The sequence below is a fragment of the Lysinibacillus mangiferihumi genome (assembly GCF_003049665.1).
Taxonomy (GTDB): domain Bacteria; phylum Bacillota; class Bacilli; order Bacillales_A; family Planococcaceae; genus Lysinibacillus; species Lysinibacillus mangiferihumi.
In genome coordinates, this window is sequence record NZ_PYWM01000008.1 from 57,672 (window position 1) to 115,342 (window position 57,671).

Sequence of the window (57,671 nt, forward strand, 5' to 3'; positions counted from 1 at the left end):
ACATGATAATCAATATAGTACGCTCCTCCTTGGGACACCCTGATAGTCACTGTATCGGGGTCTAAAGTGATACCGGCTGTTTCTCCCATACCGTTCCAAGGCATAGCTTGATTGGTAGCAAGCGTGATAAAATTTGTTTGAAAAAAGTTCCCGTATGTGGAAGGTGATACTGCTGGAGTTTGTGCGTTTGGAGTGATATGACAAATATCGATTGCTTTAATAACAGGCAAACTAGATTGGCAACGTTCGCATGAACAATTTTTTTGACAACGATTCAAAGACTGTACCTCCTAATACATTTTTCTAATAGTTTATTTAATTTATCCTTTTTTGCCTGTGTGTGCATTTAACTCATTTCTCTATAACCTTAGACAAAAAAGAGCAGACAAATATTTGTCTGCCCTTCTAATCATCTATGTTGCTCCGCTGGTAAAACAATTGTCAGAATTGTTTGTGTGCCTGTCACCATTTAATATTCACTTAGTGCGAGTTCGCCTAACCATTTTTCTTCTTTAATGAACTGCTTCGCTTGGAGTTCATTTTTGGCAATAGGGAAAACTTTATCGCATTGTGAGATGGCAAACAGCTTACGGATAAAATCATCTGTCACAATAATCGCTATTTTCTTATCTAGCGTTGTGACTTTCTTTGCAAAATTGATAATCATACCAAAACCAGTACTATCAATATTCGTAACCTTTTGCATATCGATAATATAGCCGTGTATTGTGTCGAAACTAATCGCGTGAAGATCCTCTTTTAAATCACCAATCAATCCATATTCTAATGTGCCAGAAAAGGCGATTAAAATATAATCAGCCTTAGTATCAATATCAATCATATTTTTCTGATTCATATCGTACGCCTCCTTATATGTTTAAAGTTAGAATGTAAATTTATTTACTTCGTTCTGTAGGGTAGTCGAAATTTCGGCTAATTCCTCTGAGTTTTGTGAGATTTCCGCAACGGTTGCGTGCTGTTCTTCGGAAGTTGCTGCAATTTCTTCGGTCGCTGCTGCAGAATCTTCAATGATACGTGAGATATCATGTATAGCTTGTTGTACATCTAATGAATTGTCATTGACATGGGTGAATGCTGATTTCATTTCCTTCACACCTTGCTCTGTTTCCACAACTTGTTCGACGATCTCTTGTAAAGCATTGCCTCCTTTACTAATGATGTGTACCTGCTCTTCGACAGCGAGTAAATTACTTTCCATTGTCCGAACGGTTACAGCGGTTTCAGCTTGTATATCTTTAATTAAACTCGTAATTTGCCCAGAAGCTAAACTTGATTGTTCGGCTAGCTGGCGTACTTCGGAAGCTACTACGGCGAAGCCTTTTCCTTGCTCACCCGCTCGAGCTGCTTCGATAGCGGCGTTTAATGCCAATAAATTTGTTTGTTCCGCAATCCCTGTAATAACAGTTATAATACCGCCGATTTCTTCGGAACGTTTGCCTAGTTTTTGAATAGAATCGGTAGCGTAGGATACTGTTTGCGTGACAGAGTTTAAATGTTTTATGGCTTCGTTAATCGCATCCTCGCCTTTTCGTGCGATGTGGGTTGATTGAATGGCTCTCTCTAAAGTGGCTTCAGCCTTTTGTAAGCTATTGGCTACTTCATCATTCGTTTTTTGCATCATTTTCACAATATGCTCCACCTGATCGGATTGCGTGCTAGTGCCGCTTGCAATATCATTCATTGTTAATGCCACTTGGTTTGAGGCTTCGCTAGTTTGGCGAGAAGATTCTGCTAAAACTAGCGAAGAACTTGCGATTTGATTGGCGCTATTGGAGACGACGTTGATTGTTTCGGTTATACGAGTCTTCATCGCATTGAAAGCTTGTGCTAAATTAGCAATTTCATCTTGTCCTTTAGGATTTAATATTTTCACATTTAAATTTAAATCTGCTAGTTCTTTGGCATTGGCGCTTAATTGATTGATGGGCGCAATAATTAGCCGTTGTAAAAACCAACTGATGATGACAAACATTAAAGTGGAAACAATTAATAAAACGACAATATTTTTAATAACGCTTTCCATAGCAGTGTTGGTATAGGTATCTATTGGTATGCCTGTTGCCCACATACCAATAACGTCCCCTTGCTTGTTTAAAATAGGGTCGGTGGCGACTTCATACATAATTCCTAACACATTGGCTGAACCGATATAGCGCTCTTTTTGCTCTAACACGGCAGCGGTTATCTCCTTAGAAGCTTTGGTATTAATTGGCCTGTTGCCATTCTCCACAATATTTGTGCTAACTCGAGTATCGAATTGAAAAATTGTGACAGCATTGCCGTCGGTTAGATCTCTCAGTTTGTCGACAATCTCAAAGTTACCAACAATTTTAACATCCCCTTTATACAATTCATTATTTTGGATGTTCCAATCTCCCGGGATTTTAGCATCTAAATACTCATAACCTAATTGGATATCTGATTGAAGTTTCGTATTAACAGTTTCTAAAAGATTTTTTTTAGAGTCATTATAGTCAACAATCGTGAGCAGTGTAATCATAAGTAAAATGCAAGTAATGAGTAGTAGGTTAATTTTTTTGCGGATTGTCCATTTCATAAAAAGTCCCTCCTAATCTTAGATGTACCTATCCATGAATTTTCTTAGAAACACCGACTAAAAATTTTGTTTTCGAAATATGTTTGAACCAAATAGAATCCACCATTTGTTTGACAAAAAATAACCCGCGACCTCGATCTGTATAATTATGTTCGTTAAGATCAAATTGCAAAGCCTTTTCCAAATTGTTTTCAGTAATTCCTTGTGCTTCATCGATAACGGTTAACTTAATTTCCTCGTCGTTATGTGTTACTTGCACTTGAATTGTGTTGTGAGAGAGGGGATGTAATGATTTTTCCGTTGCTTCAACTGCATTAATAACTAATTCGTGTAAGACAAATCGTAATTCTCTACTAAAAGGTATATTATAAAGCGTTGTATAATTTTCCATCGTCTTATCTATAAAATGAACTGCTTGCATATTAGCTTGAACTCGCAGTGTAAATTCCAATACCAATCACCTATCTTGTACTTGAAATAACAGTTACATTTTCGCTAGCATTGCAGTAAAAAATGTAAGCAAATAAAATAGGTCATCGCCATTATAGGGAGAAATTAATAAATGGAATTGCCTGAATCCATTAAGGGATAGGCTTTTAGCGCATAAAGAATGCTTCTTTTCATCCAAAAGCTGTCATTATCGTCGTCAATATACCTTGTTAGGCTCTTTGTAACCTTCTAAACGCTAGATTATGTAGCTAACGATTTAATTTCACAATCCGTAATGCTTGAAAAAAGTTCGTTATTTTACGGTAGTGTGTATTCACAAGTAGAGAACGAGTTTACTAGCAACGTATTGTTTTAAATATTGCTGTTATCACCCTCGTAGTACATGTCACACCTAGAGCAGTGAAAAAATACTAGGAAGTCTATGTATTTTAAATACTGTTTATTTTTTTGGTGACCATGCGTTGTTAAGGAAATTTTGGCGATGACTAATCTTTTACCTGGAGCTTGCGAAGTTTGGCTTTAACTTGGTAGTTTAAGACCGTTTGAAAGGAGTATAGAACTAGATGGAATTAAAGGTCTTTATCCACCAACGTCATAATTATAAAAGGTACTTTCGAATTATACAATTACTTTAATAGGCAATGGTAAATATCCATTTATTGAATAGTTCAAAGTATCCTGTAAAACTCTATAAAAATAAATTTGCTTTTAATGTACCAGTAAAATATAAAAAATGCAAGACTAATGTTCTACTTAATATTGGTTTTATTTAATCTATAAGTTTTATTTTTGGTATATTTAATATTACTTATAGACTATATAGTATCTTTTGTTGTTTAGTTTTTTAGTTGTGTGCAATGAAAGGTAAACCATTAGGCTTCTATACATCTAAAAAGAAGATAAGAATATTCTAAAAATTCTATGTAATAAAACCTTACATGCCCATTGCGTTTATTAGTTGTTTTAGTGTAATTTAAAAGCAGTTCTAAAAAACGTATGTTAAGAAAAATGACAAATTGGAGTGGTGAAGAATGAAACATCATACTAGAGATGATATTATCCGCATGGTGAAAGAGGAAAATGTGAAATTTATTCGCCTACAATTTACTGATATATTGGGCTCAATCAAGAATGTGGAAATACCAGTTAGTCAGTTAGCGAAGGCATTAGACAATAAAGTGATGTTTGATGGCTCATCGATTGAAGGATTTGTCCGTATTGAGGAATCCGATATGTATTTACACCCGGATCTTGATACATTCGTTGTCTTCCCGTGGACGGCTGAAAGAGGCAAGGTCGCACGCTTTATTTGTGATATTGCACGACCAGATGGAACAGCATTTGAGGGCGATCCACGCTCTAACTTGAAGCGTGTCTTAAAAGAAATGGAAGAATTGGGCTTTACTTCGTTTAACCTTGGACCAGAACCGGAATTTTTCTTATTTAAACTAGATGAAAAAGGCCATCCAACACTGGAATTAAATGATAGTGGTGGGTATTTCGATTTAGCGCCGACGGATTTAGGTGAGAACTGTCGACGGGAAATTGTGCTGGAGCTAGAGGGCATGGGTTTTGAAATTGAAGCGTCACATCATGAAGTGGCACCGGGTCAGCATGAAATTGACTTTAAATATGCCAGTGCCATTGAAGCATGTGATAACATTCAAACGTTTAAACTGGTTGTTAAAACGGTAGCAGCACAACACGGCTTGCATGCAACTTTTATGCCGAAACCTTTATTTGGAGTAAATGGTTCAGGGATGCACTTTAATCTGTCATTATTTGAAGGAGAAAATAATGCCTTCTATGATGAACATGCAGAACTGCAATTAAGCCAAACGGCACGCAGTTTTATGGCAGGGGTTATGAAGCATGTGCACGGCTTTACAGCAGTAACGAATCCATTAGTCAATTCCTACAAACGTTTAGTGCCTGGCTATGAGGCACCATGTTACGTAGCTTGGTCAGCACAAAATCGCTCACCGCTTATTCGTATCCCTGCGGCACGAGGACTTTCAACACGTATTGAGTTGCGTTCTGTCGATCCAGCAGCCAACCCATACTTAGCAATGGCAGTTATTTTAGCCTCTGGGCTCGATGGTATTCGCAAAGGCTTAACACCACCAGACGCTGTGGACCGAAATATTTATAAAATGAATCGTGTAGAGCGTGAAATGAATGGCATTGATAGTTTACCATCTTCATTAGAATATGCACTGATAGAACTAGAAATGGACCATACCGTTCGTGACGCACTAGGCATTCATATTTTTGAAAAGTTCACAGCAGCGAAAGAAATTGAATGGAACAAATACCGCACACGCGTCCACGACTGGGAACGAGATGAATATTTGACGATGTACTAACAAAGAAGTGTTGGGGCTGTAGGGCGCCGACACTTCTTTATTTTTTTGCCCACATGGGTTTGTTTTGCTGTTATGGTTTCTAAAAATTGTTTCCATTTTACTTAATAATAGTAGCAATCCTTTTAGATTTAAAAATAATTACTTATTGTTGTTCATTTGAAATTTATAATGTTGAGAGAAAAGTATCCTCTAATCCTGCTTTGGGAAATGTTTATATTATAAAGTGGATTATTTTGGTAAAATTAATGTTGAGTAAATATTGTCCTGTGGAGGAATTCTAAAATGTTTAAAGCTGTATTATTTGATTTAGATGGAACTTTATTGAATCGTGAGAAATCGATTGAGCTTTTTATAAACCAGCAATATGAAAGATTATTTGAGTTACTTTCTCATATTTCAAAAGAGCAATATATTTCACGATTTATTGAATTAGACAATCGTGGATATGTTTGGAAGGATAAAGTATACCAACAACTGATTGATGAATTTAATATATCTTCAGTAACATGCGAAGAACTTCTACAAGATTATTTAAAAGAATTCAAAAATCATTGTGTAGGATTTCCTCATATTCATGAAATGTTGGAGGAGCTGAAAAATAATAAAATCGCTTTAGGCATGATTACAAATGGGTTCGGTCAGTTCCAAATGGAGAACATTAAAGCTTTGAACATTGATCAATATTTTGACGTAATATTAGTATCTGAATGGGAAGGAATGAAGAAACCTAATCCTCAAATCTTTATAAATGCATTAGAAAAATTAAACGTAGAACCTTCAGAAAGTGTATTTATTGGTGACCATCCAGAAAATGATGTGAAAGCTGCTCAAAACGTAGGAATGAAGGGGATTTGGAAAAGAGATAATCAATGGACTGATGTAGAAGCAGATGCAATAATTGATGATTATTTTAAACTTCCTGTGATTTTGAAGAAATTAAATTTTTAGCATACATAGCCAGATAAAATAACGTTTAAAATCAAAGTATGGAAAAACACTGAAAATTTGGGAATTTTCCATATTTAATAGGGACAAATACGGACAAATACCCCTAATGTGTCCACGACTGGGAACGCGATGAATATTTGACGATGTACTAACAAAGAAGTGTTGGGGCTGTAAGGCTCCGACACTTCTTTGTTTTTTATAGATGCACATAAAATAAAATTTTTACTGGCAATGCTGGTAGGATATTATTAGCAGTTGTATTGTAGATACTAGAAAAACAAGGGAATATAGGAGGTGTATAAATTGAAGATTAAAAGAATGGATCATATAGGGATAATTGTCAATGACCTCTCTGCCGCTAAAGCGTTTTTTCTCGATTTTGGACTTGAGGTGAAAGGAGAATGGGAAATGGCAGGGGAGTTGATGGGATATGCAGCTGGGCTTTCTGACGTAAAAGTAGCGTGTGTAGGATTGGGCATGCCGGAAGGTCAGACTTGGATAGAACTAATTAAATTTTATTCGCCGTTAGCGGAAGCGGATTTTCAGCAACCCTGTGCTAATACGCTGGGTATCCGACATATTGCATTTGCTGTTGAAAATATTGAAGCGATTGTTACCTAATTAAAAAAGAACGGTAAGGACATCTTTTGCAAGGCTATAGCATGGGCAGACCTTCTACCATTATCACTAAATTAATACATAACAATGATCCAAGAGTGATGGTGGGGGGAAATGCCATAATCTTGACAAAAGGCGAATTATACTAGACAACACTACTAAAAAACTCCTTGGGCTGGACAAATCCTTCATTTTGTTAAAAGCAAAAATCCTAGTAGAAGTTTGCAAATTAGCATGTACTTTCGATAAGTCCCTGTCGTAGAAAAAAAGTGTTAGAATTGCCGGCAGTCAACCTAACACTTTTTCATTATTTTTAAATTGCGCTACATGTGTGGGGCATCCATACCAAAGTTTGCCCATTCCTCTTTTGAAGGGCCATAGATACCTGGAACGGTTAATCCTGCCTGTCGCATAAGAACGCTCATTTGCCCACGGTGGTGGCTCTGATGTTGCATTAAAAACAATAATAGTGACCCATTCGGTATTTCTTGGCCTAGAAATTGTATATATTCCGTCATGGTCTTGTCATTCCATTGCGTTTTTAATGCCTGGACAAATGCACTGCTAGCTTGGTGATAATGGTCTGCTATATATTGAGCCGAGGTAGGGACAGGAACATCTACTGTTGGAGCTTCGAACGTTAAGTTTGTATTGGATGTAATAATATGAATAGCAGTTACAGTATGCCAAGCAATGCGTCCTAAAGTCCAATTTTCTGATGTGATGGCTTGCGTAAGTGATTGATCTGTCAACGTATTGAGGTAATTTTGTGTGGCACTCGCTTCAAATGCCCAAGATTGTATAAAATGGTCTACAGTTTGGAACATTAAAATCCTCCTAAAATATAGTTTTTTTGTATACATATACAATTATATATTCACTTGAATAAATAACATAATCTTTTCCTAAATAATAAAAAACCAGCTCCCATTGATGATTTGAGCTGGTTTTTTTATGTTTTAATGTGTAAAAGATATTATTCTTTTGATGTGTCTTCTGTTTTATTGTCATCTTCCATATGTTCTTTGTGTGTAGAAGGTGCTTCCGTATCATTGGGCTCTGTTTTATCTTTTGACGTACTACATCCAAATAATAGCCCTGTTGCAAGAATTACTGTAAATGTACCGATAAATAATTTTTTCATCCATTCACCTCATAATGAAATTTATACTTTTATTCTTGCCCTATTTTTTTACTTCATACATCGTTGCTTTATAAAAAGATTACCGAGATTCGATTGTGTATGGATATATATGTTAAAATATTTTTGGTGTTAAAAGGTAAGCGAAAATCTTAAATCAATTTAAAGGAGTCTCTAATGCATCAATTAAATCTAGTGAAATTTGATAGTGTCGATGTTGATGATTATTTTAGCCTCGTGTCAAATAAACAGGTAATGGCGATGATTACTGAACGTGCCATTTCATTTGAAGAAGCAGCAGTTAACTTTAAAAAACTAGTCAACCGGAATAAAACTTTTCAACATTTTGGCACATACAAAGTAATTGATATGAAAACAAAAGAATTTTTAAGTTCAGGAAATATTATATTGAATGAAAAAATCATGCCGAAGCTGAAATCGGCTATATGTTGTTACCACAATATTGGGGAAAAGAATACGGAGGATCTATAGCGAAAGCGATGGTACAGCAAGCAAGGTTATCAAAACTAAAAAGATTAACAGCTATTATTGACCCAAGCAATATTCCATCACGAAAAATATTAATAAATTTAGGTTTTGAATCGCAAAAGCTATGTGAAATAGATGGTTTACCAGGAGAAATATTATTCAAAGCTTTAGAAACAGAAAACTGCTAAAGAAAGAAGCTGTTTTTTAAAGTGAGCTTTACGAAAAAGGGCATTGAGGAGGACAAAATGAGCTACATACAATCAATTCGCAAACTAATTGGAAATGAAATGCTAATGACTATCGGTTGTGGCATTATTCTTGAGAAAGACAATCAAATATTACTACAGCATCGAACAGATCAAAATGTTTGGGGTATACCAGGTGGTGTAATGGAACCTGGAGAGACATTTCTTGAAACCGCAGTGCGTGAAACTTATGAGGAGACAGGACTAAAAGCCGAACAATTAGAGCTGTTTGGTATTTATTCTGGACAAGAAGGTTTTGCAACATATTCGAATGGAGACAAAGTGTTTAGCGTCCAAATTATTTTCCATTCAAGTTGTTTCACAGGCCAATTACTTCAGCGTACTGAAGAAAGTCATGAACATCGATTCTTTTCCCGACATAATCTTCCTCATTTAAACACCCATCAAGCACGATTTATTCACGATTGGGTAAATAAGGTGAATTTTCCAATAGTTAAATAAGGAGTTTCTGTTAAAAGGCTGCCAAACAATTTATTGTAGCCATCTTAAATCCTTCTAAGCTAAGTGTATGGCGTAGAAAACCGCAAGAACTAGTAATAATGCGTAGTGATTAATTGATAATGAAAATCCATAATTGTATAATTTAACGAAAATAAGAGGAGAGTCGTTATTTTGTTCGTTCATTCATTAGACTAATCGAGTTCGACAGGGAAGAATAAAAATTCGTCATTTCGTTACTATACTGGGGGAATAAATATGCCTTGTAAAAGCTGCTTAGTTTTAGAGTTACAGTTTGACATACAGTTAAAGGGACATCGAAATCTATCACTAATGGAAAAGGTAGTTCATCATTTTAAAAGAAGAGGCTTTTTGCTTTCAGTGAAGGATGATTACTTCATAATTCAAGAGTCAGGCGTTAGGGAATTTGTTGATTTTTGCCATGATTATATGGATTTAGCGCAAGTTTATTTTCGTTTTGACAATAGTACGTGGCAACCTATTACAGAAGTCGAGCCGATTTTAGAGATGAAGTGGATTGATGAAGTAATCAGGAAGAAATCTGTTATTAGCTACTCTCAACCGATTGTCGATGCAAATGAAGAAATTTATGCTTATGAAATATTATCTAGGTTTCCGAGAGAGGATGGTTCTCTCATCTATCCTAATGAAATTTTTACTGCAGCGAGAAGTCGAGGACGGTTATATGCTCTAGATCGCATATGTAGAATGGCGGCAGTGAGCTATTCAGCAGTATTGAAGAAAAAGACGTTTATAAACTTTATTCCCACGTCTATTTATTCCCCAGAGTTTTGTTTACAAACAACGGTACAATTAGCAAATCAATTAGGCATTGATCCGAATCAATTTGTTTTTGAAGTAGTCGAATCAGACAAAGTCGATGACATTGAGCATTTAAAATCAATTCTCAATTACTATAAGCAAAAGGGCTTTCAATATGCCTTGGATGATGTTGGTGAAGGGTACAACACGCTGGAAATGCTTGCAGACTTAAAGCCTCAATATATGAAATTGGACATCAAATATGTTCAAGGTGTTAGCGGAAATAGTGAAAAGCAAGCAGTAGCCAAGCAGTTTTTAGCGAAGGCCTTTGAAGTGAATGCGATTTCGTTAGCAGAAGGTATTGAGAGCAGAGCGGATTTTGAATGGTTAAAGGAAAATGGCTATCAACTTTTTCAAGGTTACCTCTTTGGAAAACCGAGCATGCATCCTCAACGGAAACTGTAAAATCATAAACAATAATATCTTGAATGAAGCTTGTGTTGTACAAGCTTTTGTTCAGGATATTTTTTTTGCATTTTTTAGCTTCTTTATTATTTGCAAATTTTTGTACAGCAGTTGTATACTTGTTGTAGAATTCTTGTATAATATAAAACTGGATTACTTATACAAGAACATGACTATTTAAAACAACTTTGCAAATACTAGCTAACTTAAGGATATAGGGAGGTTTTATGATGAAAAAGAACAAAGAAATCATTATTGTCGGAGCTGGCCCGGGTGGGTTAGCATCAGCGATGTTGCTAACTGCAAAGGGTTTCAATGTAAAAGTATTTGAGAAAAAGAATTATATTGGTGGGAGAACGAGCGAAATACAGCTAGGCGAATACAAGTTTGATATGGGTCCTACATTTTTAAATATGCTATATATTGTAGAAGAGATTTTTGAACTTACTGGAAGAAATATTCATGATTACATAGAGCTAATTGACTTGAATCCTATGTATGAGCTTATTTTTAGTGATAAAAAAATTAAAATGACACGTGACAGAAACGAAATGATTCGCCAAATGAATGAGCTTTTCCCGGGAAATGAAGGAAGCTATGAGCGATATATGAAGGAAACAAATCGCAAATTAGAAAAGTTAGCCCCTGTTTTACAAACGAGTATGAATCGCTTTACAGATTTACTTCAACCAAAGGTTTTAAAAGCATTAGGAGAGCTAGAAGTCGGTAAATCTTTAATTGATACATTATCGCGTTATTATAAACAAGAAGAATTACAGCTTGCGTTTACTTTCCAAGCGAAATATCTTGGTATGTCTCCTTGGGAAAGTCCAGGTGCCTTTTCGATCCTCTCTTATATTGAGCATGCCTATGGCGTTTATCATGTTAAAGGTGGCTTGAACAAGTTAACACAAGCGATGGCTAAAGTTGTACGTGAAAATAATGGAGAAATTTTTACAGGCACTGGTGTATCAAAGTTATGGTTAGATGGACGTAAAGTAAGAGGTGTTATTTTAGAAAATGGTGAAAAAGTTGCGGCTGATGATGTCATTATTAACGGAGACTTTGCTCATGCCATGACGAATCTAGTAGAACCAGGTGTACTAAAAAAATATTCGAAGGAAAAGTTAGACAAGAAAAAATACTCTTGTTCAACATTTATGTTATATCTAGGTGTCAATAAAACATTTGATTTGCCACACCATACAATTTGGTTTGCTGAGGACTATCGTCAAAATGTGGAAGATATTACAAATGCCAAAATATTATCAGATGACCCTTCCATTTATATCCAAAATGCTGTTGTGACTGATCCAACAGTTGCACCACAAGGGAAATCAACGCTCTATATTCTTGCACCTGTACCGAATAACTTTAGTAATATCGAATGGGAGAAATGTGAAAAAGACTATCGTGATATGTTAATAGGAATGCTTGAACAGAAACTTGGGGTTGACAATCTTGCGCAATATATTGAAGAAGAAAAAATGATTTCACCAAGAGGTTGGGAAGAGGAAATGGATGTTTATAAAGGGGCGACCTTTAATCTAGGACATCAGTTAACACAAATGCTAACATTCCGTCCTCATAATAAATTTGAAGAGTTAGATCATTGCTGGCTAGTAGGAGGAGGTACGCATCCAGGAAGTGGATTACCTATTATTTTAGAGTCGGCACGTATTACGGCAAATGGTATTTTAAGAAAAGAGAAGATGACTGAATTTGCTGTCAAGCCATTACCAAAAGTAGAACTCTTTGACCCTAAAATGCCAAAAGGGCATGGTAACGGCATTGATGCGGTACAAATTTAATGATAAATCTAGTAATCTAGCGTTTTCCTTTCATCGCACCGGAGCAATGTCTAAGGATTAAGTTCATAAGGTTAGTATGAATCTTTTTAAAAATACAAAAAGGTGGGTAGCACAACTTTATGAGATGGCAACATTATATTTTTTATTTTTTTCTTATTTGGTATAGCTTCGGTGTGATATTAGTAGGGTTTAATCTATTGCCAACATGGCTTGAATGGGCAAACAGTGTGTTTATTATCACAGCGGGTGTGCTTGGGGTTATTTATTTTGTTAGGGGATTTGGCGCAATTTATGGTGTGAGTATTAGTACACTCATTTTTATCACAACATTTATTGTCGAATATTTAGGATCTACTCATGCCATACTTTTTGGTTCTTATCATTATACGCAATATTTCGCACCTAATCTTTTTGGCGTGCCTATTGCAATTGGTTTCGCTTGGATTATGGTGATTGCCACTTCCCATGCGATAGTGCATATTGTTCGTCTACCAAATAGGTGGATTCGATCTATCATTGCGAGTCTATTAGCAGTGGTGTTTGATTTAGTGCTTGATCCTGTTTCCTTTAAAGTCAAAGAATATTGGGTATGGGAACAGAGCGGGTATTATTATGACATTCCATTGACGAATTTTCTTGGCTGGTTTTTAACTGCTTTGGTTTTACATATCGTCATAGGGCTCTATGGCAACTTGTTAAACCCAGATAAGCAGTGGCAACGACGTATGGTTCTTTTATATAGCTTAATGATTTGTATGTTTGCATTTATCGCCCTGTTAAACAAACTCTATTTAGCAGCAATCATTCCAGTAATCGTTTTAGCCATCCTACTTGTAACTATGAAGCGAGATGAACATTATGTTTGAAGCAAAAAAAAGTAAAGTTGCTGCTTGGATGTTTCACCTCGTGCAACAAAGGTTATTAAATCGCTATTTTCATAAAATTTGGCTTGCTATAGAGGAGCCCTTGCCAAAAAATGCCCTTTTTATTGCCAATCATAGTAGCTGGTGGGATGGACTTATATTTTTTCAACTGGAAAAGCGACAGAAAGTACCACCAATTTATATGATGACGCATGAAGATGGCATAAAACAAGTACCGATTTTTAAATGGATCGGTGCTTTTTCTGTCAATTCTCAAAGTACAAAGCATGTGGTGCAATCGCTCCGTTATGCACAAAAGTTATTATATGAAGAAAAAAGTGTTGCCTTGTTTCCACAAGGGGCAGAGGTTCATTTAGAAGCACGACCATTACAATTTCAAAAGGGGGCCGCTTTTTTAGCGGGAAAATCTCCTCGAATTCCTGTTATTCCAGTTACGATATACTATTCTTTTCGCCATATGATAAAAGGGGAAGTATGGATTTCTATTGGAGGTCCCATCGAGACAGAAGGAAGAAACAATGAAATTCTTACACAGCATTTTGAGGAAATCATGACAGCCCAATTGAATTCGTTGAAGCAAGATGTAGTTACAAATCATTATGAAAAATATATCAATATATTATGAGGTGTGAATTTGATTATTTTAATGAGCATCTTACTAGGTTTTTGCATATGGACGATTTTAAATCTCACTTTCTTACCTAACTTAAAAAGCCACTTCACCTTGCATGAGTATCCCTTGATTTCAGTATTAGTGCCGATGAGAAATGAAGCAAGAAATGTGCAAAATTGCATTGCAATGCTGAAAAATATTCGCTATGAAAATATAGAAATAATAATTTATGAAGATCAATCGACTGATAGCACCTATTCATTATTACTTCAAGAAATTGGGGATGATACTAGATTTCAAGTTATTCGTGGCGAACCATTAAAGGAAGGCTGGATTGGAAAAGTACACGCCTGTTATCAGCTCCGTCAACATGCACATGGTCGTTTCTTAGCTTTTATCGATGCAGATGTGACACTACATCAACATACGCTTACTTATGCAATAGCAAGAGCTAAACAATACAATGCGTCACTAGTTACAGGGTTTCCTAAATTCCATTATACAAATTGGCTTGATAAAATGCTTATTCCAATGATGCATTTTATTGTCTATTTCCATTTACCAATAGCGCTTGCAAACTTTACGAAAATTCCTGCTACCACGGCTGCAAATGGCGCATTTATGTTTTTTGAAACGACAAGTTATGACCAAGTAGGCGGACATGAGGCAGTAAAAAGCTCTTTAGTAGAAGATATACATATTGCACAAATACTGAAGCGGAATGGCCATCGTGTATTACTGACCAATGTTACGGATTGTGTGCATTGTCATATGTATGAAACGAGTAAAGAGACATGGGAAGGTTTTTCTAAAAATATTTTTGTAGGAATTGGTCGATCAATCCCAATGGCGCTTGGCTTAACATTATTTTATTCGCTATTGTATATCGTGCCATTTATCTTTGGTGTGTATGGTGTGACGACATGGCAACCACTTTTCATACTTCCTTTTATTATCACAGTTATACACAGAATGATTTGTGATATCGCAAGTAAAACACCAATCGTTTATAGTTTGGGTATTTCGGGGTCTGTTGTGGCGTTGTTATGTATTTTATGGCGTTCAGTTGTGTTATCGAAAACAGGGGCATCTTATACTTGGAAAGGCAGGTCTTATAAATGAAGGTTAGTATTATTGGTGGTGGGTTAGGCGGGCTTGCCTGTGCCACTTCACTTGCACATAAAGGATACGATGTGCATTTATTTGAGAAAAATAGTACGCTGGGCGGTAAAATGCGTCCAGTTACGTTAGGTGACTACTATTTTGATTTTGGACCGAATACGATAACGATGCCTTATGTCTTTAATCAAGTAATTGAACAAACAGGTGTTGATGCAGCCCCTTATTTTCGCTTTGTGGAGGTACAACCACATATGAAAAATGTAGGAGTAAATGGCGAAACATTTTATTTGTCAAATGATCGAGCGTTTATGATTCGTCAGTTACAGCATTTAGATCCACATGGGGCAAAAAATTATCCAGCCTTTATTACAGAAATATCTCGACTATACTTTTTAGCAAGACAGCATTTTTTAAATAAAGCTTTTCTATCAAAAAAGGATTTTATATCACCGAAACTAGCCAACGCGCTTTTAGCAGTTCGACCCTTTGAAACATTGGAAAAGTTTTTGCAACGTTATTTTACGAATCCTTTTGTTTTGCAATGTTTTATGCGGTATGCAACGTATATTGGGTCGTCTCCGTATAAGACACCTGCCACATTTGCAATGATTGCTTATTTAGAACTTGTGGAAGGCGTTTATTATGTACCTGGTGGGACAGCTTCAATTGCCAAAGGTTTTGAAAGGCGTGCAAGAGAGCTTGGGGTGAAAATTTATACGAACAGTGAAGTAACAAATATTGATATAGACAATGGTGTAGCAAAAAGTATTGAACTCAAACAGGGTGAGAAAATTTTTAGTGACTTATTGGTAGTCAATGCAGATGTTTTACAGGCAATGCCAACGTTAGACAGTAGCTTTCTCGCAAAAAAGAGGCAGATTACGCCATCGTCCTCGGTTTTCGTTATTCTAGCAGGCTTAAATAAAAAGATAGCATCTTTGGAACATCATAATGTCTTTTTCTCACCAAACTATTTTAACGAGTTTGAGCAACTATTTGAGCAAAAGGTTTATGCAGATGAGCCGACAATTTACATTTGCAATTCATCTAAAACAGATGTGACTCGTTCTCCTAAAGGCGATAATTTGCTTATTTTAGTGAATGCACCCGCTGGGCAAACACCACCTGACCAATATGATGAAAAAATAATGAAACAACTTGAGCGATATAGCATTTATATAAAAGACGCCATTGTACAAAAGCAAATTATTACGCCACAAACGATTGAACAAGATTTCAATAGCTATAAGGGTGCTTTATATGGGTATGCATCCAATAGTTTTCGCAGTGCTTTTTTTCGTCATCCCAATAAGAGTTCGATTGCATCAAACTTATACTTTGTAGGTGGCAGTACGCATCCAGGAGGGGGATCACCTCTTGTGACATTAGGTGGCATGCATGTAGCCGATGCAATTGTCAATCAACATTAGCGACAGTGGCTATTAGTAAAAATATTTTAGTAGCGGAGGAGAAAAGCTTCTTCCAAAGTGGATAACAGCAAAAAAAGTGTTAGATTGATTGTAGTCAATCTAACACTTTTGCATTTTCTAGCTATTTTTTATTTGTTTCTATAATTTAATTGTCCAACCGAATGAATCTTCAAGCGTGCCATTTTGGATGCCTGTTAATGTATCGTAAAGCATTTGTGAAATTTCACCAATTTCACCGTTATTAATTAGAATTTTTTCGTCGCGCCATTTCAACTCTCCGACAGGTGAAATAACTGCTGCCGTGCCCGTACCAAATGCTTCTTCCAATGTGCCGTTATGATAGGCTTCAACCACTTCATTAATTGAAATGCGACGTTCTTCGACTGGGATGTTTTTTGCTTTTAATACGTGCAGCATCGAATCACGCGTAATACCTGGTAAGATGCTTCCGTTTAATGCTGGCGTAATGACAGTACCATTTATTTTGAAGAAAATATTCATGCTCCCTACTTCTTCAATATAACGGTGTTCCTTGCCGTCAAGCCATAATGTTTGAGAGTAGCCTTCCTTGTGCGCAATTTCTTGTCCTTTCAGGGCACTTGCATAGTTACCAGCGGTTTTTGCTTCGCCAGTTCCCCCCACAACAGCTCGTACAAAGTGCTGTTCCACCATAATTTTGACTGGATTAATGCCTTCTTTGTAGTAAGAACCCGACGGTGACATAATAATAATAAATTGATAACTATTCGAAGGGTGTACGCCCAAGTGAGGCTCGGTTGCAATAATAAATGGACGGATATAAAGAGATGTTCCTGGTGCGGTTGGAACCCATTCACGATCCAATGTTACTAATTGCTTTAACGCCTCTAACGCAAGTTCTTCATCAATTGCTGGAATGACGATACGCTCATTTGAATGATTTAAACGGTTGAAATTACGGTCTGGACGGAATAATAGCACGCCGTTATCTACTGTTGCATAAGCTTTTAAGCCTTCAAATACAGCTTGTCCATAATGGAAGACCATTGCTGATGGATCGATAGAAAGTGGCTGATACGGGATAATGCGTGGATCATGCCATCCCATTCCTTCTGTATAATCGACTATAAACATGTGATCTGTAAAAAATTGTCCGAACCCTAATTGGTCTACTGCAGGTTTTTCTTTTGGTTGTGTTGTTAATTCTTTTTTAATTTCTAACATCGTCATATCCTCCGCGTCTTATGTCATTAGGTGATTTATCTATAATACTTAATAATACTGTTTATTTTAAATTAATGAAATACTAAGAATCTACTAATAATTAATAAAATTACTGAAATATTTATTTAATTCAACAAATTCCAACATTACATAGATAAAGAAATGTTTTTTCATAAGGTGAGCACCATGTGCTTTAGTTGTTACGTCCAAGATAGGCATAATTAGAGTCTTCAACTTTCAAATGCTAACTATGTATGTAATTAGCACGTCGAAACGATTATGATTGAAGTAAAGGTTTGGAAATTAAAGTGGGGGGTACCTGTCCAAAGATAGCATAAAAAGACAGGATGAAATTAATTGAATACGATAATCTTGAAGTAAGGAGTGAGGGCATTTGAGTTGGATTGAGTCGATTCAAAAGGCAATAAATTATATAGAAGAGCATTTACATGAAAGCATTACGATGGAACAAATAGCACAAGAAGTAAATGCCTCTGTTTTTCATTTTCAACGGACATTTTCTATTTTAACAGATATGTCTATCGCAGATTATATTAGACGAAGAAGATTAACGTTGGCTGCCCAAGAGTTAATCAATACAGATAGTAAAGTAATCGACATCGCCTACAAATATGGCTACGACTCTCCTGAAGCTTTTACCAAAGCATTTCGAAAGCAGCATAACGTAACGCCAAGTGAAGTACGTAAACAGCAAGGACCATTACAATCATACAATCGCCTGATAATCCAGGTGACTTTGAAGGGAGCAGAACCAATGAAATATAACATTGTAGAGAAAGAGAAGTTTCAAGTCGTGGGTGTCAAAAGAACGTATAATTGCCAAACAGGTGAGAATTTACAAGGCATACCTCAATTTTGGAATGAACTAAATGGGCAAGGTATGGACGAGCAATTATTTACATTAAACAACGGGCAAATCAAAGGGGTACTTGGTGTATGTGTACCAGATGAAAACTATAAGGATAACAGTTTAATAGACTATTGGATTGCAACAAATCACGTAGGAGAAGTACCTGAAAATATGTTAGCAATGGAAGTACCGGCATCCAAATGGGTTGTATTTGAAGTGCGAGGCCCGATGCCAGATGCGATGCAAAATGCTTGGAAGAAAATTTTCTCGGAATGGTTCCCATCCAATCCATATGAACCTGCTGGAACAGCTGAATTAGAGGTTTATACGGATGAAGACCCTACAAGTGAAAATTTATATTCGGAAATTTGGATACCGATTAAGTAGTAAGGCGGTGTCAGGCACGCAAACAATTCTCAAACAATTTGTAACATCATAAAAGTAGTAAAGCCAAGAATGTAATTTATTCTTGGCTTTTTGACTTGCTTGTCGAGCAGATTCACCGAAACGAATTGTGTTCTAAAAGAAGTTATGGCGCAAATGAAATACTTTATAGAACAATTTAGCGTCCCTGCTCATTTTGCTGTTGGTGTTCATTTGTGGCAATAAACATTTTTGAAACCTATCATCACAGTATTTTGTTCTACCATATTTGGCATAACATTCGTCATGCTTCTTACAGCAGGAATCAACTGCATTTGTTGGTGCGCCTGGGCCTGAACATCCTGGTCCACAATATCTATAGCCTGGATAACAAAATCCTATTTTTCTATTCCTATTCACAGTGATAACCTCTTTTCAAAAAAGTTTTCATACTATAAATTATGTAGCGTTCACATTTGAAAAGGGATGAAAAACTAGTGATAACTCAAAAAGAATGGATGAAGTAATTTAAAGAGACAAAATATCACCATCATTCGGCACTGATACTGCATGTGCTAGTCGTTTCTCGTCTAGAAAATTAGTTAGCTGCGCTCGGCTTAATTTGCAATGATTGATGGTTTCAAGATGTACAACCACAAGCTTTGTGTTTGGGGATAAGCGAGCGATACGTGCAACATCTTCACGCATCATTGTTATTACAGTTCCCCATATCATCTGTGCCTCTGATGCATTTAAAATGGCGATATCCGGCTGCAACTCTCGGAAAGCTTTGTCTATAGCTGGTGTCAAAATACAATCACTGACGATATAAATGGAACCATCTTCCGTCGTATTTAAGAAAAAACTAGAAACAGGTCCTAGTAATTTGCCAGTAATACCAGGTGCATGTCGTCCTGCTAGTCGTTTCAAGTGAATTCCTTCCCATTCATAACAATCATCGATAGCTATTACCCTTTTAAAACCCGCAGACCGTATTGCTGTGGCATCTTGTGGCTGACAAAAGACAGGAATCTGTTTGTTCAGAATAGCCATCGCTCTTTTATCCCAGTGGTCAAAGTGACGATGCGTTAATAAGATGGCATCCATATCTTCAAAAATGTTTAGTGGAACAGGTAATGGAGTTAATGGATTTCTACGATAATTTCGGGTAAATGGCACGGGTGCAAGTTTACTGACATCACTTAACATTGGATCAATTAGTATGCGTTTTTCGTTGATAAATAAAATCGACGTTGCGTGTCGAATATGTTGGAGGCGAATGGTCATATGAACTCCTTCAAGTGATTTATTTTTTACATACTCTATCATATTAGAATTTGTTTATATTAATTAGTAGAAGGTGGAGAACAGTTAAGGTTTTTGTAAGCTAATTAAAAAACTGCTGTAAGGTTGCGTAGTTATACTTGCGAAGGAGCAAAAAATACAGTATTGATGAAAGGAGTTATGGAGAATGAATCCAACCGTTACACAAAAGGAAAGGATCGTTTCCTTAGATATTATTCGTGGTTTAGCGTTATTTGGCATATTGTTTATAAATGTGGGGGCTTATCAGTTGGTAGTTGAAGGACAACCATTGCCTGTTTATAGCAAATTCAATAGCATACTAGATACGGTAATTGATATATTTATCGAGAAGAAATTTTATTCGATTTTTTCAGTACTCTTCGGTGTAGGTTATTATATTTTTACTTCACGTGCTGAAGCTCGGGGGGATAAGCCGAGATGGCGCTTTGCAAGAAGATTACTAGCATTATTTCTTATAGGGATTGTCCATTTGATTTTTTTCTGGGGCTCCATCTTATTTGCTTATGCAGTAATCGGTCTTTTTTTGTTGCCATTTTATCATGCAAAAGTTTCTACAATTAGCAAATGGCTATTTAGCTTGATTGCGGTTTATATTGTGAGCATATTGGGCCAAATGTTTATGCCAAATATAAGTTTTTTATCAACAATTTTTGATTTCTTAGGCAATGATATCATGACGATTTTTATTATGTTTTTAACTGGTTTTCTCGTTGCAAAAGCTAATTGGATAGGCAACGTAAGACAACATACCAAGCAAATTCAATGGGTGATTTATGTCACATGTCCATTGTTTGTAGGCTTATCTAGTTGGATTGGGTTTGCCTCTCAAAATCAAGATGCTCATCTTCATTTACTACTTGGCTTAGGTGTAATCCCGACGACCTATTTTTATGTAGCTTGCTTATTGCTTATTTTAGAACATGAGCCGATTGTAAAAATATTAAAGCCTATTGGGCGTGTCGGACAAATGGCTTTTACAAACTACTTAGCGCAGAGCTTTATAGGGCTAGCTATTATAAAGTTAATGGGATTTGAAGTCATGTCGACTTCCCGTATAGTCATAATTGCCATTATGATTTTTGTCATTCAAATCATATTTAGTGTTATATGGTTTAAATTCTTTAAAATGGGTCCGTTAGAAAAAGTGTGGAGATGGATGACTTATGGAAGAAAAGTATCGGTAAAAGCATAAATAGCGAAAAATTAACGTCAGGGCATTATTGCACTGGCGTTTTTTGAAATAACAATCATATACTGTTACTATTGAAAGTATAAATTTGTAAAATCAATGAAACTAAATGACAATTTATCCGTAAAATAGATAACAAGAATAAGGGGAGTATAAATATGACGAAACAATTAAAAAAATATATGGCAGTGACTACAGCGTCGTTTATGGTTATGCAACTAGCAGCATGCGGTAATGCTGAAACGGAGGTAGTGAAGGAGTCTGACCCCGTTAATACGACCGATACGGTTGAAAATAATGCCCAAACGACGAATGAAGATGAATTGCTAAATGTACATAACAGTGAGATGGCTGATGCTTGTGATGAGTGGCAAGAAAGTGATGATGGTTCCTATGAATGTTTAGACGAAAATTCTCCGTATTACGCACAGCATTTCTTTAATGGGTTAATGTATGCTACTGCGGGTGCAATGATTGGCAGTGCCATTTACAAAAGTCGCAATTTAAAAAATGGCACGGAGCGTGACAATCACAGTGGCGGCGCGGCAGGATCGACGACGACTACGAATAAGTCGAATGCTACAAACTCGAAAAATGGCATCACAACGGGAGGTTCTTCTTCGACGTCATCTGGCACCTCAACAAGTGGTTCAAGCTCAAATGTAAATAGTTCTACATCAAATAATACGAATTCGAATGCTTCAACATCTAGTGGTTCAAACACAAATTCGACTAACACGAATTCTTATTCGAGCGGTCAGCGTTCATATTCCAATGGTTCTAGTTCCTCTTCAAGTGGTAGTTCGTATAATAGCTCTTCATCAAACGCTGGGAAATCCGGTTTCGGCTCTGGAGGGGCTTCTAGAGGAGGCTCGTCTTCGTCCTAACCGACTGGAAAAGGAGGAAGCACGATGGAACACGCTACATATAGTAAGCAACGGCTAAAATTCTATTCGCAATTTCCTAATTTCTTTTTTGATTTTGAAGATCTAGAATATGCTTTATACGATGTGATGGAACTGCAAAAAGAGAAGATAGACGAGATTTATTACGCCACAAAGATGCTATGGCAAATCTTTTTAAAAGTTGGAAAACAATTTAAGCATTTAACAGACGAACAGCTTTTTGCTCTTGGCATTCGGTCAGAAATGATGCCTTATATCGAATTGGATTATTTACAGCAACAGTCCATCCTTGCTCGTTTTGATTTTATTTGTACGGAGGAAGGCGATATAAAATGTCTAGAACTGAATGGAGAAACACCATTTCTTGTCCAAGAAACGTTTGAAATGAATGAACAGCTCTGTCAGCATTTCCAACTAGAAAATCCTAATGATGTATCAGCATTGCAAAAAACGCTTTCTGGTGCACTTTTTGCTGCAATGCATTATTTACATGATGTTAAAAAACCTAAAATAGTTATAACAGGAAAAACGGCTGAAGAGGATTTTGAGGAATATTGCCAGGTGAATTTTTTGAAAACTTGTGTCCCGTTTGATGTTGAATATGTACCTATCCAAAAGCTAATTATTTTTTCTAAAGATACGCCTAGCGTAATGAGAGGGCTTTATACACCTTCAATGGAAAAAATCGATATTTTATATCGCCCTGCACATCCAGTGGAGTTTTTAATTGACGATATAGCATCTGATGGTGAAAGAATTGGTCTGCAATTACTAGAACTTGTAAAAGATCGTAAGCTTGCCATTATTAATGCGCCAGCGGCCTATGTTCTTCAGTCCAAAATTTTATTATGGCTAATTTGGGAGCGGAAAAATGATCCACTATTATTTAATGCGGAGGAGCGGTCTGCAATTAATAAGTACATGTTACCAACCTATTTGTCCGCAGAGCCATTTGTAGCAGATGGAGTGCCCTTTGTGAAAAAACCTGTCTATTCTCGTGAAGGCAATACAGTAGAAATTTATGCCGGAGACGGCTCGAAAACAAATGCATCTGCCTACACACATTATGATGATAATTTGTTTATTTACCAGCAGTACGTTGAAATGCCTGCCATCAATATTCAACAGACGGATGGCTTCCATTCTAAGAAATGGCTCATCGGCTCTTTTATCGCTGATAATCGCGCGTGTGGTTTGTCTTGTCGCGTAGGCAATCAAATTACTGAATGGGATTCCCATTGGTTAGCTATAGGCTATAAATAAGGTAAAACCCACTTTGCTTTCCGTCTATGCAGGAGGCTCAGTGGATTTTACTTTCCATTTTAGTTTATTAATCTTTCCAACCTTTACAGACATCAATCCATTGTTGATAAGGTGTATATGCTTCTAGCTCGTGAATGCTAAGTTCAATAGCGGAATTGCTGCTGCCACAGGCAGGAAATACCGTTGCAAAACGTTTAAGCGATTCATCTAAGTAAACGGCAACTCCATCATGAATACCGAATGGGCAAACACCCCCGATATCATGTCCAATACGTTCATTGACTTCTTCCTTGGCAAGCATTTTAGCCTTCGTGCCAAAAATCGCTTTATATTTAGCATTGTCAATTTTGGCATCACCCGCTGCTACAATTAAAATCGCCCCATCATTTACAAGAAATGATAGTGTTTTAGCGATACGCTCGGGTTCACAGCCAAGTGCTTTTGCAGCCATTTCAACGGTTGCTGAGCTTTCACTTAGTTCCTGTATTTTGTGTTGTAAATTCCACTGTGCAAAATGGTCGCGTACTTTTTCAATTGCCATTTAAAACCCTCCTTGCTGTGTTCTTTATCTATTTTAACATAATTTTCAGAATTTAAAGTTATTACGTTGGATGCACAACAAGTTTTGATGTGGAATATTTTGTAACTTTCTTTCTGTTGGCAACGTCCAATTAGGCAAACGTTTGAGTAAGGAAGTGAAGCACTTGAGTTATAGAAGAATTATTTCTTGTGTGGTTATTGTAAGTATGCTAGTTATAGCCATTTTTCCATGCAAAGCAAACGCAACAAGTTGGGCATATCCTTTCGTTGTTTGGGACAATTATATTTATGTGATGAGCGATGAAAATGTAAAAAATATTGATAAAGAAATTGGAGAAGTCACGAAGTATTCCGATATGGAAAAATATGAAGGTAACTTTTCAAATGTATACCCAAAAGGGACGAAATATTATTCAATTGTTGGTATTAATACGGATGATACAATTGCCGTCCAAGTTGGAGACAATCAGTATATCAAAGCCTTTCGAGAAGGACCCTATACTTACAAAAAAAGCTATATACACTATATCTTTAAAGGTTTGGGGATTTTAGCGTTTTTATTTGTCGTATTCTTTATCTATTCTCAAACTCGCAAGAAACTTTAGCAATCCATATGTTGGATAAGGAGGAATCACTAATGAAGTATATTAAAGGCTTATATGGAGCACTTGTACTAATGATGGTCGTTATGTTAATAAGCACAACTATATTGCAAGATCAATATTCGGGGATAGCTATGTTCATTTGTCTAGGATTATTTTTAATTGGCACAGCCTTTTTTATAAATGCCAAACATTTAAAGAATGAAGATTTATGAAAGATTACAATTATACAGATTTGCTGCATGATCTAACGATGGGGAGAGAAATTCATTTCATTTATAAAAAAGAAAATTACTATATAGGTCGTGGAGCTGGTCAGTTTATGTTTTGGAAATTCTATGATTCAGCGAGTGAAATAATTGGCCAAAACGCTGAAGATTTACTTCGAAAGATTAAACTGGATGGTCAATTAATCAAGGAATTGTGGGATTCCATTGAAATTGATGTTTACTAATGTGCGTGCTGACTAGGAATGAAAATTTGATATAAAAGGTTTTGGTGGAAAAAAGTGCAATTAAAAAGTGTGAAGAACAGCAATTGTTAAAGGAGGCGTTCAGTATGAAAAATACGAGATTGAATGTGATTGGTTACAAGGGGATAACGCCTTACTAACAAAGTTATTTAGCGTTTCCCCGAAAAATGAAAGGGGAAAATTAAGATGGAACAAAATGTCCAAATTGTCGAATTAAATGCAGAAAACTGGTATGACTGTTGTAAATTAAAGATATTAGAGTAACAGGTTTGATAGAGTAGTTGAATAAGGAATAGGACCATTCTTTGGTCCTTTTCTTTTATGGAGGTAGGATTTATGGATGGTAATTATAAATGTTGTATCGATATTCGACTGAGCGGTGGAGATATACAATTCGACGTTTCCGATGATACGCAGCTATTTCGTTTTAAATCAGGTATAGGCTTTGTAGCAATTCCGCATTTTTTTATAACGTTATCGGCACTTTATAAAGAAGAAATCAGCGAGGCACAGCTAGATTGTCACGGGAATGCTGATTATTATTTATTTTCAAGTGATGGTCAAAACCTTTTTATTGAACATGTAGGCCATTATCCACAACGTACAGATACATATCAATTTAAGCTAAAGGCTTATATGGAAGCTATTTCTTGCGCATTTTTAAGCTATCTACAGCAACTTGAAAAGGAAGGGATATTACCTTTAAAAGAACAAGAATTTGGTCATCCATTAGGTGATGATGTATTACATGCATTTGATAATTTTTCCGCTGTTCTAAGTAGCTGAGTTCGTGGTAATTTGCGACTATTTATTGGATACTTTATGTGAGAGAACGTCAAAGTATATTTTAGCGAGGGATTCAATTATTATGATGAACATTGTACCACCTAAGCCTTTTTTCTATAAAGGTGGAAAGCAAGCGGTTTTATTATTACATTCTTTTACAAGCAATACGATGGATATGAAAAAACTAGGAAAGTATTTGCAACAGCACAATTATACTTGTTATGCACCTTTGTACAAAGGACATGGTTTACCAGCAGAAGAATTGCTGACATTTGGACCGACTGATTGGTGGGAGGATGTACGACAAGCTTACCAGTTGTTGAAGGATGAAGGGTATGAAAAAATAGCGGTAATCGGCCTTTCTCTTGGTGGAGTGTTTGCCTTAAAAGTAGCTCAAGAATTAGAGGTAAATGGTGTTGTGACAATGTCCGTACCAAGACATAGGGAAGCTTTATTTCTTCAAAAGCGCGCCTTTTATTATGCAAAGGAATACAAACGACTCGAAGGAAAAAACGAGGACCAAATAAATATAGAAATGGCCCTTCTACAAAATTTGCCTAACCATACATTGGTGGAATTTCAACAGTTAATTGATGTAACAATGGATAAGTTGGCATTGATTACAACGCCCATTCGAATAATGTATGGTGCATTGGATGATCCGTTGTATAAAGAAAGTGCCGAAGTTATTTTTCACAACGTTGTGTCGCAGCATAAAATAATAAAAGGGTATCCAAACTCTAAACATTTGATGACATTAGGATTAGATAGGCATGACTTAAACCAGGATATACTTGCTTTTTTACATGATTTAACGTGGTAGTTTCAATCAAGTTAATTCCATCAAAACAGTGGGAAATCAATACTTCCCACTGTGTCTTCCTTCATTTAGTGTTTTATAAATTTCAGTGATTTCGTTTTTATTTCACTAACAAAAGTTGAGGCTAGTAGTAATATACCCCCAAGTATTTGAAGCATTGTCATGTGCTCTTGTAGAATAAAAGCGGAAATCAAGATGGCTACAAAGGGATCAACATAGCTGAGCATGGCAATACTTTGCCCCTTTAATTTCTCCATACCCGAGAAGAATAGCCAAAATCCAATCCCCGTATTAAAAATCCCTAAAATTAAAATAAAAGGAATGGATGAACCAGATACTTTTACGATATCAAAACCGGACGTTAACAAAACGTAAGGCAAGAGAAGTACAGCGGTAGTTCCAAGCTGAATAATAGTCAGTTCCAGTTTTTCTATATCCTGAATGAATTTATTTAATAACAATAATATAGCGTAAAAAGCGGCGGCAATTAATCCATAAAAAAGTCCAAGAAGATCATCAGTTTTTGATGCACTTAGACCTTCACCGACAATACACACTAAACCGGTAATCGCAACCAGAACGCATACAATTTTTTTACAAGACAATGGTTCTTTCAGTACGTATGGAGAAAGAAGCATGACAAACACAGGCGCAAAATAATAGCCAAGTGTTGCATTGGCGATTGTCGTATAGTCGTAGGATTGGTAAAGGAAAATCCAATTTCCCCCCAAGGCAATACTAGAAAACACCAAAATGACAGCATTCGCTTTTACCAACTGCCATGCTATTGTTTTCTTCAAAATAAAAAAGACGATTGTTAAAAACAAGCATCCAATAAAACTGCTTAGCAAAGCTCTTTCGCTCGAAGATAGGTCAATATTTCGTACTACTAAACCAATTGTACCGAAAATGACCATGGATAAAATAAACTGAATGTTTGATTTCATTGTATACTCCTTCGAATCTGCGAAACAGCTTATATCTCGCAGATTCTTAATCTGTTTTGTATATAAGCTTATTCGGAGTATACGGTGGTGGCGGTGATGTTGAAAGTGGCTTCCAAACGCAAATATTTATATCGGATAATGACATGAGAAGTTCCTCCTGTTTCATAAAAAAATTATATTTTACTTATTATACCATTAGGAATCTACGAAAAGTGAAGTGAATTTTTTTGGTGACAAAAGGGGGACTTATTAATGAAATATGCAGAAAGAGAACTTTAGAGGAAATGATTCTTATTGGGAAGTCACATAGTCACGGTATGAATGGTTGTTAGAAATTGTAGCTCATATTTATCATCATTGGGGGAAATTACATGCTATGCTATGTACATAGTTATGGCATAGATTTGAAAGTGTCATTATTTGAATAGTAGGTGAGTAAATATATTGGGAAACCTTTCCAAATTGGGTGTGGATTATTTATTACACATTTATATTAGCAACATTGGGTGCTTCAATATTAAGTATTATCCGAAAGAAGAACATTGTTTTATCGATTATTTCAGCAGTACTGACAATCACTATTCCGCTTATTAGTATTATAAATAGTATTGGGAGAGAGAAAGGCGTGGATGAATTTGAACATTTAATTGCCCACTTACAACAAGGATCACCTTGGTCAATTTATGCAGTTACGGGATTCTTTTATTTAGTTGTTTGGTGGGCTATCTTTCTAATCAAAAGAAAAAAGAAGGAAGTCTCTTATTAAACTCGCAGAGGGAGGTGCAGTTCAAGTGTTACATCACATGGGCATATATGATGAATATTTGACATCAATAAAAGAAGGGAAAAAGACAATAGAGGTTCGATTAAATGATGAAAAGAGAAGGAAAATCAAAGTCGGAGACACTATTGAATTTATTAGGATTCCAGAAAAAAATGAAACATTTAGAGTGCAAGTAACAAAGTTGAGAAAATACGTTACTTTTGAAGAGCTGTATAATGATATACCTTTTAAAGAGTTTGATTGTGAAGGTTGGACAATGAAAGAAATGTTAGACAGTACATATGAAATTTACACGCCAGAACAAGAAATAAAATGGGGAACATTAGCGATTACGATAAGATGAGAGGTAACTAAGGTGTGGAGTAAAAGTAAAATCTTCGCCATCTTTTTCTCAGTCATCTTTGGTGGACTGATTGCAGTGGGTTTTTACACTATTAATGATATACAAATCGAAAGCACCTATAAACTTGATGAGCAAAGCATTATTGAAAGAAATGGTTAACACTATTTACTCATAGATAATCGCGAGTTGTCTTTATCGAAGAACTTTTATGAGAGCAGCCGTGGGGTCAATAATGAAACTGGGAATCGCCACTAAAATGGGGGGAATCGCCACTAAGTCCCAAGAAAACGCCACAAAAACCGTGGGAATCGCCACTAAGTCCCAAGAAAACGCCACAAAAATCGTGAGAATCGCCATAGGTTCATACTAAACTAAAAAAGATGTGTACTGTAATGACTTCAGTACACATCTTATCCCCATTAGACTGTAAATTTTTTGGTGATGTTGTTTAATTGTTCAGATTGGTCAGCTAGCATTTGAGCGCTTGCTAATATTTGTTCCATTAGAGTGGCTATTTCTTCAGTCGAAGCAGTTGTTTCTTCTACACCCGCAGCAGATTCTTCTGACACACTTGCGATTGAAGCAACGGACATGTTTAATATTTGCCCTTTATCTACAAAACTTTCAAGTTCATTCGAAATAAAACCAACTTTTGTTGACATGTTTTCAATCAGCTCAGCAATTAAATTGAACGTTTTTGCGGTTTCTTTTATTTGGGATGTTCCGTTTAGGATCGTTTTATAGCCGAATTCTAATGATGATGCAACTTCGGCAGATTCTAGCTGCACATCGTTAACAATACTTGTAATGTCATTAACACTAAATTTTACTTCTTCAGCTAGCTTTCTTACTTCGTCTGCAACTACAGCAAAGCCTTTTCCATGTTCACCTGCTCTTGCAGCTTCGATTGCGGCATTTAGCGCTAATAAATTGGTTTGTTCTGAAATACTCGTAATAACAGAGATGATATCATTAATTTTGGCTGTTTTTTGATCTAATTCTTTCACCTTAGTAACGGATTCTTCCACTAAATCTTCTATATTATGCATATTACTCTCAGATATTGACATCAGTTTATTGCCACTGATCGTAGCTGTTTTTACTTTTTCAGTAAGGGTTCTTACTTGTATCCCTTCTTCATTTGATAATTTAATTTTTTCTATAAAGTCGGAAAGTGTTTCACTGAGATTGGCACAGTTTTGCGCTTGTTCTTGAGAACCTGAAGCTAATGCCTCCATAGTGATCGCAATTTGTAAGCTACCTTCCTTCACTTCATTGGCAGAAGCGGAAAGACCTTTACTTTGCTCTTTTACATTGTCACTTGCGTTAATAATGTTCGTAATAACATTTTTCAAATTACTATTCATTGTATTCGTAGCTTCAATTAATTGGGCTGTTTCGTCTTTTGCCTTCGTGACAAGATTGGTAGATTGTAAGTTTCCGTCCGCAATTTGTAACATACGGTCAACAACCTTTTTAATTGGCGTTGAAATAACTCTCGCTGTTACTATTGCTAAAATAATGGCAACTATAATAATAATAATAGACATCATTAAACTGGCATTTTTAATGCTTGTTCCTGTTTCCATTACATCATTACCTTCGTTAAGAATGATGTTTTTTCTTTTATCAGCGATCTCTTTAAAACCAGTCATCAAGTCCCTACCTAGGGGCTGCACTTTGTTGGCCATAATGGCAAGGGCTTGTTCCTTATTCCCTTTATCAAACTCTACAAACACTTCTTCAGTAATTGTTTTACGCCATTCTATACTTTTATCAATAAGTTGCTTTGCTTCTTCAGAATTTGTTTCTTGAAGAACTTGATCTTGTAATTCTTTACTTTCCTCCGTATATTGAAGAAATGCCTCTTTATAGGAAGGGTCATTATACAATATGTATCCACGTGCTAACGCGATTCGTTCGGCAATATTAAAGGCTAATTCTTCATCAGCGATTAACAATGGTAAATCTTCTTTTATTATAGCGTTGGTATCGTGATTGAATTTCACGACAGACTTGAAGTTATATACGCATAAAGCTGTAATTAATAGGACGATAATTAAAAATACGCCTAATAATTTATGTTTGATGCTTTTCACTAAGGTTTCCTCTTTTCTTGATAAAAAAATCTTTTTAAGAATGTAATACTAATGGCTGAGTTAGGTCTTTTATTAGGTAATTTTTGCCACTAAATTAATTTTATAGAATAGTTATTAATTCGTCAATAAGATGATTAAGAAAACAACAACTTCCTAAATAAATTTTTTTATTATAACAATAGATATAACGTTAGGCTCTTTGTACTGTAGGAGCATACAATTGTTTGTTTACGTACGTTAAAAATAATCAAGACATTTTTAGTTGAAATGCAATATGAAAATAAAGAAATTCCTTTAACTTAAAACTATTCTACGCAATGTTTTTTGTGTAGGAATATTGCAGTTTATGTTCTCATCTTTACGGCATTTGCATAATCATCAAATATTCTAGATAATAGAAAATGGTAAAAAGTTTCCATTGGTGCAAGTGGTGAACGATTCAACAATGAAATTTATAAAATGGAGGTCCATATAGATGGTAGATCGTGTTCTTAAACATTTTGGATTGGATACTGTATCAGTCAGTGAGGTGGAAGATTCCAATAGTTCAACAGTTGTTAAATGTGCACTACGTAATAAGGAAAATGTTTTTGTGAAGATACCTTTTTCAAAATTAAAATATCAACGTGAGTTAGAAGCGTATGAGCTATTAAAAGGAAGGGTAGCTATACCAGACATGCTGGATTGTTGGGCTGGTGATGAAGCCTGTACAGGAGCATTTTTATTATCCGAATTAAAAGGTAAACCGTTAACATTTGAAGCTCCACCAACAGTAGCTTATCAAGTAGGGATCTTGCACGCATCCATCCATTCCGTCCAACCTCCTGTTTTGCACAAATTAATCGGCATTGATAATGAGTTTGCTAGTTGGTCTAATTTTGTGGAACGCCAGTTTTATAGTTTTGCAGAAGATGTTAAAGATGTGGTAGATGTTTGTTTATACAATCAAGCCATGGCTCATTTTGAAAAAATGAAACAACAGCTCCCATCGCCTGATGGACCAAGTTTGATCCATATGGATTTTCGGCCAGCAAATATTATTGTGGATGCTAATAAAGTATTAGGTACAATCGATTTTGAATCTGTACGATTTGGTTCCACCGAAATAGATTTTACAAAGCTATATCGAGATTTTTTAAGTCGGGATATTACATTATTTCAAGCCTATCAAGAAGGATACAACAGTATTAGACCATTAATCGATTTAGACGTGGTATTGCCTTTTTATCGATTTACAGATGCTTTCAATAGTATCGGATGGTGTAAACGCCGTGGACTTGAGAAAAATGCTGTGTTTTTGGAACGGAATTTAGTTATTTTGGAAAAATTGCTAAAATAATGGGTAGTCACGTAAAATTACGGAACAAATATGTCCTATTCACTTTAGGACTTGAAATGAAGATAAAATAAAGAGGTATAGCCATATGATTATAGTATCAAAAGACCATTTTCAGTTGATTAAAACGAAACTTAGTGAAGCACCGACGTTTGTATTTAGCATATTGGATTCGATGATTAAAGGAACGGTTTATGCAGATGCTGTTGATTACAAAACATTGCTAATCGCAACGGATTCAGGATTATATTATGTTGCCGGTCAGGTATCAGATGAACGATTCCTTCAGCACCTCGTAAAAATTTTTGATGCATCTGTAGAGCAAGGAAAACGATTTACATTATTTTCTCCTAGTGCAGCGTGGGATCGTGTCATTGAAAAATATCTGAAGCAGCAAGTAGGCAAAATCCAGCGTTATGCTTTTTCATTTGACCTCCAGACGTATAAAAAAAGAAAAAGCAGTAATAAAAGTGAGTATGACGTAGCCAAAATTGGGCAGTTGGAGATCCAACATTGTTTGGAGTTTGACAACAGCTATTACGATACATATTGGGATTCAACGGATAATTTTATCCAAAATGGAATAGGTTTTTGTGTCAAGGATAATGAGCAAGTAATTAGCGCAAGCGTATCAATTTTTAAATCTACAAAATTTGCTGAAATAGATATTGTGACAGATTCCCATTATAGAGGAAAAGGATTAGCAAGTATCGTTGCGGAACAATTTATCGATGATTGCCTAGCCGCTCATATTCAACCTCGTTGGGACTGTGATATTGATAATCAAGCTTCAATTAATTTAGGGACTAAATTGGGTTTTATAAATCCGCGGCCATATAGCGTTTACTTTAAAATTAGACACGATGCTAATGGTCAGTCTTAAAAGTATTTTTCTTCGTCTGCATATGACACATTTATCGTATTGTAGTCATACACTAACTTTGGGGTGAATGAATTGCCAAGAGTAAAATATCGTGATGCAGACATTGACTTAATGGCGAGGATGATGAGAGCAGAAGCTGAAGGTGAAGGGAAACAAGGGATGTTGTATGTTGGCAATGTGATTGTCAATCGGCTAGTTTCCAATTGTTTAGACTTTAAAGATTTAAGATCAATTGAAGATGTTATTTATCAAGTCCAAGGCGGAAATTATTCATTTGAAGCAGTTCAAAAAGGAAACATGTTTTATCAAAGAGCAAGAGAAACGGAGAAAAGATTAGCTAAACAAAATTTGGATTATTGGCGAGTGCATCCAGGGAAATACGCCCTCTGGTACTTTAATCCGTACGCGCCGTGTCCACCAACATGGTACGGCCAACCATTTGCTGGACAGTTTAAAAAACATTGTTTTTATGAACCAGCACCTGACACATGTGATGGTGTTTATATTGGATAGGCTGTGCAGTTGATATAGTAACGATTAGAGGCTGGGACAAAAGAGAAAAAGTGTTAGATTGATGGCAGTCAATCTAACACTTTTTTGTTACGCCGTTATTGCCCGCGTCTTACGATGTGTGCGTTCTGAGCAGGAGTCACCGTCTCCGCTACCAACAACTAGTGAACCCTTCTAATTTTTTCTTTATTGCAAAAGCAAGAATAGCTAAGTGTGCTAGTTCTCCATATAGCAAAAATTTATGAACACCTTTGCTCTGTTCCTTAAATTTTTTTTGTTATGTTCCATCCTTTTTTATATGCTTCAATTTTTTATGGTCTATGTTAATGTTATATTTACCAATATTTTCATAACTAATGGTTGCATTTTAAAAGGAAATCTTATAAGGTAAATAGCAGTGGTATAAATTTACACTTTTAAGAATAAACGCGTCCTTACACTTGGAAGAGCCACTTCCACGTATAGATGGAGCAACGGCGATGTACCCGTTATATGCTGCCTTTGTAGAGGCGACCTATCCGAACAAAAGCTATCCATACTATGATAGCGAGGTGAAAGTAAGTCGAACGCCTGAAGCTTATCAAAATTTAATTGCTGGTGATGTAGATGTGATTTTTGCAGCAGCCCCATCAGATTCACAACTAAAAGTCGCGGAAATAAATGGGCTGACATTTGCTATGACCCCGATTGGGCGTGAGGCTTTTGTTTTTTTTGTGCATCATAAAAATCGCGTTGAAAATCTTTCACTTGAACAGCTGAAGCAAATTTATGCAGGTCAAATTACAAATTGGCACGAAGTTGGTGGCGATAATGACTCCATTCGCGCATTCCAACGACCAGCTGATAGTGGTAGTCAGACGACGTTAGAAAAAATTATGGGCGATACACCTATAATGGAAGCACCTGCAGAAAATGTAGCAACTGGCATGGGTGGCATAATCCATGAAGTTTCTCAATATCGCAATTATAAAAATGCAATTGGTTATACGTTTAGATATTACTCGACAGAAATGGTTGGGAATAATGAAATACAATTACTGTCCATTGATGGTATTGAGCCGACAAAGGAAAATATTCGCAATGGTACATATCCACTAATATCCGAATTTTACGCAGTAACTGCTGGGATGGATAACCCAAATGTTAAAAAGTTTATTGATTGGATTGTGTCGCCTGAAGGACAGGCATTAGTTGAAAAGGTTGGTTATGTGCCAGTTGAAAATGATTAGCTTATTGGCTATAATGATGGTAACAATTCGATATGATAGTTTTCTAGGGTTCCGTAGCGCTAGCTAGTCTGGTCCGAGAGAAAACCACAAAATATATTTTGTGACACGGAAGGATAAAAGCCTGGGAGATACTGTTGAAAAACAGTGTTTCTGTAGGCTTTTTTTATTTGTCGAAATGGAGGGATTTAAAATGAACAAACAATGGCTTAGTGTCTTTGTAGCGGCTTTTTTTGAAGTTGGCTGGGTTATTGGCTTAAAGCATGCTAATAGTACACTAGAATGGCTAGGAACAGCAATTGCTATTTTTATTAGTTTCTATTTATTAATTAAGGCTGGAGAGCGTTTACCTGTTGGCACGGTTTATGCAGTGTTTGTAGGTTTGGGGACGGCAGGTACGGTATGTGCCGATAGTCTGCTGTTTGGAGAGCCGTGGAAACTAGCAAAAATTTTGTGTATTGTCGTTTTACTCGCAGGTGTTGTAGGCTTGAAGCTTGTGACGGGTGAGCCAAAAGAGAAAGAGGTGAAGGGATAATGGCGTGGGTAGCATTAGTCATCGCTGGACTTTGTGAAATGATGGGTGTTTTTATGATTAGTAAGTACAATGAAGTGAAAAATATAAAAAACCTAGTCTTATTAATTGCCGTATTTACGGTTAGTTTTTTAGGGCTTGCCTATGCCATGGAAACCTTGCCGATGGGAACAGCCTATGCCATTTGGACGGGAATTGGGGCAGCAGGGGGAGCTATACTAGGCATGTTGTTTTTTAATGAATCGAAAGATTGGCGAAGAATCGTCTGTATTGTGCTCGTTTTAGGAGCTGCGATTTGTTTAAAATTGTTATCTTAAGTAGTGCCAGTCACCCAAACAATTTTAAACAATTTCATTGTAAAGTAAAAATCCACCTAGACTCTTGCTGGAATGTGCCAGCAGAGAGTAAGGTGGATTTTTTAGCCCTTAAAGGACTGTATGCAGCGTTCTTTTTCGTTATTTTTTTATATCTTTCGTCCATTCAGCAACTTTTTCTGGGTTATCTTTAATCCATTGTTTTGCTGCATCTTTTGGGTCATCGCCATTTAAAATATTTAGCATAACAGATTCTAAATCTTCTGATGTCCAGTGGAAGTTATCTAAAACAGTATAAACATCGGGGCGGTCTTCTTTTAAACCTTTGCGAACAAATGTATTAATCGTTTCTTCTCCGCCATAAACACCTTTTGGATCTTCTAAATACTTCAGATCATATTTGGCAAATTTCCAGTGAGGTGACCAACCTGTAACGATAATTTCTTCTTTATTTTTAATTGCTTTCGACAGTGCTGTTGTCATCGCTCCTGAAGATGAAGTTAAGAAGTTCCAATCAGAAAGATTATCATATTCTTCTAACGCTTTTTCAGTTGCTGCTGTAATTCCAGCACCTGGCTCGATGCCTGTAATTGTATGGTCTGCTTCATTTGTTAAATCTTCAATAGAATTAGCATCCATGTAACTTGGTACGACTAAACCAATTTTCGCACCTGCTAAGTTTTCGCCAAGTTCATCTAAGTCACTTTTATATTTTTCATATTGTGATCCATGTGTATGTGGTAACCATGCAGCGACCATGCCATCTGCTTCCCCTTTAGAAACAGCTTCCCACATAATAGCGTTATCAAGCGGAGTTAAAGTAACATCATACCCTAGGTCTTCTAAAACTTGACCGACAACGTTTGTCGAAGCGATTTCAGTATCCCATTCAACGTAGGCTAAATTAACATCTTTTGCATCTTCTTTTTTAGTGGAATCACCTTCGTTACAAGCGGCTAGTAAAAAGCTTAGCCCTAGAGCCATCCCTAATTTTGATAATGTTTTTAGTTTCATTCAAATCTTCCTTTCTTCTCTACGTATTTAGCATTTTAGTGACATAATGCGATTGTAACTTGCTGATGTAATGCTAAAATGCTCTATTACAGCTCTTTTTTTCGATTAAAGCTTTGAGTTAAGCGATCGATAATAATCGCGAAAATCACGAGCCCTAAACCAGCAACAAATCCATTACCGACTTGTGTACGTTGCAATGCTGTTAATACTTCACGACCAAGTCCTGGTGCCCCAATCATCGACGCGATAACAACCATTGATAGAGATAACATAACCGTTTGGTTAATACCGGCCATAATAGTTGATTTGGCAAGTGGGATTTCTACTTTAAATAATTTTTGTGCTGCGGTACTGCCGTATGAATCAGCGGCTTCTACTAATTCTTTTGGTACTTGTCTAATTCCTAAATTTGTCATACGTACAGTAGGGGGCAATGCAAAAATAACGGATGCAAATACACCAGGTACAATGCCAATGCCGAAAAAGGCAACTGCGGGGATTAAATATACGAAGCCAGGCATCGTTTGCATAAAGTCAAGAATTGGTTTAATAATATTTTCAGCAACGCTTGACTTGGACATTAAAATACCAAGAGGGATACCGATGATGATAGAAATGATACTAGAGAATAATACGAGCGTTGTCGTTTCCATCAAGTGATCCCATAAACCTTGATTGTAAATAAATAACAGACCTATTAGTGTAAAGCTTGCAAGCCCCAATTTTTTGCCTACAGCGAAAAATGCTAAAATAACGACAAGTAAAATAAGAATAATAGCGGGAATGCTAATTAATAAATCCGTGACCTGGTTCATGAGTAGTTTTCCGTATTTTTGTATCACATCGAAGAATGCTGAAAAATTACTCGTCAACCAGTCCATGGCTGATTCTACCCATGGGGCAAGTGGTAAGGTTGGAATATTGTCTAAAAAATTATTCATGTGTTACGTCCTCCTCAGTGCATGTTGAAAGTGCTTCGATAACCACGCCACGGATAAGAACACCAAGTAAACGTTCGTCTTTCACAACTGCAATAGGAGTAGGGGAGTTATGAATCATGCCTAAAATATCCTGTAAAAGCATATCTGGAGGAACGGTTAACATTTCGGATTGAACAATCGAATGTACTGTTTGTTCCTGTTTTTTAGCAGCCGCTAGTGCATCATCAGCAGTAATAAATCCTTTCAAATGTCTGTTTTTATCAACAGCAATTAGTAAACTAACAGCTTCTTGACGCATTCTTTTCAGTGCAACTGTAGGTCCATCAAGGTCAACGTTGACATATACTGGTCGAACCATTACGTTTTCAGCTGTTAATACTTTAGAGCGATCGACATCTTCAACAAATGTTTTTACATATTCATTTGCTGGATTCGTTAAAATTTCTTCACCAGTCCCAATTTGAATAATAGAACCGTCCTTCATTATGGCTATACGATCACCAATGCGTAGTGCCTCATTTAAATCATGAGTAATAAATAAAATTGTTTTTTTCAATGTTCGTTGTAAATCTAGTAATTCATCCTGCATTTCTTTCCGAATCAAAGGATCGAGAGCAGAAAATGCTTCATCCATTAATAAAATTTCTGGATCGTTTGCGAGTGCGCGTGCTAAGCCAACACGTTGTTGCATCCCGCCTGATAGTTGGTTTGGATACTGGTCTTTATAGGCAAGTAAGCCTGCGTTTGCTAAAGCTTGTTCTGCTTTAGCTTTGCGCTCTTCTTTAGAGATACCTCGTATTTCAAGACCATACTCGGTATTTTGTAGAAGTGTACGGTGAGGGAATAAACCGAAGTTTTGAAAAACCATACTCATTTTGCTTCTTCTAGCGGTTCGTAAGCTTTCTTTTCCCATTTTAGAAATATTTTCGCCATCAATATAAATATTGCCACTCGTTGGTTCGATAAGACGATTCAATAGTCGAATAAGTGTTGATTTCCCGCTACCAGACAAGCCCATAATGACGAAAATTTCTCCTTCATTGACGGTAAAACTAGCATCATAAACACCAACCGTTGCACCCGTTTCTTTTAAAATATCTGTCTTGCTTTTTTGTTGTTTGACGAGTTCTAAAGCTTGAGTAATATGCTTACCAAAAACTTTAGAAACATGTTCTACTTTTATTTTTTCCATAGAACCACTCCTTTCAAAAACTAATCCCACTTACAAATATACAGTGAGATACAACCTCAATTAGTAGAGGGAGAATGTAGTTACTTTAAAAACAAATCCGTGGCCGAATTGTTTTATTTTAAACTATTTGAGGATAATGAAAACCAAAAATGAACAAGTAACAACTTAACGTTAACAAAGAGTTGTTACTTTTGTCAAATCGATAAATGAGAAAAAATCCGCATAAACGCTGTTATATCAGCGCTTATGCGGATTTTAATTTGGATATAAAAAGCTCTGCACACGGCCTAGACTTTCATCATTGCCGATAAAGTAAATAATATCTCCTTCTTCAATTGAAGCGTATGGTCCCGGTGAAAGTAATAATTCATTGCCACGACGGATACCAACAATCGTGCTAGATGTATTTTGCCAAAAATTTAATTCTTGCAATGTTTGATGGATACATGGGCTATCAGCTGTCATTTCAATTTGATATGGAATAAAAGGATTAACGGAACGGAAATGTTCAGTGCGACTAATTAGTTGTTTTGTTTTTTCTTGTAAATGCAACAATTCCTGTTGTTGTTTTTGAATACTGATCAACAGCTCATTTTGTAGTTCATGAACAGATTGAACATCTTGGAACTGTCGGACAAAGCGTGCCGCCATTTCATACGATTTAATGATGACACCGCTACCTTTGGATGCTTCGACAATTTCTAAATCTTGCAACACGGCTATCGCTCTTCTTGCCGTTTCAGCCGATACATTGTATTGGCTAGCCAATGAAGATCTTGCGTAAATTTTATCGCCAATTTGATATTTTTTTTCTACAATTTTTGAAGCAAGGTCTACCGCTATTTGCTGGTATTTTGGTTGCTTTACTTGAACATTTTTTTCTAAGTTCATGCTTAAACTTCCTTTCGTCATAACAAACCTACCTTCGCTTATTATAGACTAGCCTGCACAGAAAAAATAGCACCTCCATAAGCTATTAGTATAGGTTCTAAGCATCATTTAACAGCTTTCTATTCAAATATGATATTTTAGTAGAAAAGAGCTGTTGTTTGACAGTTTTAAGTTATTATTATAAACTAAGTTACGTTAAGTAAGTTGAGTATAATGAAATGTTCAGTTAGTAAATATAACCTAAATGTTTAACATAGAAAGTTGGCGATAAATATGACAATTACTACTAAAGTAGTGGATATAGTGAAGGACAAAATGACAATTGTAAAGCATTCAGAAACTGAAAATATTTGTCTTGTAGGTCCCGTGAAATTACCTGTTAAGCAAGGTGAATTTTCAGCGACATTCCAATGGTATAACTGGTTAAAAATTGATAGTAATCTATCAAAAGAAGAAATAATTGATGGGCTAGCAACAGCAAATTTGGCATTTTCTCAGCAATCATCCGTACTTGTTTATGGGGATTTTGCAAATGAGGAAGATGTTTTAATTCGTATGCACAGCATATGTCATACAGGTGATATCTTTGGAAGCCAACGCTGTGACTGTGGCTACCAATTACATGAATCGATGAAAATGATTGTAGAGCATGGTTGCGGTGCGATTTTCTATTTAGCAGACCATGAAGGGCGTGGCATCGGATTATTTTCTAAATCGCTTGCTTATTTACTACAAGAAGAAGGTTTAGATACAGTAGAAGCGAATCATGCACTTGGCTTCCAAGATGATACGCGCTCTTATGAAGAGGCGATAACGGTTTTAACGGCTCTTCGTTCAAAACCTGTAACCCTAATTACGAACAATCCGAAAAAGCTAGCCGCTTTACAGATGCACGGTTTAACAGCAGATGGACATATCCCGTTATGGGGTGGGGTAACAGAGACAAACCGCTTTTATTTAGATACAAAAATAGAAAAATCTGGTCATATCCGTGACATGAAGTAAGTGGAGGGTGTAAAGATGACGACAGATGAAAAATATATGCAATTGGCATTAGATTTGGCGGCGAGTGCAAGAGGGAATACGAACCCAAATCCTCTTGTAGGTGCTGTTATTGTAAAAGATGGTGTTATTGTAGGAACTGGTTTGCATCGTAAAGCAGGGGAGCCTCATGCGGAAGTGCATGCCTTTCGTATGGCGGGAGAGCACGCTAAAGGAGCTACTCTTTATGTAACGCTTGAGCCATGCTCGCATTTTGGTAAAACGCCACCTTGTGCTAATTTAGTTAAAGAATCAGAAGTGAGTCGAGTTGTAGTAGCGATGCAGGATCCGAATCCAGCTGTAGCGGGCAAAGGTATACAATTGCTACGTGATGCAGGCATTGAGGTGGAGGTAGGTGTACTAGAAGAACAATCTCAACGTTTAAACGAACGTTTTATACACAATATGCTTACTAAACGTCCATTCGTTATTTCAAAATATGCTATGACGTTAGATGGCAAAATTGCAGCGCATACGGGGCATTCCAAATGGGTAACAGGTGCAGAAGCTCGGGAAGATGTGCACCATATTCGTCATGAAGTAGATGCAATATTAGTCGGCGTTGGAACAGTGATTGCTGATAATCCATCTTTAACGACGAGATTAAACAATCGACAGGGCAAAAATCCTATACGTATTATTATGGATAGCTCGCTTCGTACACCAGCACATGCAAATGTATTAAATGTAGAAGAAGCGCAAACGATTATTGTCTGCAGTGAGGAAGTCAAACAAGAGCAAATTAGCGCTTTTGAGGCAAAAGGTGTCACGGTCCTCCCTGTCCGAAGAGATAGTGAAGGATTGCATATTGATGATATGTTAGAGAAACTTTATGTACTTGGTATTACAGATATTTTAGTGGAGGGTGGTAGCGTAATTAATGCCTCATTTTTACAAAGTGCTGCCATCGATAAATATGTCATCTATGTAGCGCCTAAAGTTTTAGGTGGTCGTCTATCATTAACACCAATCGCTGGTTACAATGCAGCAACGATGGATGAAGCATGGGATGTTGAATTTGATTCATTTAAAAAGTTAGGGCAAGATTTACGCATTATTGCTTATCCGAAAAAAGGTGAAGGAAAGTGAATTATCATGCGGATGTTTGTATTGTCGGAGCTGGACCAGCTGGTGCACTGCTTGCGCATTTGCTAGTTAAAAAGGGTCTATCCGTCATACTATTGGAACAAAACGCAACACTCGGGCAGGCATTTCGTGGTGAGCATTTAAACGAAGAAGGTGAGGCGGTTCTCAAAAAGCATTTTCTTTTTGAAGCGGTTGAAGCACTTGGTTTATTACGAATGGAAAAATTAGAATATTATGCGAAGGGCGAAGTCATTAAAACGATTGTTCCAGATGCCATTATAGGGCATTTAGGTATTCATGTGCCTCAAGCTCATTTGCTGAAGGGAATACTTCAACAAACAGTACACTTTCAAAACTTTAAGTGTTTCTTGCATACTAAAGTTACAACACTTTTGATGGATACTTCAGGGCGATATATCGGTGTTGTGGCTAGGAAAGACGATGAAACAATTGAAATCAAAAGTCAGCTTATTATAGGAGCGGATGGTCGATACTCGACTATTCGAAAGCGAGCACATATTGCCAGCCAGAAACAGAAACATGGTTTTGATTTACTGTGGGCGAAAATTCCAGCACCTCAAGATTGGGAGCCAGCTATTAAAATGGCATTAATTGATGAAAAACAATTGTCGCTATTCTCCCAGACTGGGGGCTTTATTCAAATTGGTTGGAATATTGAACAAGGAAATTTTGCGCAGCTGAGAAAGCAGCCATTTACACCGTTTGTTCACAAGCTAATTGAGGCCTTTCCACAGCTAGATGATATTGTTACACACCATATTCAATCATGGCAGGACTTTGTGTTACTCGATGTATTTAGTAGTCATTGCGATTGTTGGGGTACAGCAGGACTTGTGCTGTTAGGTGATGCTGTTCATACCATGACACCTACTGGCGCATTCGGCTTAAATAGCGCGCTAAAAGATGCAGATTGTCTTGCATCCTTACTAAACAAAGAGACAATTAGTCAATTTAATGTGCAAGATTTTCAACAAATGCGAGCACAGGCGATTGAAGAAGTATTAGCGCAGCAAATTGAAAAAGAACAGACTTTTGCCTTTCACTTCATCGATAGGGCATCTTGAGGGGAAGAAAACATAGATGAAATTCGGTTTTGATATAGATGACACATTGATCAATTTACGGGCACATGCCTTCTCACTTTATAATAAAAAACTAGGTAAAGATATCACACTGGAAGCCTTTCATGCTTTAGAAAGAGTAGAGATTCATGAGCCCTTTGGCTTAACAGATGCAGAAGGCGCCGCAATGTGGAATAGTTCTTTAGAGGAAATATACTTTACGGATTGTCCAATTTTTGAAATGGCTCTTGAAACGCTACAAACATTACATCAAGAGGGGCATGAAATTTATTATATTACGTCACGTCCGAAGCAATATTGTCAGCAAACGCAACAATGGATGAAGGCTCAAGGTTTTCCTGTGAAAGAGGGGCATTTCTATTGTGGTATGCAAGACGCGGAGAAAGTAAACATTATTAAAAAACTTGTATTAGATGTTTATGTAGATGATAAACCGGCTGTATTAGAAACACTACAAGACATCCACACAAAAGTGATATTAAAAAACCAATCTTACAACCAGTATGTGAATTTACCTCGAATGCATCATTGGCATGAGTTTTTAAGCAAAATGAATGATTAAAAGGAATGGTATAACGGGTTTCGTTGTACCATTCCTTTTTGTTTTAGTTAAATTAAGTGAAGTTAACCAATACAAGAAATCCTTGTAAGCTCTTTGTGGGTATCATTTTATTGTAGAGATTTTTGAATTGGAAGAAAGATTTATTGTTTATTGTCTTATATAGGTGATAAAGATAAACTAGCCAAAATAGTTAGATGGTTTTATCTTACTTACATTAAAGATATCATTTTACTCCATATAGGATGTTTTTGACGTTCAATCATTTGTCATTTCCAATTTAGAGATGTTAATTCTAACTAATTATTCAGCTAAGGAGAGCAAAAATTTCATATCAACCGACAGAAAAATTGACGGTTACCGTCAAAAAATTGTCGGTTGATATGATGGTTATGGCAATGATAAACTTATAATTACATTTAATAGTAAGCGGTCTATAGCAAGTTTTCTAGTAGAGTGATACGCGTAGAATAGCTATATTTCTTTAGCTGTGAAAAATTAAACTTGAGCGCTTAGGAATAAATTATCGAACTAAAATGACGGACTTGAATACGGTGATTCTGTTCTAGAAATCGGGTACAAAACGATTATTCCGTTACATTCAGAAGTCGATTCTCCTACATAATATAAACATCCACGCAATGAAACAAATCGAATGAGATTCGACACCCATGGCATTTTTGCAAAACACTTCTAGGCAGAATAAAGGGCAAAATATTTTCCAAACAGGAGGAAACATCAAGGTCATTTATTCCATGAAATGATACTTCAATTTCCTCTTACATAAGCTGACCCCTTTTTAGCAAATACAATAATACTATTCGCACCGTCAACTCCTTCCGAAAACAAACGCCAATCATGCAATAAAAATTCACTGAAAAAATTTTATACGATTCAAGTAACAATGATGTTAACGATGTTTAGAGGTAACAGTACAATACTTAATCTTAATTTCTATTTGATAGGGTAATATAGCGTATTAAATGACGATTTTTTTGAAAACTTAAACAATATTATAATCAAATGTTCTAACAAGTTAGAAACGGCCAAAACCGTTGATATATTAATTTTAATATTGATAGAGGAGGATGAAATAATGTCAAATCTTTTAGAAATTAAAAATCTTAGAAAATCGTATGGTGACAAAGTGGTCTTACAGGATGTTTCATTTAATGTACCATCAGGAGCAATTGTTGGGTTTATCGGTAATAACGGGGCAGGTAAATCGACAACATTTAAAGCAGTATTGGAATTGATTCATAAAGAGAGCGGTACAGTGAAACTATTTGGTAAAGAAAATCTAAATAAAGAAGTCAAACTTAAAGAAAAAATAGGCGTAGTATTTGATGCTATCAATCTGCCATCTAACCTTACAATAAAGCAATTAGGAAAAGTGTTTGTCAAAGTGTTTGATTCTTGGGATCAAAATGAATTTGAGCGCTTAGTAGATATTTTTGCTTTACCTAGAAATAAAAAAGTCGGTTCATTCTCACGTGGGATGTCGATGAAAATATCTATAGCTGTTGCATTATCACATAATGCACAATTGTTAATCCTAGATGAAGCAACAGGCGGTCTAGATCCTTCTTCAAGAGAAATGGTATTAGATGAATTGGGAAATTTTGTAAAAAAAGATGGTTGTGGGATAGTGCTTTCATCTCACATTATGAGTGATATCGAGAGGATAGCGACCCATTTGGTCATTATAAATGAGGGTAAAATTACATTAAATGAAGAAAAAGACAAAGTGTTTGAAAAATATGCTTTTGTAGATCTGGATAATGACCAGCTCACACTACTGAATCAAGATATCATTATTGCCCAAAGAAAACATGGTGCATTATTTACTGTACTTGTATCAGATAAAGAAAAATTGCCAAGTGGAATAGTAGCTCAAACAATTACAATGGAAGAAATTAGTGTTTTTTTGACAGGAAGTGAGTAATGAATGAAAGGTTTAATCTATACAAACTTTAGTTTAATTCGTAAAGTCATTTTGGTGTATATGTTAATAGGAATAGGAATAGCTGTGGTGATGCTTAACGTTATAGGCAGTGAAGCGCTATCTTTGTCTATGGTGATGGTATGTATAGTGATTATAACACCTGTATGGGAAGCTATAAAAGTTGAGGCACTATCTGGTTATAATAAGTATGTGCTTACTTTGCCAGTTACTAGGAGGACTGTTATACAAAGTTACTATGTTTTCTTTTTTTTAATTGTGATGATAGGCATAATACTTTTTGTTAGTGTCCTTTATGTCCATGGGCTCTTTTCGATGATATCAATCGATTTTAGCCTATATCGGTCTATCACTTTGGCAATTCTAGCAATGTTAACGATGGGAGGCATCATATTTCCATTGATTTTTATGCTGGGGGAAGAGAAGTCTGATTTTATTCTATTTCTAAGCCTTGGATTTATGGCCTTAATAGTAAATTTAGTTCGAGTAGGGGTTGAGCATTTTATAGAGCAACCACCACTGTTAAAGTTTAATCTCGATTTATTAATCCATGTTCCGTTTATATATATTCTAATAAGTATTTTAATCTTTCTACTATCGTATGTTACTTCTCTAGCTATCTATCGTAAAAAAGAATTTTAATATATTTTTATAATAGAATAGAGGTGATTAATAATGAAGCTGATTGGTCTCATAATGATGAATTTTTATATGGTTTATCGAAATATGATACTTTATATAGCCGGTGGGGTTGCCCTCTGTGCTATTGCCCTCGTATATGTTAAGGATTGGAAAGTACCAGTTGTAGGGGTAGATGTTGAGTATACAGTTCCTTCTTTGCTACTTTTGCTATCGGTGCTCCCTGCATTTGATGTATTAAAAATTGCCCATAAATCTGGTTACGACAAGTATATCCCTACCTTACCTATTCGTAGAGAGACTATTGTGAAAAGTCAGTATCTTTTTTTCGTTTTTGCTGCAATCTTAGGTATGTTAGTAACTATGGGTATTCTTCTTGTCTTTAGTCAATTTTCATGGATGTCCTTCAGTCTTGGTGAATATGAGAGTTTAGTGTCTGTATTTACTATACTTATCCTAACAGGATCGTTGGTTTTCCCACTTATTTATCTTTTTGGATCAGAAAGAGTAGATATTTATGTATTGGCAGTTTTCTTTGCTTCAATAGGTTTTGCAAATCTGATGGGGAGGATAGGAAAGTATATAGTCGGTTTAATGAATATAGAGATGCCTGTGCATGGGATAGAGATGCCTGGGAATACAACTGCGTTTCTAGTTTATTCAGTGATATTTGCTCTGGTAGGCATTTTAATCTATATAATCTCAATTTTTATTGCTATATTTATTTATCGGAAAAAGGAGCTTTAAGTTAATTTTTATAGGGAGTGGGGAAGTGGTGCATACAATTGGGTTAGTAATGACAAATTATTATATGATTTATCGAAGTCTTTTGATGTACGCAGCGTTAAGTATAACAATAGCTGGTCTATCTATTTGGGTTTCAGATGTCTTAAATTATTCAGTGCCTTTTGTGGTAAGTGGGGGTGGTCAGGGGTTAGCTATTAGGTTTATTATGCTACTTATGATGTTCCCAACATTGGAATTATCAAAAATAGAAGCTAAGTCTGGTTATGATAAGTATGTCCTTACTTTACCGATTTATAGAAGAACTATTGTGCAAAGTTACTATCTTTTCTATTTTTTATCCATCATTATAGGAGTCCTATTATCCTATGGCAGCATATATATATACACGCTATTGTTCCAGCTTTCCTTTAATAGTAATCATGTTGCTGAATGGATCGCTGTCGATGCTGTTACTTTGCTTGTAGCGGGAGCAATAATATTCCCACTTCTTTATCACTTCGGATTAGAAAAGTCAGAAGGTATTATAATTGTGGGAGTATTAGTACCATTCTTTTCTTTAAGTAAAGTAGGAGAGATTCGTAATTTACTAGAACGGTCGCCATTGTCAAGTTTTAATTTGGATTTATCAACATATTTTCCATATTTATTGCTTTTAGGAGGTATTTTAGTCTTTCTTCTATCCATGTTAATTGCATTATTTATCTATAGTAAGAAAGAGTTTTGTTGATTTTATTGGGAGTGAGGAAATGAAGAAAATGATTGGATTGGTAACGACTAATTTTTATATGGTTTATCGAAGTATGTGGTTACATGTAGTAGGTATGATTGTCCTATTTTATATGTATCTTTTCATAATTAAGGGATTAGCCATTCCATTTTTTTTAATAGATGATTTTCAGTTTTTAGTGCCTATGTTTATTATTTATATTAACTTGGTGACACTTTTTCCTGCATTTGAAGTGTTAAAATTTGAAGAAAAGTCTGGGTATAATAAGTATGGCCTTACTTTACCAATTCGTAGAAAGAATATTGTGAAAAGTCACTACATTTTCCTTTTTTTCGCTTCTATCATATCGACTTTCGCAACTTTTGGTGTTTTTGTTGTACCTAGGTTACTTTCATGGGTATCAATGCAAGCTTCTGACTTCGAGTTATTTCTTTCTATGTTTACCGTATTTATAATAGCTGGTTCGATATTTTTCCCATGTAGCTATATTTTTGGAACAGAACGGTCAAAACTTTTTCTTTTTATAACGTTTATTATTGCATATATTTGTGGAAGTGTCGTTGGACAGCTACTAAGATTTGTAGTGGAGGATTTAATGAATCTGGATATATATAATTCAACGGTGTATACAATAGCTGTAATGATTTATCTACTGATAGCTATCTTATTCTGTATCTTATCCTATATTATTTCTCAAGTTATCTATCGTAAGAAAGAATTTTAAGTTACACAAAAGTTAGGCGGAATTGACTAGTTGGAGGAATTTTAGTTTCAAAAGCTTCTTTTATGAAAAATCTAAAAGTGATTATGTTTGAATGTAGCTTTTAAACTAGGTGGAGGGGATTTGAATGGAAGGAGTTATGCTCTATCTCAAGTATTTGAAACCAAATTCTGAACACTTTGGTGAAATCGAGATGCGAGATAATGAAAATGAATACGAATTGAATGATATTCCAGACATATATACTGTTATCTCAGAGAGTGATTCGGTATGGAAGCACTATCATGTGAAAGGCTTGGTACTTCCAGAACAAGGTTGGAAAATTCATGTGACTTCATCTTTAGAAGATTCAAAAAGTGTATTAGAGAAGGTAGCACAATTATGTATAAATAAGAAAATAGAGTTCAAGCATCTTAAAGATAGGAATAGCGTGATAGCGTCGAATTCAAAAAATGCGAATCGTGCCTCCTCCGGAAAGTTTATTACTATCTATCCCATGAATAATGAAATCTTTGTTGATTTGTTAGAAATGATTTCTACCACACTTCAAGACTTTAAAAAAGGTCCGTATATTCTTAGTGATAAAAGGTGGAAAAATAGCAATGTGTTCTACAGATATGGTGGATTTAAAAGTATTATTAATGAAAACGGCGAATATTGCATTAAAGATAATGAAGGGAATTTAATTGAGGATCAACGAAATCCCTTTTATCAAGTGCCTGATTTTGTAAAAGACTTCGATGATTATCTTAATACAATTAATATTGATAGCGATGTAGAAACGAAAGGGAACAATCGTTTAGAGCAATATAATATTGAAAAGGCACTTAGCTTTAGTAATGCTGGTGGGGTATATTTGGCGACTCGAAAGCGAGATAATTTGAAAGTAATTATAAAAGAAGCTAGACCTAATGCAGGTTTAGATGGTAAATATCAAGATGCCTTAGCGAGGCAAAAAATTGAATATGATGCTTTGCAAAAACTTAAAGATGTACCGGGTGTTGTGAATTTGACTGAGTATTTTCAAGAGTGGGAACATTATTTTCTCGTAGAAGAATTTATCGAAGGACAAGACTTACAGAAATGGATTGCTAAAAATTTCCCTATTTATAAAGGGAGTAATATGTCTAGTCACGTTAAAAATACCAAGAAGATTTTATCACAATTATTTACGCTAATTGAAGATATGCATAATGTTGGGGTTGCTATGGGCGATATACAACCTGCCAATATTATGATAACCGAAGACTTAACTGTTAGGATTATAGATTTTGAAACGGCAATGTCTGTAAACTCCAAAGAAAAGCCTAATCTAGCTACACCTGGGTTTGTTTCACAGGACATAACGGTTAGTGCTGCAAGAGATTGGTTTGGATTAAAGAAGTTAATAAGATATTTAGCACTCCCAATTTTAGTTTCAGAAGATTTAGAAGATTATTTACAATGTAATCATCTTAATTGGATAAAAGATAATTACGGAGATGGATTTTACCATTTTCTTCTTGATTTACAAGGAAGATGTGATGAAAGAATAAATGATTACCAAGAGTATTTACCTAAAAAAATAGATCTTAGTCATCAGGTAAGTAACTTTAATATAGCCTCTATTATAAAGAAATTAGTAATTGGTATTGAAAATGGACTAACAGAAGATGAAAGGTTCATTAATGGCGATATTCGCCAATATGAAATGAGTGGAGGAAAATTTAATTTTCTAACTGGAGGAAGTGGAGCTGCGTTTACACTTATGAAAAATCAATCCAGTACGGCGGAAATAAATAAATGGATTAAAAGTTTTTTATTAGATGATTTACACCTAGTTGAAGACAATGGGTTATTTACCGGGAAAACAGGGATTTTGGCTTTGCTGTATGAGCAAGGGTATAAAGATATCGTGTTGAATGAGGTGAAAATGTTAAAAGATACTATTAAGAAAACAGATATTTCGTTACGCTCCGGCCTTTCGGGAATAGGATTATTTGTAATTAGCCTATATCTCGAGACAGAAAATATAGAATATTTGAATCTAGCAAAGGAATTGGAAAAGTACATTGAATTAACTAGATTAAAAGCAGAGCCATTAAAAGTTACAGACTGGATGGCAGTTGATAAAGGTGTAATTGACGGATTGTCAGGTGTATCTTTGTTTTATTCGGCCCTTTTTTCAGCTACACAAAATAGAAAGTATTTAGAAAAAGCTGAGTCATTACTGATAGAGGATTTGAAATCAACAAAAATAGACGATGTATCCGGTATATTACAGACATTGGATAATAGAAATCGGCTATTGCCTTATCTTTCAGGAGGATCTATCGGAGTTGCAATATCAATTTGGTTTTTCAACCATGTAAGTGGACAAGATCTTTACCGACAAGAAATGGATGCAATTTTAAAAACATCAAAGGTACATTGCACAATTAGTGGGAGTTTGTTTGATGGTGCAGGAAGTTTTCTGTTAATCCCCTCTATGGTAAAAGACGGGGAATATCGTCAAGAAGTCTTAAAAGATGTATTGAGTTTACTCAATCTCTTTTTAATAGGGAAAAATGATTATTATATATATCCAGGACAATTTTCCTATAGATTAGCCGATGATGTTTATACAGGTAGCTCAGGAATTGTTTTAGCATTGATGAGCGTTGTAAGAGAAAACCCACTTTATTGGTTGCCGCTCATTAATTCAGATGAATTTTTAGCAAAAACAAAAGCGAGTCGCTAATACTAATGGGTACTTCATTTAAGTAAATGAAAGGAGGTGATAAAAATGAATACTGTATTAGAAATGCAAAAATTAGTGCCAGACACAGAAAGCAAGGGGCAAGCACAAAATGAAATAGTGTCAACATTTACAACAAGTGTCGGCAAATCATCATTTAGCATTTTTATGTGTATTTAGTATGTTATGTGAAAAATATTTTAAAAGTAAAGGAGAGGATAAAGATGAATGCCGTATTAGCATTACAAAAGTTAGTGCCAGACATAGAAGGCAAAGAGCAAGTACGAAATGCAACTGTTACAACAGTCACTACAGTCACAAGGCTATCGACATTTAGTATTCACTGTAAATAATTTCTCCCAAAAAGTAAAGGAGAGGATAAAGATGAATGCCGTATTAGAATTACAGAAGTTAGTGCCAGACACAGAAGGGAAAGAGCAAGTACGAAATGCAACCGTTACAACAGTCACTACAGTCACAACAACTGTTGGTAATTCGTCACTAAGTATTTTTCGATGTAAATAGGTACTGTCCTAAGTATAGTGGAGTAATTTGAATTAAACAACCTAAATTTATTAGTAATATTTTAACCAAGCTTAATTAACGATTAACACCTGTTTGCATAGTTAAAGCGCAACTATGCAAACAGGTGTTGTAATTATAATTATTATAATTCAACAAACTATCAATGGAGGGGAAAGAAATGAAGAAATTAATATCAATAGCAAGGCATCCTGAGCCCTTTGAATCTGGAACACAAGAAGTTTGGCTTGATGAAGATGTAGCAGATTATGTATTAAAAGCTCATTTTGACGAGACTATACCTGGGGGGAGTAGGGAGAGTACATTTATTGATGAAACTGTTGATTTTATTACACACCTTGCACCAATGGAAAAGTTTAAAAAAGTGATTGATTTAGGCTGTGGTCCTGGTCTTTATTCCTCTAAATTGGCGATGAAAGGATATGATGTTGTTGGTGTAGATTTCAATAAAACCTCAATTGATTATGCCATCAATGAATCCGTCAAACATAATTTATCCATTGACTATAGAATTGGAGATATTACGACTATTGAAATTGAAAATGAGTTTGATTTAGCACTACTCATCTATCAAATATATTGTGTCTTTAGTCCAGAGAATAGAAAAAAAATACTTTGTAATGTCCATCGTGGATTAAAACCAGGAGGATTAGTTCTATTTGATGTGTTATCAGAGAACAATTATGATAACTTGGAAGAAAATTTAATGTGGTCTGTATCACAAGAAGATAATCCAATGTCAGATAAGGAACATTTAGCTTTATATGCTTTAATAAAATATCCTAACCACGTGTCCTTGGCGAAAAATGTTCTCGTTTTTGAGAGTGGTGAGATTGTGAATTATAATTATTGGAATCAGCATTTCAGCATTGATAGTTTAGAAAAAGAAGTGAATGAGGCCGGATTTACACTTGAAAAGGTATATGCAGATGTTAATGGTGGAGATTACATTGCTGACAGCGATTCCTTTGCAGTAGTTTTAAAAAAGAAATAACTTTCAAATCTATTTTTCAATTGAGCTTTAACAATTACACGTATATCTACTCCAAGTATCTTTAAAGAGAAATTTTCTAAAGGTATTAGTGAGAAAAAATTATCTTTTTACTCTAATACTGAAAATTCCTGCTTCATAAAAGCTTTTTTAAATCGTATGGGTAACGTCGATTTTCTATAAATCTAATAATAGTTCGATTAGTAAAATAGTCCAAAACATTTTATTACATATTACAATTGGACTTAGACTAGTTTATTCAATTGTTTCAGAGATGTTGGAGAACCTAATAGAACGTCTAAAAGAGGGTTGTGGCATTGTGCTGAGCGGAAAGGTTCGCGCTTAGTGGGCATCAATGGCAAAGCAAAAAAGTGTTAGATTAATTGCAGTCAACCTAACACTTTTTCTATTTTATCTCAGCGAACTTCTTTTTCCATACTATAATTGCTTTTCGATATTTGCAGCGACTTTTTGAATCGTGGCAATTAAATGATTTTCATCGTAATCATTGTAACGGACTTCCGGTATAACGAGTGTGACGGAAGCGATAATTTGATGCGAAGCATTTAATATTGGGGCTGATACAGAACAGGCGCCGCGCACCCGCTCACTATTACTTATGGCAAAACGTTGCGCGCGAATTTGCTGTAATTCGTTTAATAGCTGTTCTTTGGAACAAATCGTCTTATCTGTAATTGGTTCAAGTGTGATATGTTCTACATAATCTTCAACATTTGGCATAAATGCGAGTAATGTTTTAGAAGATGCACCTGCATAAAGTGGGGAGGTGTCACCTACATACATTTTCGTTGATAGAGGGTAGGTAGAATCATAGTTTACTATACAGCGCCTTTCTAAGCCGTCGATAATATTCATCGAGACACTTTCACCCATATCTTCATTGAGCTTTTTTAAAATAGGCTCTGCCACAATAATTAGACTGGACTCTTGTTTGACTAGGTTCCCTAAATAGAGCAGTGAATGACCTAATTGGTAGCGTTTTGTTCCCTCATCTTTATGAAGAAATCCTTCATACACAAAGGTAGAAACAAAACGTTGTAAACTGGAGATGCTAATACCTGTTTTTTTACTCAACTCCGTTAAAGAGAGATTAGGTTCTTCTTTTGTAAATGCTTTTAATACTTTAATCGCTTTGTGCAACGATGACATTGTATAGTTTTTTTCGAAAGTTTCTTGGTTCATCTCGTCACCTACTTACATAAATTTACTTTCGCTTATCGGCTATAACCTTTATCTTCATGAGGGTTGTATGATGATAAAATTATTACTATTATAGCGTAAATTTATTTCGGTAGAGACGATTTTTGGAATTCATTTGTATGTTCCCCAAGTATAGGTGGAGCTAATTTATATTGAATATTTAAATTTGAAAACTGCAACGGGTTTTTGACGAATTTTATTTTGCCATATTTTTTGTGTTCGATTTCTCCAATCATGTCACGTGCCATAACTTGTGGTTGTTCAAGTGCTTCCGCAATGGAATTTACACGACCTCCGGGTATTTTATATTGTTGTAATAACGCAATCCATTCATCACGCGTTTTAGTTATTGTAATGTCCGAAATGAGTTGTACCAGTTCTGCTTCATGTTGCTTTCGCATCGTGTTTGTTATAAAACGTGCGTCGGTTGCCCACTCTTGACGTTCAAGCATTGTGCAAAATTTTTGAAACTGCCCATCAGTACCAACACATATCATTAAAGGACCGTCTGCGCAGTTAAATACTTGATAGGGCGCTACGTTATTATGCCGATTGCCTAAACGTTCAGAAGCAAAGCCTGTATTTAAATAGGCACTCGCTACATTTGCTAAGCTACTCATTTGAACATCCAATAATGCTAAATCAATAAACTGCCCGTTATTCGTTACATCTCGCATTCGCAATGCAGATAAAATACTGATGACGACATAATGGGAAGTTAAAATATCTGCAATTGGGACACCGACTCTTGTCGCCTCACCATCCGTTGCACCTGTTACATGCATTAATCCACTCATCGCCTGTATGACCGGATCAAACCCTGGTTCGTAGGCGAGGGGACCTGTTTGACCGAAGCCGGTCACCGCGCAATAAATGAGCTGTGGATTTATTTTTTTCAATTCCTCATAGCTTAGCCCCATCCGCTCCATATCACCAGTTTTAAAGTTTTCTAGAATAATATCTGCATCCTTTACTAGCTCTTTAAATTTTTCTTTGTCCTCATCTGTTTTTAAATCTAATGTTATCGATTTTTTATTGCGATTGGCACATAAATAATAGGTGCTTTGTTCATTTAAAAATGGACCCCAGTCACGCATACTATCAGAGCCATCGGGATGCTCTACACGTATAACTTCAGCACCTAAATCAGCTAGCAACATGGAGCCAGCAGGAGCGGCATAGACACGTGATAAATCTAACACCCGAATATTATTAAGAGGTTGCATATGGTTTCCTCCCACAAACGTTATTTGTATACTGCTTTACGTTTTTCTACGACGGCTGTTACACCTTCTTTAAAATCTTCTAGTTCAGTTACAATCGCCATTTGAGAAGAAATGTAATCGAGTGCTGTGCGTAAATCCATGCGTTGGCTTTGATAGACCGCACGTTTAATGAATTGTACTGTTGTTGTTGGGCGACTTGCTAGTTCTTGTGCATACTGTAATGTGTATTCTTCGAGTGCCTCATCTTCTACGACAAAGGTAACGATGCCTTTCGCTTTAGCTTCTTCAGCTGTTAAAACACGCGCAGTCCAAAACATGTCCAGTGCCTGATCGATGCCGATAAGCTTTGGTAAATAGTAGGCGCCACCATCACCAGGAACGATTGCTACGTTTATGTAGCTCTCTGAGATTTTTGTTGATTTTGCCGTTATCCGAATATCACACATTAAAGCCATATCAAGACCGGCACCCATTGCGAAACCGTGCACTTGTGCAATCACTGGCTTATCAATTTCTTCAAGCAGCAATGGAATACGTTGAATCTTTTTCCATAGCGAATTTTTTCGTGCTAAGCCAGTCGAAGAGATATCATCCTCACTTTTGAAAAAACCTTCTCCAGCTTGCATCGCCTTAATATCGCCACCAGCACAGAATGATTTACCATTTCCTTTCACGATAACCACACGAATATCATCTGAATCGCGTACGGTTTCAAGCGCTGTAATCCATTCTGCAATCATTTCCTCGCTAAACGCATTATACGCCTCCGGTCGATTTAACGTAATTGTGGCAATATGGTCTTTTACATCAAATAATAAATCTGCCATGTTCATCTCTCCCTTTACATAATTGGTATTTTGTCTGGCTTGTGCTGAAGAATTGCACTGCTTACTTCAACTAACAATAGTTTTTAGCTCTGAGCTTTGAGCAGTAGTGAATTGTTAGTGCATGACGTCATATAAGCCCATAAGCTGTCACCGCTATGTTCTAGTAATTGAGTTGCCACCAAATCAGTCCAATAAAAAGTGCTTGCTCCTTCATCACGCCATGACCAAAGCCTACGTGTATACTGTTGTAAGCTATGTTCGTGTGTCGTACCAATTGCAGCATGCACTTGGTGGGAAATGGTCGCTACCGTTTGAATCATTTCTTCAAAACGAATTCGTGCATAGGCCACTTCACTCAGAGGGCTTTGTGCAACGAGGGCAACGGTCACATTATTAAATGCTGCTAAAGCTAACGCTGTTTCACCTGCTAAGTTCACAATATGTTGCTGAACAAGCTGGAAGCGATGTAGAGGACGACCAAATTGCTCACGCTCCTTTGTATAGTGCACGGTTAAGTCATTTATTTTTTCAATAGCGCCCGTCATCATTGCTAGTTGAAAGGCTGTTGTAATGGCTGTCATAGTCTGAATTTGTTCTGAAGTTAAGACAGTAGATTGTTGGTAAACATTGGCGTTTTGGAATGTTACCGTATCACGTGGCTCACCAGCTAAGTTTTTATCCGGTGAAATAGCCGCTTGGCTTAAGTCAATTGCTACTAAATGGATACCCTTTGTGCTATGTGCAAGTGTTACTAATTGCTTTGTATGGCGCGCCCAAGGTATATGATGTGCTGTGCCCGTTAGTTTGTCGTTTTCAAGTGTAAAGCTCGGAGTTTCAGCTAACATATATGTTGCCAAATCATCTATTACTTGTAGGTTAGTATATGCTAATAAGTAGTTTGCTAATGTTGTTTCTGTAAATGGGATCGGAGCCGCATACTTGCCTGTTAAACGAACAATATTTAATAAATCTTCTAAATCGCCACCCGCACCGCCATTTTCTTCACAAATGGCGACAGCCGTCATACCGTTTTCCACGAACAAATTCCATATATCAGATGCCCACTTGCCTTGCTCGACAATATCAACTAAATCTTTACTAACATTTTCTTTTAGCATTCGTTCTACTACTTCAAGAATCATTTCTTTCATTTCACTCATTGTGCGACAACTCCTTTCGCTACTATGCCATAAAGTACTTCTGAAGTGCCTCCTCGAATTGTAAAACCTGGTGCATGTAAAATAGACTCTGCCATTAAACGGTCGATTTTACGTTGCGCATCGAGGGTAGGGTAGGTTTGCACTAATAAACGAGTAATTTCTGGTATGCTTTGTTCAAATTTGGTGCCAAGCGCTTTTACAAGAGCAGCGGGAATAGAGACTTCATCGCCGTTTCCAGTTGCTAAAAGCTGGGCTACACCAATTGATAAATTGCGTAAGCTCCAGAGGCGTGCGACAACTTTAGATGCTTGTTTTAACCCCTCAATGTTATTTTGTCGTTTTAATTCTTGAATGAGTTCATCGATTAAAGGGAACGTGCTTAAAATACGCTCTGGGCCGCTGCGTTCAAATGCTAGCTCTGCTAAACCTTGAACCCAACCATTGCCAATTTCACCGACAACCATATTGTCAGGAACAAAGACATTATCAAAGAATACTTCATTGTAATGATGTTCACCTGTTAAAAATTTGATTGGGACTACTGTAATCCCATCCGCTTGTAAATCGACAATTAGTTGGCTTAATCCCGCATGTTTATGTTTGCCATCATATGGGCTCGTTCGAACTAAAGTCACCATGTAGTGACA

Annotated in this window: 61 protein-coding genes, 2 pseudogenes and 1 riboswitch (2 of these 64 cut by a window edge); of the genes and pseudogenes, 42 read left to right on the forward strand and 21 right to left on the reverse strand. The window is 36.1% G+C overall.

The window, feature by feature from the left end:
* The 4 genes from C9J37_RS09750 to C9J37_RS09765 form a co-directional block, all read right to left on the reverse strand.
* Positions 1-278: the 5' portion of a hypothetical protein gene (locus C9J37_RS09750; RefSeq protein ID WP_107895171.1), read on the reverse strand. Its footprint begins 277 nt before the window's first position; only the first 278 of its 555 coding nucleotides appear in the window; it begins with the start codon at positions 276-278; its stop codon lies beyond the left edge, outside the window.
* Positions 279-469: 191 nt separating this feature from the next.
* Entirely contained in the window at positions 470-856 is a 387-nt protein-coding gene (locus C9J37_RS09755; protein ID WP_107895172.1) for an STAS domain-containing protein, read from the reverse strand.
* A gap of 27 nt (positions 857-883) precedes the next feature.
* Positions 884-2,578, reverse strand: coding sequence for a methyl-accepting chemotaxis protein (locus tag C9J37_RS09760; RefSeq protein WP_107895173.1), 1,695 nt, complete (start codon positions 2,576-2,578; stop codon positions 884-886).
* A 28-nt stretch (positions 2,579-2,606) separates the two neighbouring features.
* Positions 2,607-3,029 carry an ATP-binding protein gene (locus C9J37_RS09765; protein WP_107895174.1) on the reverse strand — a complete coding sequence of 141 codons (423 nt, stop codon included), beginning with the start codon at positions 3,027-3,029 and terminating at the stop codon, positions 2,607-2,609.
* A gap of 1,030 nt (positions 3,030-4,059) precedes the next feature.
* Here C9J37_RS09765 and C9J37_RS09770 point away from each other — a divergent pair.
* The 3 genes from C9J37_RS09770 (at position 4,060) to C9J37_RS09780 (ending at position 6,963) form a co-directional block, all read left to right on the forward strand.
* Positions 4,060-5,394, forward strand: coding sequence for a glutamine synthetase family protein (locus tag C9J37_RS09770; protein WP_107895175.1), 1,335 nt, complete (start codon positions 4,060-4,062; stop codon positions 5,392-5,394).
* A 282-nt stretch (positions 5,395-5,676) separates the two neighbouring features.
* Positions 5,677-6,342 carry an HAD family hydrolase gene (locus tag C9J37_RS09775; protein WP_167397285.1) on the forward strand — a complete coding sequence of 222 codons (666 nt, stop codon included), beginning with the start codon at positions 5,677-5,679 and terminating at the stop codon, positions 6,340-6,342.
* Positions 6,343-6,645: 303 nt separating this feature from the next.
* On the forward strand, positions 6,646-6,963 hold the full coding sequence (locus C9J37_RS09780; RefSeq protein WP_107895176.1) for a VOC family protein: 318 nt from the start codon (positions 6,646-6,648) through the stop codon (positions 6,961-6,963).
* Between the two features lie 320 nt (positions 6,964-7,283).
* On the opposite strand, the gene C9J37_RS09790 is transcribed toward C9J37_RS09780, so the two are convergent.
* Together C9J37_RS09790 and C9J37_RS28230 are read right to left on the reverse strand one after the other, a co-directional pair.
* Positions 7,284-7,787 (reverse strand): DinB family protein, encoded by a 504-nt coding sequence (locus tag C9J37_RS09790; RefSeq protein WP_107895177.1) that lies wholly within the window; start codon positions 7,785-7,787, stop codon positions 7,284-7,286.
* A gap of 149 nt (positions 7,788-7,936) precedes the next feature.
* Positions 7,937-8,104 carry a hypothetical protein gene (locus C9J37_RS28230; RefSeq protein ID WP_167397286.1) on the reverse strand — a complete coding sequence of 56 codons (168 nt, stop codon included), beginning with the start codon at positions 8,102-8,104 and terminating at the stop codon, positions 7,937-7,939.
* 174 nt (positions 8,105-8,278) lie between these two features.
* Between C9J37_RS28230 and C9J37_RS09795 the strand changes: the two are divergent.
* The 8 genes and pseudogenes from C9J37_RS09795 to C9J37_RS09830 all read left to right on the forward strand — a co-directional run bounded on the left by C9J37_RS09795 (position 8,279) and on the right by C9J37_RS09830 (position 16,402).
* Positions 8,279-8,778, forward strand: a pseudogene (locus C9J37_RS09795) (GNAT family N-acetyltransferase).
* A 57-nt stretch (positions 8,779-8,835) separates the two neighbouring features.
* Positions 8,836-9,297, forward strand: coding sequence for an NUDIX hydrolase (locus tag C9J37_RS09800; RefSeq protein WP_107895178.1), 462 nt, complete (start codon positions 8,836-8,838; stop codon positions 9,295-9,297).
* Positions 9,298-9,552: 255 nt separating this feature from the next.
* Positions 9,553-10,542: an EAL domain-containing protein gene (locus C9J37_RS09805; RefSeq protein ID WP_107895179.1), complete on the forward strand. Its 990-nt coding sequence runs from the start codon at positions 9,553-9,555 to the stop codon at positions 10,540-10,542.
* Between the two features lie 230 nt (positions 10,543-10,772).
* Positions 10,773-12,353, forward strand: coding sequence for a phytoene desaturase family protein (locus C9J37_RS09810; RefSeq protein ID WP_107895180.1), 1,581 nt, complete (start codon positions 10,773-10,775; stop codon positions 12,351-12,353).
* Between the two features lie 119 nt (positions 12,354-12,472).
* Positions 12,473-13,219, forward strand: coding sequence for a carotenoid biosynthesis protein (locus C9J37_RS09815; RefSeq protein ID WP_107895181.1), 747 nt, complete (start codon positions 12,473-12,475; stop codon positions 13,217-13,219).
* Entirely contained in the window at positions 13,212-13,862 is a 651-nt protein-coding gene (locus tag C9J37_RS09820) for a lysophospholipid acyltransferase family protein (protein WP_167397287.1), read from the forward strand. The genes C9J37_RS09815 and C9J37_RS09820 overlap by 8 nt, the downstream gene beginning before the upstream one ends.
* Before the next feature lie 114 nt (positions 13,863-13,976).
* Positions 13,977-14,972, forward strand: coding sequence for a glycosyltransferase family 2 protein (locus C9J37_RS09825; RefSeq protein WP_167397288.1), 996 nt, complete (start codon positions 13,977-13,979; stop codon positions 14,970-14,972).
* Positions 14,969-16,402: a phytoene desaturase family protein gene (locus tag C9J37_RS09830; protein ID WP_107895184.1), complete on the forward strand. Its 1,434-nt coding sequence runs from the start codon at positions 14,969-14,971 to the stop codon at positions 16,400-16,402. The genes C9J37_RS09825 and C9J37_RS09830 overlap by 4 nt, the downstream gene beginning before the upstream one ends.
* A 138-nt stretch (positions 16,403-16,540) precedes the next feature.
* On the opposite strand, the gene C9J37_RS09835 is transcribed toward C9J37_RS09830, so the two are convergent.
* The gene (locus C9J37_RS09835; RefSeq protein ID WP_107895185.1) at positions 16,541-17,611 is read right to left on the reverse strand and encodes a branched-chain amino acid aminotransferase; all 1,071 of its coding nucleotides are present in this window, start codon (positions 17,609-17,611) and stop codon (positions 16,541-16,543) included.
* A 388-nt stretch (positions 17,612-17,999) separates the two neighbouring features.
* Here C9J37_RS09835 and C9J37_RS09840 point away from each other — a divergent pair, with 388 nt between their 5' ends.
* The gene (locus C9J37_RS09840) at positions 18,000-18,863 is read left to right on the forward strand and encodes an AraC family transcriptional regulator (RefSeq protein WP_107895186.1); all 864 of its coding nucleotides are present in this window, start codon (positions 18,000-18,002) and stop codon (positions 18,861-18,863) included.
* Between the two features lie 132 nt (positions 18,864-18,995).
* Here C9J37_RS09840 and C9J37_RS09845 read toward each other — a convergent pair whose 3' ends face one another.
* Together C9J37_RS09845 and C9J37_RS09850 are read right to left on the reverse strand one after the other, a co-directional pair.
* Positions 18,996-19,259 carry a Parvovirus coat protein VP1-like protein gene (locus C9J37_RS09845; protein ID WP_080653284.1) on the reverse strand — a complete coding sequence of 88 codons (264 nt, stop codon included), beginning with the start codon at positions 19,257-19,259 and terminating at the stop codon, positions 18,996-18,998.
* Between the two features lie 108 nt (positions 19,260-19,367).
* The gene (locus tag C9J37_RS09850) at positions 19,368-20,126 is read right to left on the reverse strand and encodes an MBL fold metallo-hydrolase (protein WP_107895187.1); all 759 of its coding nucleotides are present in this window, start codon (positions 20,124-20,126) and stop codon (positions 19,368-19,370) included.
* 184 nt (positions 20,127-20,310) lie between these two features.
* Here C9J37_RS09850 and C9J37_RS09855 point away from each other — a divergent pair, with 184 nt between their 5' ends.
* The 3 genes from C9J37_RS09855 to C9J37_RS09865 all read left to right on the forward strand — a co-directional run bounded on the left by C9J37_RS09855 (position 20,311) and on the right by C9J37_RS09865 (position 23,522).
* The gene (locus C9J37_RS09855) at positions 20,311-21,357 is read left to right on the forward strand and encodes a DUF418 domain-containing protein (protein ID WP_107895188.1); all 1,047 of its coding nucleotides are present in this window, start codon (positions 20,311-20,313) and stop codon (positions 21,355-21,357) included.
* Between the two features lie 155 nt (positions 21,358-21,512).
* Positions 21,513-22,241 carry a hypothetical protein gene (locus C9J37_RS09860; RefSeq protein ID WP_107895189.1) on the forward strand — a complete coding sequence of 243 codons (729 nt, stop codon included), beginning with the start codon at positions 21,513-21,515 and terminating at the stop codon, positions 22,239-22,241.
* A gap of 24 nt (positions 22,242-22,265) precedes the next feature.
* On the forward strand, positions 22,266-23,522 hold the full coding sequence (locus C9J37_RS09865; RefSeq protein ID WP_107895190.1) for a glutathionylspermidine synthase family protein: 1,257 nt from the start codon (positions 22,266-22,268) through the stop codon (positions 23,520-23,522).
* A gap of 67 nt (positions 23,523-23,589) precedes the next feature.
* Here the strand turns inward: C9J37_RS09865 and C9J37_RS09870 are convergent, their stop codons facing one another.
* The gene (locus tag C9J37_RS09870) at positions 23,590-24,063 is read right to left on the reverse strand and encodes a YbaK/EbsC family protein (RefSeq protein ID WP_107895191.1); all 474 of its coding nucleotides are present in this window, start codon (positions 24,061-24,063) and stop codon (positions 23,590-23,592) included.
* A 163-nt stretch (positions 24,064-24,226) separates the two neighbouring features.
* On the opposite strand from C9J37_RS09870, the gene C9J37_RS28750 reads away from it, so the two are divergent.
* The 5 genes from C9J37_RS28750 (at position 24,227) to C9J37_RS09895 (ending at position 26,745) form a co-directional block, all read left to right on the forward strand.
* Complete coding sequence (locus tag C9J37_RS28750; protein ID WP_201262151.1) at positions 24,227-24,667, forward strand: hypothetical protein; 441 nt, start codon at positions 24,227-24,229, stop codon at positions 24,665-24,667.
* Positions 24,668-24,699: 32 nt separating this feature from the next.
* Positions 24,700-24,879, forward strand: a complete 180-nt coding sequence (locus C9J37_RS09880; protein ID WP_024361441.1) for a hypothetical protein — start codon at positions 24,700-24,702, stop codon at positions 24,877-24,879.
* On the forward strand, positions 24,876-25,118 hold the full coding sequence (locus C9J37_RS09885) for a hypothetical protein (protein WP_107895192.1): 243 nt from the start codon (positions 24,876-24,878) through the stop codon (positions 25,116-25,118). The genes C9J37_RS09880 and C9J37_RS09885 overlap by 4 nt, the downstream gene beginning before the upstream one ends.
* Before the next feature lie 354 nt (positions 25,119-25,472).
* Entirely contained in the window at positions 25,473-25,922 is a 450-nt protein-coding gene (locus C9J37_RS09890) for a hypothetical protein (RefSeq protein WP_107895193.1), read from the forward strand.
* An 82-nt stretch (positions 25,923-26,004) separates the two neighbouring features.
* Positions 26,005-26,745 carry an alpha/beta hydrolase gene (locus C9J37_RS09895; protein WP_235617074.1) on the forward strand — a complete coding sequence of 247 codons (741 nt, stop codon included), beginning with the start codon at positions 26,005-26,007 and terminating at the stop codon, positions 26,743-26,745.
* Between the two features lie 65 nt (positions 26,746-26,810).
* Here the strand turns inward: C9J37_RS09895 and C9J37_RS09900 are convergent, their stop codons facing one another.
* Positions 26,811-27,689 carry a DMT family transporter gene (locus C9J37_RS09900; protein WP_107895194.1) on the reverse strand — a complete coding sequence of 293 codons (879 nt, stop codon included), beginning with the start codon at positions 27,687-27,689 and terminating at the stop codon, positions 26,811-26,813.
* Positions 27,690-28,155: 466 nt separating this feature from the next.
* Here C9J37_RS09900 and C9J37_RS09910 point away from each other — a divergent pair, with 466 nt between their 5' ends.
* Both C9J37_RS09910 and C9J37_RS09915 read left to right on the forward strand, forming a co-directional pair.
* Positions 28,156-28,455 carry a hypothetical protein gene (locus C9J37_RS09910; RefSeq protein WP_327440775.1) on the forward strand — a complete coding sequence of 100 codons (300 nt, stop codon included), beginning with the start codon at positions 28,156-28,158 and terminating at the stop codon, positions 28,453-28,455.
* Between the two features lie 25 nt (positions 28,456-28,480).
* Complete coding sequence (locus C9J37_RS09915; protein ID WP_235617075.1) at positions 28,481-28,816, forward strand: ASCH domain-containing protein; 336 nt, start codon at positions 28,481-28,483, stop codon at positions 28,814-28,816.
* Between the two features lie 419 nt (positions 28,817-29,235).
* On the opposite strand, the gene C9J37_RS09920 is transcribed toward C9J37_RS09915, so the two are convergent.
* Complete coding sequence (locus tag C9J37_RS09920) at positions 29,236-30,915, reverse strand: methyl-accepting chemotaxis protein (protein ID WP_107895196.1); 1,680 nt, start codon at positions 30,913-30,915, stop codon at positions 29,236-29,238.
* 475 nt (positions 30,916-31,390) lie between these two features.
* On the opposite strand from C9J37_RS09920, the gene C9J37_RS09925 reads away from it, so the two are divergent.
* The 6 genes and pseudogenes from C9J37_RS09925 (at position 31,391) to C9J37_RS09950 (ending at position 35,719) form a co-directional block, all read left to right on the forward strand.
* Positions 31,391-32,254, forward strand: a complete 864-nt coding sequence (locus tag C9J37_RS09925) for a phosphotransferase family protein (RefSeq protein WP_107895197.1) — start codon at positions 31,391-31,393, stop codon at positions 32,252-32,254.
* A gap of 85 nt (positions 32,255-32,339) precedes the next feature.
* Positions 32,340-33,134, forward strand: a complete 795-nt coding sequence (locus C9J37_RS09930; RefSeq protein WP_107895198.1) for a GNAT family N-acetyltransferase — start codon at positions 32,340-32,342, stop codon at positions 33,132-33,134.
* Between the two features lie 72 nt (positions 33,135-33,206).
* The gene (locus C9J37_RS09935; RefSeq protein ID WP_107895199.1) at positions 33,207-33,647 is read left to right on the forward strand and encodes a cell wall hydrolase; all 441 of its coding nucleotides are present in this window, start codon (positions 33,207-33,209) and stop codon (positions 33,645-33,647) included.
* Positions 33,648-34,069: 422 nt separating this feature from the next.
* Positions 34,070-34,873: pseudogene (locus tag C9J37_RS09940) on the forward strand (PstS family phosphate ABC transporter substrate-binding protein); the annotation flags it as partial.
* 32 nt (positions 34,874-34,905) lie between these two features.
* Positions 34,906-35,003: riboswitch (guanidine-I (ykkC/yxkD leader) on the forward strand.
* A gap of 60 nt (positions 35,004-35,063) precedes the next feature.
* Positions 35,064-35,405, forward strand: a complete 342-nt coding sequence (locus C9J37_RS09945; RefSeq protein ID WP_107895201.1) for a DMT family transporter — start codon at positions 35,064-35,066, stop codon at positions 35,403-35,405.
* Positions 35,405-35,719 (forward strand): DMT family transporter, encoded by a 315-nt coding sequence (locus C9J37_RS09950; protein ID WP_107895202.1) that lies wholly within the window; start codon positions 35,405-35,407, stop codon positions 35,717-35,719. Before C9J37_RS09945 ends, C9J37_RS09950 begins: the two co-directional genes overlap by 1 nt.
* Positions 35,720-35,857: 138 nt before the next feature.
* On the opposite strand, the gene C9J37_RS09955 is transcribed toward C9J37_RS09950, so the two are convergent.
* The 4 genes from C9J37_RS09955 to C9J37_RS09970 all read right to left on the reverse strand — a co-directional run bounded on the left by C9J37_RS09955 (position 35,858) and on the right by C9J37_RS09970 (position 39,754).
* Positions 35,858-36,730 (reverse strand): glycine betaine ABC transporter substrate-binding protein, encoded by an 873-nt coding sequence (locus tag C9J37_RS09955; protein ID WP_107895203.1) that lies wholly within the window; start codon positions 36,728-36,730, stop codon positions 35,858-35,860.
* 86 nt (positions 36,731-36,816) lie between these two features.
* Complete coding sequence (locus C9J37_RS09960) at positions 36,817-37,671, reverse strand: ABC transporter permease (RefSeq protein ID WP_024361426.1); 855 nt, start codon at positions 37,669-37,671, stop codon at positions 36,817-36,819.
* A complete protein-coding gene (locus C9J37_RS09965) occupies positions 37,664-38,863 on the reverse strand; it encodes a quaternary amine ABC transporter ATP-binding protein (protein ID WP_107895204.1) in 1,200 nt (399 codons plus the stop codon). The genes C9J37_RS09960 and C9J37_RS09965 overlap by 8 nt, the downstream gene beginning before the upstream one ends.
* A gap of 255 nt (positions 38,864-39,118) precedes the next feature.
* The gene (locus C9J37_RS09970; RefSeq protein WP_107895205.1) at positions 39,119-39,754 is read right to left on the reverse strand and encodes a GntR family transcriptional regulator; all 636 of its coding nucleotides are present in this window, start codon (positions 39,752-39,754) and stop codon (positions 39,119-39,121) included.
* 273 nt (positions 39,755-40,027) lie between these two features.
* On the opposite strand from C9J37_RS09970, the gene C9J37_RS09975 reads away from it, so the two are divergent.
* The 14 genes from C9J37_RS09975 (at position 40,028) to C9J37_RS10025 (ending at position 52,593) form a co-directional block, all read left to right on the forward strand.
* Positions 40,028-40,759, forward strand: a complete 732-nt coding sequence (locus C9J37_RS09975; RefSeq protein WP_107895206.1) for a GTP cyclohydrolase II — start codon at positions 40,028-40,030, stop codon at positions 40,757-40,759.
* Positions 40,760-40,774: 15 nt separating this feature from the next.
* Entirely contained in the window at positions 40,775-41,884 is a 1,110-nt protein-coding gene (gene ribD / locus C9J37_RS09980; RefSeq protein WP_107895207.1) for a bifunctional diaminohydroxyphosphoribosylaminopyrimidine deaminase/5-amino-6-(5-phosphoribosylamino)uracil reductase RibD, read from the forward strand.
* A complete protein-coding gene (locus C9J37_RS09985; protein ID WP_107895208.1) occupies positions 41,881-42,966 on the forward strand; it encodes an FAD-dependent monooxygenase in 1,086 nt (361 codons plus the stop codon). Before ribD ends, C9J37_RS09985 begins: the two co-directional genes overlap by 4 nt.
* A 16-nt stretch (positions 42,967-42,982) precedes the next feature.
* A complete protein-coding gene (locus tag C9J37_RS09990) occupies positions 42,983-43,546 on the forward strand; it encodes a 5' nucleotidase, NT5C type (protein WP_107895209.1) in 564 nt (187 codons plus the stop codon).
* A 1,093-nt stretch (positions 43,547-44,639) separates the two neighbouring features.
* A complete protein-coding gene (locus C9J37_RS09995; protein WP_107895210.1) occupies positions 44,640-45,488 on the forward strand; it encodes an ABC transporter ATP-binding protein in 849 nt (282 codons plus the stop codon).
* Between the two features lie 3 nt (positions 45,489-45,491).
* A complete protein-coding gene (locus C9J37_RS10000; protein WP_107895211.1) occupies positions 45,492-46,148 on the forward strand; it encodes an ABC-2 transporter permease in 657 nt (218 codons plus the stop codon).
* A 33-nt stretch (positions 46,149-46,181) separates the two neighbouring features.
* On the forward strand, positions 46,182-46,892 hold the full coding sequence (locus C9J37_RS10005) for an ABC-2 transporter permease (protein WP_107895212.1): 711 nt from the start codon (positions 46,182-46,184) through the stop codon (positions 46,890-46,892).
* Positions 46,893-46,920: 28 nt separating this feature from the next.
* Complete coding sequence (locus C9J37_RS10010; protein WP_137067704.1) at positions 46,921-47,619, forward strand: ABC-2 transporter permease; 699 nt, start codon at positions 46,921-46,923, stop codon at positions 47,617-47,619.
* Positions 47,620-47,638: 19 nt separating this feature from the next.
* Complete coding sequence (locus C9J37_RS10015; RefSeq protein ID WP_137067705.1) at positions 47,639-48,343, forward strand: ABC-2 transporter permease; 705 nt, start codon at positions 47,639-47,641, stop codon at positions 48,341-48,343.
* A gap of 124 nt (positions 48,344-48,467) precedes the next feature.
* Positions 48,468-51,059 carry a class III lanthionine synthetase LanKC gene (gene lanKC / locus C9J37_RS10020; protein ID WP_107895215.1) on the forward strand — a complete coding sequence of 864 codons (2,592 nt, stop codon included), beginning with the start codon at positions 48,468-48,470 and terminating at the stop codon, positions 51,057-51,059.
* A 45-nt stretch (positions 51,060-51,104) separates the two neighbouring features.
* On the forward strand, positions 51,105-51,236 hold the full coding sequence (locus tag C9J37_RS28755) for a class III lanthipeptide (protein ID WP_201262153.1): 132 nt from the start codon (positions 51,105-51,107) through the stop codon (positions 51,234-51,236).
* A 44-nt stretch (positions 51,237-51,280) separates the two neighbouring features.
* Complete coding sequence (locus C9J37_RS28760; protein WP_201262154.1) at positions 51,281-51,409, forward strand: class III lanthipeptide; 129 nt, start codon at positions 51,281-51,283, stop codon at positions 51,407-51,409.
* 31 nt (positions 51,410-51,440) lie between these two features.
* A complete protein-coding gene (locus tag C9J37_RS28235) occupies positions 51,441-51,581 on the forward strand; it encodes a class III lanthipeptide (protein WP_167397289.1) in 141 nt (46 codons plus the stop codon).
* Positions 51,582-51,759: 178 nt separating this feature from the next.
* Positions 51,760-52,593, forward strand: coding sequence for a class I SAM-dependent methyltransferase (locus C9J37_RS10025; RefSeq protein ID WP_167397290.1), 834 nt, complete (start codon positions 51,760-51,762; stop codon positions 52,591-52,593).
* 435 nt (positions 52,594-53,028) lie between these two features.
* Here the strand turns inward: C9J37_RS10025 and C9J37_RS10030 are convergent, their stop codons facing one another.
* From C9J37_RS10030 to C9J37_RS10050, 5 genes are all read right to left on the reverse strand, one after another.
* Positions 53,029-53,793, reverse strand: coding sequence for an IclR family transcriptional regulator (locus C9J37_RS10030; protein WP_107895217.1), 765 nt, complete (start codon positions 53,791-53,793; stop codon positions 53,029-53,031).
* 101 nt (positions 53,794-53,894) lie between these two features.
* Positions 53,895-55,037: a CaiB/BaiF CoA transferase family protein gene (locus C9J37_RS10035; RefSeq protein WP_107895218.1), complete on the reverse strand. Its 1,143-nt coding sequence runs from the start codon at positions 55,035-55,037 to the stop codon at positions 53,895-53,897.
* 20 nt (positions 55,038-55,057) lie between these two features.
* Entirely contained in the window at positions 55,058-55,864 is an 807-nt protein-coding gene (locus C9J37_RS10040; protein WP_025218954.1) for an enoyl-CoA hydratase/isomerase family protein, read from the reverse strand.
* Between the two features lie 83 nt (positions 55,865-55,947).
* Positions 55,948-57,024, reverse strand: a complete 1,077-nt coding sequence (locus C9J37_RS10045) for an acyl-CoA dehydrogenase family protein (RefSeq protein ID WP_107895219.1) — start codon at positions 57,022-57,024, stop codon at positions 55,948-55,950.
* Positions 57,021-57,671, reverse strand: the 3' portion of a protein-coding gene (locus tag C9J37_RS10050; RefSeq protein ID WP_024361415.1) for an acyl-CoA dehydrogenase family protein. 504 nt of this gene lie beyond the right edge of the window; the window shows 651 of its 1,155 coding nt (coding positions 505-1,155); its start codon lies beyond the right edge, outside the window — the gene reads right to left on this strand; its stop codon occupies positions 57,021-57,023. Before C9J37_RS10050 ends, C9J37_RS10045 begins: the two co-directional genes overlap by 4 nt.

What these genes read in the sequence shown, in the direction of transcription:
- C9J37_RS09755 (WP_107895172.1), bottom strand. Translation starts at nt 856, where the DNA reads ATGAATCAGAAAAATATGATTGATATTGATACTAAGGCTGATTATATT.
- C9J37_RS09995 (WP_107895210.1), top strand. Translation starts at nt 44,640, where the DNA reads ATGTCAAATCTTTTAGAAATTAAAAATCTTAGAAAATCGTATGGTGAC.
- C9J37_RS09900 (WP_107895194.1), bottom strand. Translation starts at nt 27,689, where the DNA reads ATGAAATCAAACATTCAGTTTATTTTATCCATGGTCATTTTCGGTACA.
- C9J37_RS09790 (WP_107895177.1), bottom strand. Translation starts at nt 7,787, where the DNA reads ATGTTCCAAACTGTAGACCATTTTATACAATCTTGGGCATTTGAAGCG.
- C9J37_RS28760 (WP_201262154.1), top strand. Translation starts at nt 51,281, where the DNA reads ATGAATGCCGTATTAGCATTACAAAAGTTAGTGCCAGACATAGAAGGC.
- C9J37_RS10045 (WP_107895219.1), bottom strand. Translation starts at nt 57,024, where the DNA reads ATGAGTGAAATGAAAGAAATGATTCTTGAAGTAGTAGAACGAATGCTA.
- C9J37_RS10040 (WP_025218954.1), bottom strand. Translation starts at nt 55,864, where the DNA reads ATGGCAGATTTATTATTTGATGTAAAAGACCATATTGCCACAATTACG.
- C9J37_RS10025 (WP_167397290.1), top strand. Translation starts at nt 51,760, where the DNA reads ATGAAGAAATTAATATCAATAGCAAGGCATCCTGAGCCCTTTGAATCT.
- C9J37_RS09835 (WP_107895185.1), bottom strand. Translation starts at nt 17,611, where the DNA reads ATGACGATGTTAGAAATTAAAAAAGAATTAACAACACAACCAAAAGAA.
- C9J37_RS09860 (WP_107895189.1), top strand. Translation starts at nt 21,513, where the DNA reads ATGACGAAACAATTAAAAAAATATATGGCAGTGACTACAGCGTCGTTT.
- C9J37_RS09865 (WP_107895190.1), top strand. Translation starts at nt 22,266, where the DNA reads ATGGAACACGCTACATATAGTAAGCAACGGCTAAAATTCTATTCGCAA.
- C9J37_RS09890 (WP_107895193.1), top strand. Translation starts at nt 25,473, where the DNA reads ATGGATGGTAATTATAAATGTTGTATCGATATTCGACTGAGCGGTGGA.
- C9J37_RS09805 (WP_107895179.1), top strand. Translation starts at nt 9,553, where the DNA reads ATGCCTTGTAAAAGCTGCTTAGTTTTAGAGTTACAGTTTGACATACAG.
- C9J37_RS09945 (WP_107895201.1), top strand. Translation starts at nt 35,064, where the DNA reads ATGAACAAACAATGGCTTAGTGTCTTTGTAGCGGCTTTTTTTGAAGTT.
- C9J37_RS09810 (WP_107895180.1), top strand. Translation starts at nt 10,773, where the DNA reads ATGAAAAAGAACAAAGAAATCATTATTGTCGGAGCTGGCCCGGGTGGG.
- C9J37_RS10015 (WP_137067705.1), top strand. Translation starts at nt 47,639, where the DNA reads ATGAAGAAAATGATTGGATTGGTAACGACTAATTTTTATATGGTTTAT.
- C9J37_RS09895 (WP_235617074.1), top strand. Translation starts at nt 26,005, where the DNA reads ATGATGAACATTGTACCACCTAAGCCTTTTTTCTATAAAGGTGGAAAG.
- C9J37_RS09855 (WP_107895188.1), top strand. Translation starts at nt 20,311, where the DNA reads ATGAATCCAACCGTTACACAAAAGGAAAGGATCGTTTCCTTAGATATT.
- C9J37_RS09850 (WP_107895187.1), bottom strand. Translation starts at nt 20,126, where the DNA reads ATGACCATTCGCCTCCAACATATTCGACACGCAACGTCGATTTTATTT.
- C9J37_RS09970 (WP_107895205.1), bottom strand. Translation starts at nt 39,754, where the DNA reads ATGAACTTAGAAAAAAATGTTCAAGTAAAGCAACCAAAATACCAGCAA.
- lanKC (WP_107895215.1), top strand. Translation starts at nt 48,468, where the DNA reads ATGGAAGGAGTTATGCTCTATCTCAAGTATTTGAAACCAAATTCTGAA.
- C9J37_RS10000 (WP_107895211.1), top strand. Translation starts at nt 45,492, where the DNA reads ATGAAAGGTTTAATCTATACAAACTTTAGTTTAATTCGTAAAGTCATT.
- C9J37_RS10035 (WP_107895218.1), bottom strand. Translation starts at nt 55,037, where the DNA reads ATGCAACCTCTTAATAATATTCGGGTGTTAGATTTATCACGTGTCTAT.
- C9J37_RS09880 (WP_024361441.1), top strand. Translation starts at nt 24,700, where the DNA reads ATGAAGTATATTAAAGGCTTATATGGAGCACTTGTACTAATGATGGTC.
- C9J37_RS09830 (WP_107895184.1), top strand. Translation starts at nt 14,969, where the DNA reads ATGAAGGTTAGTATTATTGGTGGTGGGTTAGGCGGGCTTGCCTGTGCC.
- C9J37_RS09960 (WP_024361426.1), bottom strand. Translation starts at nt 37,671, where the DNA reads ATGAATAATTTTTTAGACAATATTCCAACCTTACCACTTGCCCCATGG.
- C9J37_RS28235 (WP_167397289.1), top strand. Translation starts at nt 51,441, where the DNA reads ATGAATGCCGTATTAGAATTACAGAAGTTAGTGCCAGACACAGAAGGG.
- C9J37_RS09975 (WP_107895206.1), top strand. Translation starts at nt 40,028, where the DNA reads ATGACAATTACTACTAAAGTAGTGGATATAGTGAAGGACAAAATGACA.
- C9J37_RS09925 (WP_107895197.1), top strand. Translation starts at nt 31,391, where the DNA reads ATGGTAGATCGTGTTCTTAAACATTTTGGATTGGATACTGTATCAGTC.
- C9J37_RS10005 (WP_107895212.1), top strand. Translation starts at nt 46,182, where the DNA reads ATGAAGCTGATTGGTCTCATAATGATGAATTTTTATATGGTTTATCGA.
- C9J37_RS28755 (WP_201262153.1), top strand. Translation starts at nt 51,105, where the DNA reads ATGAATACTGTATTAGAAATGCAAAAATTAGTGCCAGACACAGAAAGC.
- ribD (WP_107895207.1), top strand. Translation starts at nt 40,775, where the DNA reads ATGACGACAGATGAAAAATATATGCAATTGGCATTAGATTTGGCGGCG.
- C9J37_RS09820 (WP_167397287.1), top strand. Translation starts at nt 13,212, where the DNA reads ATGTTTGAAGCAAAAAAAAGTAAAGTTGCTGCTTGGATGTTTCACCTC.
- C9J37_RS09770 (WP_107895175.1), top strand. Translation starts at nt 4,060, where the DNA reads ATGAAACATCATACTAGAGATGATATTATCCGCATGGTGAAAGAGGAA.
- C9J37_RS09955 (WP_107895203.1), bottom strand. Translation starts at nt 36,730, where the DNA reads ATGAAACTAAAAACATTATCAAAATTAGGGATGGCTCTAGGGCTAAGC.
- C9J37_RS09760 (WP_107895173.1), bottom strand. Translation starts at nt 2,578, where the DNA reads ATGAAATGGACAATCCGCAAAAAAATTAACCTACTACTCATTACTTGC.
- C9J37_RS09870 (WP_107895191.1), bottom strand. Translation starts at nt 24,063, where the DNA reads ATGGCAATTGAAAAAGTACGCGACCATTTTGCACAGTGGAATTTACAA.
- C9J37_RS09965 (WP_107895204.1), bottom strand. Translation starts at nt 38,863, where the DNA reads ATGGAAAAAATAAAAGTAGAACATGTTTCTAAAGTTTTTGGTAAGCAT.
- C9J37_RS09815 (WP_107895181.1), top strand. Translation starts at nt 12,473, where the DNA reads ATGAGATGGCAACATTATATTTTTTATTTTTTTCTTATTTGGTATAGC.
- C9J37_RS09950 (WP_107895202.1), top strand. Translation starts at nt 35,405, where the DNA reads ATGGCGTGGGTAGCATTAGTCATCGCTGGACTTTGTGAAATGATGGGT.
- C9J37_RS09775 (WP_167397285.1), top strand. Translation starts at nt 5,677, where the DNA reads ATGTTTAAAGCTGTATTATTTGATTTAGATGGAACTTTATTGAATCGT.
- C9J37_RS09990 (WP_107895209.1), top strand. Translation starts at nt 42,983, where the DNA reads ATGAAATTCGGTTTTGATATAGATGACACATTGATCAATTTACGGGCA.
- C9J37_RS09800 (WP_107895178.1), top strand. Translation starts at nt 8,836, where the DNA reads ATGAGCTACATACAATCAATTCGCAAACTAATTGGAAATGAAATGCTA.
- C9J37_RS10030 (WP_107895217.1), bottom strand. Translation starts at nt 53,793, where the DNA reads ATGAACCAAGAAACTTTCGAAAAAAACTATACAATGTCATCGTTGCAC.
- C9J37_RS28230 (WP_167397286.1), bottom strand. Translation starts at nt 8,104, where the DNA reads ATGAAAAAATTATTTATCGGTACATTTACAGTAATTCTTGCAACAGGG.
- C9J37_RS09930 (WP_107895198.1), top strand. Translation starts at nt 32,340, where the DNA reads ATGATTATAGTATCAAAAGACCATTTTCAGTTGATTAAAACGAAACTT.
- C9J37_RS09885 (WP_107895192.1), top strand. Translation starts at nt 24,876, where the DNA reads ATGAAAGATTACAATTATACAGATTTGCTGCATGATCTAACGATGGGG.